This window comes from Kitasatospora sp. NPDC056327, from assembly GCF_042261735.1.
Classification (GTDB): Bacteria; Actinomycetota; Actinomycetes; order Streptomycetales; family Streptomycetaceae; genus Kitasatospora.
In genome coordinates this window covers 1-55714 of record NZ_JBHJRC010000015.1, presented here as the reverse complement: position 1 = coordinate 55714, position 55714 = coordinate 1, and the positions used below count along the sequence as shown (strand labels likewise).

The 55714-nt window shown below is 76.4% G+C and carries 51 protein-coding genes and 1 pseudogene (1 of these 52 cut by a window edge); 25 read left to right on the top strand and 27 right to left on the bottom strand.

The window, feature by feature from the left end:
• Positions 1 to 284, bottom strand: partial view of a phosphodiester glycosidase family protein gene (locus ACFCX4_RS04345; protein ID WP_376138842.1) — the beginning only. 3754 nt of this gene lie to the left of the window's left edge; 284 of the gene's 4038 nt are visible here — the first part of the coding sequence; it begins with the start codon at positions 282 to 284; the stop codon falls past the left edge of the window.
• 371 nt (positions 285 to 655) lie between these two features.
• On the opposite strand from ACFCX4_RS04345, the gene ACFCX4_RS04340 reads away from it, so the two are divergent.
• Positions 656 to 949, top strand: coding sequence for a hypothetical protein (locus tag ACFCX4_RS04340; protein ID WP_376138840.1), 294 nt, complete (start codon positions 656 to 658; stop codon positions 947 to 949).
• On the opposite strand, the gene ACFCX4_RS04335 is transcribed toward ACFCX4_RS04340, so the two are convergent.
• Both ACFCX4_RS04335 and ACFCX4_RS04330 read right to left on the bottom strand, forming a co-directional pair.
• Positions 934 to 1656: an AAA family ATPase gene (locus tag ACFCX4_RS04335; protein WP_376138838.1), complete on the bottom strand. Its 723-nt coding sequence runs from the start codon at positions 1654 to 1656 to the stop codon at positions 934 to 936. The genes ACFCX4_RS04340 and ACFCX4_RS04335 overlap by 16 nt on opposite strands.
• Before the next feature lie 42 nt (positions 1657 to 1698).
• Positions 1699 to 2262, bottom strand: coding sequence for a MarR family winged helix-turn-helix transcriptional regulator (locus tag ACFCX4_RS04330; RefSeq protein WP_376138836.1), 564 nt, complete (start codon positions 2260 to 2262; stop codon positions 1699 to 1701).
• 47 nt (positions 2263 to 2309) lie between these two features.
• On the opposite strand from ACFCX4_RS04330, the gene ACFCX4_RS04325 reads away from it, so the two are divergent.
• The 5 genes and pseudogenes from ACFCX4_RS04325 to ACFCX4_RS04305 all read left to right on the top strand — a co-directional run bounded on the left by ACFCX4_RS04325 (position 2310) and on the right by ACFCX4_RS04305 (position 7851).
• Positions 2310 to 3296 carry a DMT family transporter gene (locus ACFCX4_RS04325; protein ID WP_376138834.1) on the top strand — a complete coding sequence of 329 codons (987 nt, stop codon included), beginning with the start codon at positions 2310 to 2312 and terminating at the stop codon, positions 3294 to 3296.
• Positions 3297 to 3483: 187 nt separating this feature from the next.
• Positions 3484 to 5034: a PLP-dependent aminotransferase family protein gene (locus ACFCX4_RS04320; RefSeq protein WP_376138832.1), complete on the top strand. Its 1551-nt coding sequence runs from the start codon at positions 3484 to 3486 to the stop codon at positions 5032 to 5034.
• Positions 5035 to 5524: 490 nt separating this feature from the next.
• Positions 5525 to 5884: pseudogene (locus tag ACFCX4_RS04315) on the top strand (GTP-binding protein); the annotation flags it as partial.
• Positions 5885 to 6407: 523 nt separating this feature from the next.
• A complete protein-coding gene (locus ACFCX4_RS04310) occupies positions 6408 to 7310 on the top strand; it encodes a neutral zinc metallopeptidase (RefSeq protein WP_376138830.1) in 903 nt (300 codons plus the stop codon).
• A gap of 175 nt (positions 7311 to 7485) precedes the next feature.
• Positions 7486 to 7851, top strand: a complete 366-nt coding sequence (locus ACFCX4_RS04305) for a hypothetical protein (protein WP_376138828.1) — start codon at positions 7486 to 7488, stop codon at positions 7849 to 7851.
• Positions 7852 to 7981: 130 nt separating this feature from the next.
• Here ACFCX4_RS04305 and ACFCX4_RS04300 read toward each other — a convergent pair whose 3' ends face one another.
• The 3 genes from ACFCX4_RS04300 to ACFCX4_RS04290 all read right to left on the bottom strand — a co-directional run bounded on the left by ACFCX4_RS04300 (position 7982) and on the right by ACFCX4_RS04290 (position 10486).
• Positions 7982 to 8980 carry a hypothetical protein gene (locus tag ACFCX4_RS04300; protein ID WP_376138826.1) on the bottom strand — a complete coding sequence of 333 codons (999 nt, stop codon included), beginning with the start codon at positions 8978 to 8980 and terminating at the stop codon, positions 7982 to 7984.
• Between the two features lie 106 nt (positions 8981 to 9086).
• Complete coding sequence (locus ACFCX4_RS04295) at positions 9087 to 9428, bottom strand: NAD(P)H-binding protein (RefSeq protein WP_376138825.1); 342 nt, start codon at positions 9426 to 9428, stop codon at positions 9087 to 9089.
• Between the two features lie 92 nt (positions 9429 to 9520).
• Entirely contained in the window at positions 9521 to 10486 is a 966-nt protein-coding gene (locus ACFCX4_RS04290; RefSeq protein ID WP_376138823.1) for an EamA family transporter, read from the bottom strand.
• Positions 10487 to 10585: 99 nt separating this feature from the next.
• On the opposite strand from ACFCX4_RS04290, the gene ACFCX4_RS04285 reads away from it, so the two are divergent.
• Positions 10586 to 11092, top strand: coding sequence for a MarR family winged helix-turn-helix transcriptional regulator (locus ACFCX4_RS04285; RefSeq protein WP_376138821.1), 507 nt, complete (start codon positions 10586 to 10588; stop codon positions 11090 to 11092).
• Positions 11093 to 11128: 36 nt separating this feature from the next.
• Here ACFCX4_RS04285 and ACFCX4_RS04280 read toward each other — a convergent pair whose 3' ends face one another.
• Positions 11129 to 12052 carry a methyltransferase domain-containing protein gene (locus ACFCX4_RS04280; protein WP_376138819.1) on the bottom strand — a complete coding sequence of 308 codons (924 nt, stop codon included), beginning with the start codon at positions 12050 to 12052 and terminating at the stop codon, positions 11129 to 11131.
• A 28-nt stretch (positions 12053 to 12080) separates the two neighbouring features.
• Between ACFCX4_RS04280 and ACFCX4_RS04275 the strand changes: the two genes are divergently transcribed.
• The 6 genes from ACFCX4_RS04275 to ACFCX4_RS04250 all read left to right on the top strand — a co-directional run bounded on the left by ACFCX4_RS04275 (position 12081) and on the right by ACFCX4_RS04250 (position 17698).
• A complete protein-coding gene (locus ACFCX4_RS04275) occupies positions 12081 to 13667 on the top strand; it encodes a PLP-dependent aminotransferase family protein (protein ID WP_376138817.1) in 1587 nt (528 codons plus the stop codon).
• 560 nt (positions 13668 to 14227) lie between these two features.
• Entirely contained in the window at positions 14228 to 15247 is a 1020-nt protein-coding gene (locus tag ACFCX4_RS04270; RefSeq protein ID WP_376138816.1) for a glycoside hydrolase family 3 N-terminal domain-containing protein, read from the top strand.
• A gap of 134 nt (positions 15248 to 15381) precedes the next feature.
• A complete protein-coding gene (locus tag ACFCX4_RS04265; protein ID WP_376138815.1) occupies positions 15382 to 15600 on the top strand; it encodes a hypothetical protein in 219 nt (72 codons plus the stop codon).
• 255 nt (positions 15601 to 15855) lie between these two features.
• Positions 15856 to 16683 (top strand): nucleotidyltransferase domain-containing protein, encoded by an 828-nt coding sequence (locus ACFCX4_RS04260; RefSeq protein WP_376138814.1) that lies wholly within the window; start codon positions 15856 to 15858, stop codon positions 16681 to 16683.
• 444 nt (positions 16684 to 17127) lie between these two features.
• A complete protein-coding gene (locus ACFCX4_RS04255; protein WP_376138812.1) occupies positions 17128 to 17484 on the top strand; it encodes an ArsR/SmtB family transcription factor in 357 nt (118 codons plus the stop codon).
• Positions 17485 to 17536: 52 nt separating this feature from the next.
• Positions 17537 to 17698 carry a DUF6126 family protein gene (locus ACFCX4_RS04250; RefSeq protein WP_376138810.1) on the top strand — a complete coding sequence of 54 codons (162 nt, stop codon included), beginning with the start codon at positions 17537 to 17539 and terminating at the stop codon, positions 17696 to 17698.
• Positions 17699 to 17810: 112 nt separating this feature from the next.
• Here ACFCX4_RS04250 and ACFCX4_RS04245 read toward each other — a convergent pair whose 3' ends face one another.
• On the bottom strand, positions 17811 to 20894 hold the full coding sequence (locus ACFCX4_RS04245) for a cytochrome P450 (RefSeq protein WP_376138808.1): 3084 nt from the start codon (positions 20892 to 20894) through the stop codon (positions 17811 to 17813).
• Positions 20895 to 21329: 435 nt separating this feature from the next.
• Here ACFCX4_RS04245 and ACFCX4_RS04240 point away from each other — a divergent pair, with 435 nt between their 5' ends.
• The 3 genes from ACFCX4_RS04240 to galE all read left to right on the top strand — a co-directional run bounded on the left by ACFCX4_RS04240 (position 21330) and on the right by galE (position 24645).
• Positions 21330 to 22109 carry a sigma 54 modulation/S30EA ribosomal C-terminal domain-containing protein gene (locus ACFCX4_RS04240; RefSeq protein WP_376138806.1) on the top strand — a complete coding sequence of 260 codons (780 nt, stop codon included), beginning with the start codon at positions 21330 to 21332 and terminating at the stop codon, positions 22107 to 22109.
• 88 nt (positions 22110 to 22197) lie between these two features.
• The gene (locus tag ACFCX4_RS04235; protein ID WP_376138804.1) at positions 22198 to 22746 is read left to right on the top strand and encodes a hypothetical protein; all 549 of its coding nucleotides are present in this window, start codon (positions 22198 to 22200) and stop codon (positions 22744 to 22746) included.
• A gap of 879 nt (positions 22747 to 23625) precedes the next feature.
• Complete coding sequence (gene galE, locus ACFCX4_RS04230; RefSeq protein WP_376138802.1) at positions 23626 to 24645, top strand: UDP-glucose 4-epimerase GalE; 1020 nt, start codon at positions 23626 to 23628, stop codon at positions 24643 to 24645.
• A 57-nt stretch (positions 24646 to 24702) separates the two neighbouring features.
• Here galE and ACFCX4_RS04225 read toward each other — a convergent pair whose 3' ends face one another.
• A complete protein-coding gene (locus ACFCX4_RS04225; RefSeq protein WP_376138800.1) occupies positions 24703 to 24897 on the bottom strand; it encodes an antitoxin in 195 nt (64 codons plus the stop codon).
• A 199-nt stretch (positions 24898 to 25096) separates the two neighbouring features.
• On the opposite strand from ACFCX4_RS04225, the gene ACFCX4_RS04220 reads away from it, so the two are divergent.
• Positions 25097 to 25711, top strand: coding sequence for a DUF6542 domain-containing protein (locus ACFCX4_RS04220; RefSeq protein WP_376138798.1), 615 nt, complete (start codon positions 25097 to 25099; stop codon positions 25709 to 25711).
• The gene (locus tag ACFCX4_RS04215) at positions 25704 to 27272 is read left to right on the top strand and encodes an LCP family protein (protein WP_376138796.1); all 1569 of its coding nucleotides are present in this window, start codon (positions 25704 to 25706) and stop codon (positions 27270 to 27272) included. The genes ACFCX4_RS04220 and ACFCX4_RS04215 overlap by 8 nt, the downstream gene beginning before the upstream one ends.
• 666 nt (positions 27273 to 27938) lie before the next feature.
• Here the strand turns inward: ACFCX4_RS04215 and ACFCX4_RS04210 are convergent.
• On the bottom strand, positions 27939 to 29237 hold the full coding sequence (locus tag ACFCX4_RS04210) for an MFS transporter (RefSeq protein ID WP_376138795.1): 1299 nt from the start codon (positions 29235 to 29237) through the stop codon (positions 27939 to 27941).
• 194 nt (positions 29238 to 29431) lie between these two features.
• On the opposite strand from ACFCX4_RS04210, the gene ACFCX4_RS04205 reads away from it, so the two are divergent.
• Positions 29432 to 29875 (top strand): winged helix-turn-helix transcriptional regulator, encoded by a 444-nt coding sequence (locus ACFCX4_RS04205; protein ID WP_376138793.1) that lies wholly within the window; start codon positions 29432 to 29434, stop codon positions 29873 to 29875.
• A 66-nt stretch (positions 29876 to 29941) separates the two neighbouring features.
• Here the strand turns inward: ACFCX4_RS04205 and ACFCX4_RS04200 are convergent, their stop codons facing one another.
• Together ACFCX4_RS04200 and ACFCX4_RS04195 are read right to left on the bottom strand one after the other, a co-directional pair.
• Positions 29942 to 30451, bottom strand: a complete 510-nt coding sequence (locus tag ACFCX4_RS04200) for a hypothetical protein (protein ID WP_376138792.1) — start codon at positions 30449 to 30451, stop codon at positions 29942 to 29944.
• Positions 30452 to 30632: 181 nt separating this feature from the next.
• A complete protein-coding gene (locus ACFCX4_RS04195; protein ID WP_376138791.1) occupies positions 30633 to 31865 on the bottom strand; it encodes a DUF6777 domain-containing protein in 1233 nt (410 codons plus the stop codon).
• A 470-nt stretch (positions 31866 to 32335) separates the two neighbouring features.
• Between ACFCX4_RS04195 and ACFCX4_RS04190 the strand changes: the two genes are divergently transcribed.
• The gene (locus ACFCX4_RS04190; RefSeq protein WP_376138789.1) at positions 32336 to 33685 is read left to right on the top strand and encodes a streptophobe family protein; all 1350 of its coding nucleotides are present in this window, start codon (positions 32336 to 32338) and stop codon (positions 33683 to 33685) included.
• Positions 33686 to 33877: 192 nt separating this feature from the next.
• Here the strand turns inward: ACFCX4_RS04190 and ACFCX4_RS04185 are convergent, their stop codons facing one another.
• The 4 genes from ACFCX4_RS04185 to ACFCX4_RS04170 form a co-directional block, all read right to left on the bottom strand.
• On the bottom strand, positions 33878 to 34255 hold the full coding sequence (locus ACFCX4_RS04185) for a DUF1304 family protein (RefSeq protein WP_376138787.1): 378 nt from the start codon (positions 34253 to 34255) through the stop codon (positions 33878 to 33880).
• Entirely contained in the window at positions 34252 to 35268 is a 1017-nt protein-coding gene (locus ACFCX4_RS04180; RefSeq protein ID WP_376138846.1) for a serine/threonine-protein kinase, read from the bottom strand. The genes ACFCX4_RS04185 and ACFCX4_RS04180 overlap by 4 nt, the downstream gene beginning before the upstream one ends.
• A 251-nt stretch (positions 35269 to 35519) precedes the next feature.
• Positions 35520 to 36074 (bottom strand): hypothetical protein, encoded by a 555-nt coding sequence (locus ACFCX4_RS04175; RefSeq protein WP_376138786.1) that lies wholly within the window; start codon positions 36072 to 36074, stop codon positions 35520 to 35522.
• Positions 36071 to 38467: an FHA domain-containing protein gene (locus ACFCX4_RS04170; protein WP_376138784.1), complete on the bottom strand. Its 2397-nt coding sequence runs from the start codon at positions 38465 to 38467 to the stop codon at positions 36071 to 36073. Before ACFCX4_RS04170 ends, ACFCX4_RS04175 begins: the two co-directional genes overlap by 4 nt.
• A gap of 196 nt (positions 38468 to 38663) precedes the next feature.
• On the opposite strand from ACFCX4_RS04170, the gene ACFCX4_RS04165 reads away from it, so the two are divergent.
• The gene (locus ACFCX4_RS04165; protein WP_376138783.1) at positions 38664 to 40013 is read left to right on the top strand and encodes an acyltransferase; all 1350 of its coding nucleotides are present in this window, start codon (positions 38664 to 38666) and stop codon (positions 40011 to 40013) included.
• Between the two features lie 59 nt (positions 40014 to 40072).
• Here the strand turns inward: ACFCX4_RS04165 and ACFCX4_RS04160 are convergent, their stop codons facing one another.
• The 11 genes from ACFCX4_RS04160 to ACFCX4_RS04110 all read right to left on the bottom strand — a co-directional run bounded on the left by ACFCX4_RS04160 (position 40073) and on the right by ACFCX4_RS04110 (position 51166).
• Positions 40073 to 41032, bottom strand: a complete 960-nt coding sequence (locus ACFCX4_RS04160) for an alpha-ketoacid dehydrogenase subunit beta (protein ID WP_376138781.1) — start codon at positions 41030 to 41032, stop codon at positions 40073 to 40075.
• The gene (locus ACFCX4_RS04155; protein WP_376138780.1) at positions 41029 to 42075 is read right to left on the bottom strand and encodes a thiamine pyrophosphate-dependent dehydrogenase E1 component subunit alpha; all 1047 of its coding nucleotides are present in this window, start codon (positions 42073 to 42075) and stop codon (positions 41029 to 41031) included. The genes ACFCX4_RS04160 and ACFCX4_RS04155 overlap by 4 nt, the downstream gene beginning before the upstream one ends.
• Entirely contained in the window at positions 42072 to 42986 is a 915-nt protein-coding gene (locus ACFCX4_RS04150) for a phytanoyl-CoA dioxygenase family protein (protein ID WP_376138778.1), read from the bottom strand. Before ACFCX4_RS04150 ends, ACFCX4_RS04155 begins: the two co-directional genes overlap by 4 nt.
• Positions 42987 to 43026: 40 nt before the next feature.
• Positions 43027 to 44043: a 4-hydroxyphenylpyruvate dioxygenase gene (hppD, locus tag ACFCX4_RS04145; RefSeq protein ID WP_376138776.1), complete on the bottom strand. Its 1017-nt coding sequence runs from the start codon at positions 44041 to 44043 to the stop codon at positions 43027 to 43029.
• A 74-nt stretch (positions 44044 to 44117) separates the two neighbouring features.
• Positions 44118 to 45395 carry a beta-ketoacyl-[acyl-carrier-protein] synthase family protein gene (locus ACFCX4_RS04140; protein ID WP_376138774.1) on the bottom strand — a complete coding sequence of 426 codons (1278 nt, stop codon included), beginning with the start codon at positions 45393 to 45395 and terminating at the stop codon, positions 44118 to 44120.
• Entirely contained in the window at positions 45392 to 47053 is a 1662-nt protein-coding gene (locus ACFCX4_RS04135) for a class I adenylate-forming enzyme family protein (RefSeq protein WP_376138772.1), read from the bottom strand. Before ACFCX4_RS04135 ends, ACFCX4_RS04140 begins: the two co-directional genes overlap by 4 nt.
• A 181-nt stretch (positions 47054 to 47234) precedes the next feature.
• Positions 47235 to 47849: a hypothetical protein gene (locus tag ACFCX4_RS04130; RefSeq protein WP_376138770.1), complete on the bottom strand. Its 615-nt coding sequence runs from the start codon at positions 47847 to 47849 to the stop codon at positions 47235 to 47237.
• Entirely contained in the window at positions 47846 to 48967 is a 1122-nt protein-coding gene (locus ACFCX4_RS04125) for a beta-ketoacyl-[acyl-carrier-protein] synthase family protein (protein ID WP_376138768.1), read from the bottom strand. The genes ACFCX4_RS04130 and ACFCX4_RS04125 overlap by 4 nt, the downstream gene beginning before the upstream one ends.
• Complete coding sequence (locus ACFCX4_RS04120) at positions 48964 to 49266, bottom strand: acyl carrier protein (protein WP_376138766.1); 303 nt, start codon at positions 49264 to 49266, stop codon at positions 48964 to 48966. The genes ACFCX4_RS04125 and ACFCX4_RS04120 overlap by 4 nt, the downstream gene beginning before the upstream one ends.
• On the bottom strand, positions 49263 to 49544 hold the full coding sequence (locus ACFCX4_RS04115) for a phosphopantetheine-binding protein (RefSeq protein WP_376138764.1): 282 nt from the start codon (positions 49542 to 49544) through the stop codon (positions 49263 to 49265). Before ACFCX4_RS04115 ends, ACFCX4_RS04120 begins: the two co-directional genes overlap by 4 nt.
• A gap of 188 nt (positions 49545 to 49732) precedes the next feature.
• Complete coding sequence (locus tag ACFCX4_RS04110) at positions 49733 to 51166, bottom strand: class I adenylate-forming enzyme family protein (protein WP_376138844.1); 1434 nt, start codon at positions 51164 to 51166, stop codon at positions 49733 to 49735.
• Between the two features lie 198 nt (positions 51167 to 51364).
• Between ACFCX4_RS04110 and ACFCX4_RS04105 the strand changes: the two genes are divergently transcribed.
• From ACFCX4_RS04105 to ACFCX4_RS04090, 4 genes are read left to right on the top strand one after another with little or no spacing between them, the layout of a single operon-like run.
• On the top strand, positions 51365 to 52450 hold the full coding sequence (locus ACFCX4_RS04105; RefSeq protein WP_376138762.1) for an alpha-hydroxy acid oxidase: 1086 nt from the start codon (positions 51365 to 51367) through the stop codon (positions 52448 to 52450).
• A gap of 51 nt (positions 52451 to 52501) precedes the next feature.
• The gene (locus ACFCX4_RS04100; RefSeq protein ID WP_376138760.1) at positions 52502 to 53275 is read left to right on the top strand and encodes a methyltransferase domain-containing protein; all 774 of its coding nucleotides are present in this window, start codon (positions 52502 to 52504) and stop codon (positions 53273 to 53275) included.
• Positions 53276 to 53333: 58 nt separating this feature from the next.
• Complete coding sequence (locus tag ACFCX4_RS04095) at positions 53334 to 54275, top strand: alpha/beta hydrolase (RefSeq protein WP_376138758.1); 942 nt, start codon at positions 53334 to 53336, stop codon at positions 54273 to 54275.
• Entirely contained in the window at positions 54272 to 55666 is a 1395-nt protein-coding gene (locus ACFCX4_RS04090; RefSeq protein ID WP_376138756.1) for a PLP-dependent aminotransferase family protein, read from the top strand. The genes ACFCX4_RS04095 and ACFCX4_RS04090 overlap by 4 nt, the downstream gene beginning before the upstream one ends.
• The last annotated feature ends 48 nt before the right edge of the window (positions 55667 to 55714 follow it).

Sequence of the window (55714 nt, the reverse complement as noted above, 5' to 3'; positions counted from 1 at the left end):
ATCGGGGTGACCTCGCGGCGGGTGACGACCGACTCGCCGGGCCGGTCGAGCACCAGGCCGGGGTCGGCCGTGGTGCCGTTCGCGCCGGGTGTGCCCGGGGCGGCGGGAGCGGCCCAGGCACCGGCGGGGGCGAGCGCGGGAAGCCCGGCGGCGACGAGCGCGCCGAGGGCGAGCACCGCGGCGGGGCGGCGGGTGCGGCGGCGCGCCGGGGCGGTCGCGGGGACGGAGGAGGGGACGGGGGAGGGGACGGGGGCGGTGGTCGTGGGGGTGACGGGCGGTGACATCGGCGGTTCGGCTCCTCGTACTGCTACGGGGTGTGCGTGCTGCCGGCGCGGGCGCAGGACACGGCCGGTGGCACGGAGCGCCGGAGTGCGGCGCGGCCCGGGGGCATGGTCAGCAGGCCGACGGAAGCCAATCGTCCACGAAAGACCGCCGCACCACGCGTCGGTGAACCGTCCCGCTCGGCCGCGCGAACAAAAGCCCCATACCTTGCGGGAACACGACACAACGGCCGGTCGCGGAAGGGGTGGTGACGGTGACGAGGTTCGCGGTTTCCCGTCCTGTTGCCGATTGCGCGCGGTGCGGCGGGCGGACAGTGGAGCGCGCACGGCCCCGCCGGCCGTGCGCGTCACCGACCTTCACCGGAGGGGAAACCATGAGCATCCGCACCGTCGCCGCGGCCGTCGCCGCCACCGCCGCACTCGCCGTCCCGGCCCTCGCCGCCGTCCCGGCCTCGGCCGCGCCCGCCCGGGTGGCCGCCTGCTCGACGTACAGCAACTACGTGAGCTACGGCGTCTCCTGCGACGGCACCCGCAGCTACTACGCGTGGGCCGTCTGTGCCAACAACCAGGTGGTGTACGGGCCGACCCGGTCGGGTGGGGTCTGGTCCTACGCCTACTGCAGCAACGTCGGCTCGACCTTCCGCAGCGGCGGTTACACGCTGATCTGACCGCCGCGGGTGCCGCCGTCGGCCGGGCCGTGCTCCGGGGCGTGCTCATGGGCGCGGCCCGGCCCGTAGGCCGGCGCGTGGCGCAGGGCGTGCTCCAGGCGCTCGGCCAGCGTCGGCCACGGGCGGCAGTCGACCACCGGGAGCGCGTGTCGGCGGGCCTCGCCGGCGAGCCAGTGCGCGTACCGCGCGCTGACCTCGGCGCGGTCCGCCTGCACGCCGCTCCCCGGTTCCCGCGCCGCGTAGTTGGCGGCGATCCGGCCGGCGTCGCCCTCGTGCAGGAAGACCGCCCGGACGTCCCGGCCCTCCGTGCGGCCCAGGGCCACGGCGCGGGCGCAGGCGGCGGGGGTGAGGTAGTCGCCCTCGACGACGGCGGGCACCGGGACGGTCAGCCGGTTGCGCACCACGCCGAGCACGGCGGGCTCCAGGGCCTCGGCGGTGGCGATCTGCAGCGCCAGGACCCGTTCGGCGGTGTCCGGGGCGTCGGTCCCGTCGGCTCCGGGGTCACCGGCGGCACCCGGGGCGTCGTCGTCGAAGTGGTGCAGCGCCGGGTGCTGCTCCGCGGTGGTCAGCTCCTGGACGGCGGCGACCACGTCGTCGAACTCCACCACGAAGGCACCGGTCCCGGCGGCGATCCGCCCGGCCGCCAGGCTCTTGCCGACGCCCGAGGCGCCACCGATCAGTACGAGGTCCCAGGTCCGTTTCGTCACCGGGCGACGCTATCGCGGTGATCCGGTCGGATCATCCGGATTTCACTTCGACTGTCCCGGGGCGGTCGCCTCCTCGCCGTGGTCGAGGCGCCGCTGCCAGGCCGTCAGCAGGACCTCCAGGGCGGCGGCCTCCTCGGCGGTCAGCAGGTCCAGCAGGCGGTGCTCGTTGCGCATGTGCGCGCCGAAAGCCTCGTCGATCAGCCGGCGGCCCGCCTCGGTGAGGGCGACCACCCGGCCGCGTCCGTCCGCCTGGCTGCGGCGGCGGGTGACCAGGCCGGCCCGCTCCAGCCGGTCGATCCGCTTGGTCATGGCGCCCGTGGTGACCATGGTGCGGGTGGCCAGTTCCCCGGGGGCCCGCTCGAACGGCGCTCCCGCCCGGCGCAGCGCGGCGAGCACGTCGAACTCGCCCTCGCCCAGCCCGTGGCGTGCGTAGACCAGGCACAGCTCCTCGGTGAGCCGGGCCGCCAGCCGGTGCAGCCGTCCGATCACGGCCTGCGGGGAAACGTCGAGGTCCGGCCGCTCGCGGCGCCACTCCGCCTGGATGAGGGCGACGTGGTCCGGGGCCGGCTCCGGACGCGCCGGGTGGTGCTCTCCGCTGCTCTCCATGCCGCCATCCTAGTCCAGTCGCTTCCATGGAAGGTATATTGCCTTCCATGGAAGCCAGTTTCCGGTGGGCCCTGCTGACCGCCGTCGCGCCGGTGGCCTGGGGCGCCAACTACTACGTCACCCGCGAGTTCCTCCCGGCCGACCGCCCGCTGTGGGGCGCCGCCCTGCGCGCGCTGCCCGCCGGGCTGCTCCTGCTGGCGCTGCGCCCGCGCCGGCCGCGCGGCGTCTGGTGGGGGCGCTCGGCGCTGCTCGGGCTGCTCAACACGGCCGGGTTCTTCGTGCTGCTGTACGTCGCCTCGCAGTCGCTGGCCACCAGCGTCGCCTCGACGGTGATGGCCGCCGCGCCGCTGGTGATGCTGCTGCTCGCCTGGGCGCTGACCGGCGGCCGTCCCGCCCGGGCCCACCTGCTCGGCGCACTGGTCGGCCTGGGCGGGGTCGGGCTGATGCTCCTGACCAGGGCCGAGCCGGTGAGTCCGCCCGGCCTGGCCGCCTCGGCGGCGGCCGTGCTCGTCTCCTCGCTCGGCTACGTCCTCGCCGGCCGCTGGCGGGACGGGCCGGACGTCCTCGCCACCACGGCCTGGCAACTGGTGGCCGGCGGGCTGGTCCTGCTGCCGGCGGCCGCCGTGTTCGAGGGCCCGCCCGCCGCGCCCACCGGGCGCGAGCTGCTCGCCCTCGGCTACGTCGCGCTGGTGGCGACCGCGCTCGCCTTCACCGCCTGGTTCGCCGGTCTGCGCCACCTCCCGGCCGGGACGGTGGGACTGCTGGGCCTGCTGAACCCGCTCACCGGGGTCCTGCTCGGCACGGTGGTGGCGGGGGAGGAACTGGGGCCGCTCCAGGTCGTCGGTCTGCTGCTGGTCCTGGGCGGCGTCGCGCTGGGCCGGCCGGGCCGGACCCCCTCGCCGTCCGTCCCCTCGGGCACCCCGTCGTCCGCCTCCCCGTCCGCCTCGTCGGTGCGGGCCACGGAGCAGGCGGACGGGGAGAACCGCGGTGCCCGCCCGCCCCGGGCGACCGCGGCCGTGCCACGGCGGGACTGAGCGGTCCGGCGGACGCCGCCGCGCCGGCGGGTCGGACGACCGGTGCGCGGCGGGACCGGCGCCGGTCCCGCCCGCCGGACCGGCGCGTCCGTGCTCCGAAACCGCTACGCCCAACGGCTCGGCGGTGGGTACGAGTTCGTTCGAGATCGGTTCCGCGCCCGGGACGGAAGCACTATTCTCACCTGCCATGTCGGCCGGTAGCAGTACTGAGCTCCTCGTGGCGGCCCTCCGCCGCGAGCTCGCCGGGCTGGCCCCGGGCGACCGGCTGCCCAGCAGCCGCGACCTGATCACCCGGCACGGCGTGGGCCCGGTCACGGTCGCCCGCGCCATCGCCGAGCTCGCCGCCGAGGGCATCGTGGTGACCCGGCCCGGCAGCGGCACCTTCGTCGCGGTGCGCCGCGCCCGCCCGGACGAGCGGGCGCCGGACACCTCCTGGCAGACCGTCGCCCTGGCCGGCCGCGTGCACGTCCCGGGCACCGACCCGGCCGTCACCGTGGGCGGGGGCATCGACCCGACGGCCCTGCCCGCCGGGTCGATCTGCCTCGCCGGGGGCTATCTGCACGAGAGCCTCCAGCCCACCCGGGCGCTCGGCGCCGCGCTCGTCCGCGCCGCCCGCCGCCCCGACGCCTGGCGCCGCGCCCCGGTCGTCGGCATCACTCCGCTGCGCGCCGTCCTCGCCCACCGGATCGGACCGGGGTTCGGCCCCGAACACGTCCTGGTCACCGGCGGGGGCCAGGCCGCGCTGTCCATGCTGTTCCGGGCGATCGCGGTGGCCGGCAGCCCCGTACTGGTCGAGTCGCCGACCTACCCCGGCGCGCTCGCCGCCGCCCGCGCGGCCGGGCTGAGCCCCGTCCCCGTCCCGGCCGACGGGGACGGCCTGCGGCCCGACCTGCTGGCCGAGGCCTTCGCGACGACCGGCGCCCGGCTGCTCTACTGCCAGCCGACCTTCCACAACCCCACCGGCGCGGTGCTCGCCCCCGGACGCCGCCGCCAGGTCGTGGACATCGCCCGGGCGGCGGGCGCGTTCGTCATCGAGGACGACTTCGCCCGCGACCTCGGCCACGGCTGCCCGGTGCCCGCGCCGCTGGTCGCGGACGACCGGGACGGCACCGTCGTCCACCTCACCTCGCTCACCAAACCGGCCTCGCCCAGCCTGCGGATCGGCGCGGTGGTCGCCCGCGGGCCGGTGATGGGGCGGCTGCGCGGCATGCGGGAGGTCGACGACTCCTTCGTCGCCCGGCCGCTCCAGGAGGCCGCCGTCGAACTGCTCTCCACCTCCGCCTGGGACCGCCACCTGGACACGCTCGCCACGGCGCTGCGCGAACGCTGCGCGGTCCTCGCCGGCGCGCTCGCGGAGCACCTGCCGGACTGGACGCCCGAACGGCTGCCCGACGGCGGACTGCACCTGTGGCTGCGGCTGCCGGACCGCACGCCGTGCGTCGCCGTCGCCGAGGCGGCCCGCGCGCACGGTGTGATGGTCGAGGCGGGCCGGCGCTACTTCCCGGCCGAACCGCCGGCCTCCCACCTGCGGGCCGGCTTCGCCGCCGCCGCGGAACCGGAGGACCTGGTGGAGGCGGTGCGACGGCTGTCGGCGGCCGTCGCCGGGCGGCGCCGGGCGACCGGCCGGGCGGTTGCGGCGGACGGCGCGGTCACGGCGGGCGGCGCGGTTCGCAACGGCGCGGTCCGGGAGGACGCGCTCGGGGACGGCGTGCTCCGGGACGGCGGGAAGACCCGGTGACCCGGGGGCGGACCGCTCCCGGACTCGGTAGCCGGAGACGCGCCGCCCTGGTTCCGCCGGTGGCGCGCACCGTGACGGCGAGAGGGAGGACCGGTCGTGCGTCACCGCACCGCTGCCGTCGTCCCCTCGTCCCCGGTTCGAGGTGATCCTGGTGTCCTCGTCCCTCCGGTGCCCGCTGCGCCGCCGGCACCGGGTGCGCGACGAGCGCCTGACCCCGCGTCGGGAGGTCTCCCGGCGGACCGGCCCGGCGGATCGGCCGACAGCCCGCCCGGCGGGCTCTCCGGCAGCTCAGCCGACCGGGCGGTCCCGCCCGGACCCCTTCCCCTCGTCGCCGCGATCGCGCCGCCCCCTTCTCCCCGAGAGCTCCGAGAGGCGCCGGGCCGTGCGCACCGACAACCCCACGACCGGCACGACCACCACGACCGGCACGACCACCACGACCGGCACGACCACCACGACCGGCACGTCCGCCGTCGCCGCTGTCCGCAACCTGGGCATCCTGGCCCATGTGGACGCGGGCAGGACGACCGTCACCGAACGGGTCCTCCACCTGACCGGCGCGACCCACCGGCGCGGCGAGGTCCACGAGGGCGCCACCGTCACCGACTGCCACCCGCAGGAGCGCGAACGCGGCATCACCATCCCCGTGGCGGCCGTCAGCTGCCCCTGGAACGGCCACCGGATCAACCTCATCGACACGCCCGGCCACATCGACCTCGCCGACGAGGTCGAGCGCTCGCTGCGGGTGCTGGACGGCGCGGTCGCCGTGTTCGACGCCGTCGCGGGCGTGGAACCGCAGAGCGAGACCGTCCGGCGGCAGGCCGACCGGCACGGCGTGCCACGGACCGCGCCACCCGTCCGGTCGTGACCGTCCATGCCCTGCGCCGCGCCCGGTTGCCGAGCCCGATGCGGAGGATCTGTGGCTGCTCGTCACCGGGACGTCGGCTCGCCCACCTGCGCCCGAGCACGGCCGGGCTGCTCCGCCGCGCCCCCGGCCGCGGCGGACCACGGGCCGGGTGACCGCCGGGCCGAGCCTCCCGCCGGACGAGCGGACGTGCGGACGTGCGGACGTGCGGACGTGCGGACGCACGGACCCGTGGGCACCCGGACGCGGCGGCCCGGTCCCGCCGCGCGGCCCGGGCGACATGACGGACCGTCGGGCGACACGCCGCCCCGCAGGGGTGCGGACGGTCTGGGGGAGTACGGGCGCCGGCCCGTCCCACGGGAGCTGCCGACTCCCGGAAAACCGCCTCTGACCTGCGCGTCCTTCCCTGCGGTGCGGTCCGGAGCGGCTACCGTGGCCGGGCGGCCGGGCCCGGCCGCCCGGCACCACGGGCGGTGCCGGCAGCACCACAAGGGACGGACCGACCGGCATGCAGTTCGACGACCAGGGCGACCTCGACACCTCGCAGGTGGACGACCGGCGCCGCATCCCCGGCGGGAAGGTCGCCGTCGGCGGCGGCGCGGCCGGCCTGATCGCCGTCCTGCTCGCGGTGCTCTTCGGCGTCGACCCGAGCCTCCTCGGGCTCTCCGACGGCGCGGGCGACACGGGTTCCGGCGCCGGGCCGGGCACCACGGCGGCGGAGGTGCAGCAGGTCTGCCGGACCGGCGCCGACGCCAACCGGCGCCAGGACTGCCGGATCGTCGCCGTCACCAACAGCCTCCAGGAGTACTGGGGAGGGCAGCTGCCCCGGTCCGGCGTCGCCTACCGGCCCGCCGAGACGGTCCTGTTCACCAACCGGGTCTCCACCGCCTGCGGCGCGGCGAGCTCCGCCGTCGGCCCCTTCTACTGCCCCGGCGACCGGCGCGCCTACTTCGACCTCGGCTTCTTCGACGAGCTCTCCACCCGCTTCGGGGCGGCCGGCGGCCCGTTCGCCGAGGCGTACGTGGTCGCCCACGAGTACGGTCACCACATCCAGAACCTGACCGGCACCATGCAGAAGGTCGGCCGGGACCGGCAGGGCCAGAACAGTGCCTCGGTGAAGCTCGAACTCCAGGCCGACTGCTACGCCGGCGTCTGGGCCCACCACGCCACCACCACCCCGCAGCCCTCCACCGGTCGGCCGCTGATCAGCACCCTGACCGACCAGGACATCGCCCAGGGCCTGGACGCGGCGGCGGCCGTCGGCGACGACCGGATCCAGCAGCGGGCCACCGGCCGGATCGACCCCGAGAGCTGGACCCACGGTTCCTCCGAGCAGCGCAAGGCGTGGTTCACCACCGGGTACCGCAGCGGCGACCCGGCCCGCTGCGACACCTTCGCCGCGTCGCGCTGACCCGCGTCCGTTCCGTCGTCGGCCGGCCCCGTCGGCCGCCCGCCGCGCCGACCCGGCCGGGGTCCGCCCCCCGGCCACCCTGTCGGTCGTCAGGGACCGCTGCGGGCGGCTCCTTCCTACGCTGCTGCGCACCGGCCCGGAACCGGTCCGGACCAGCACCCGAAGGAGAACGACCATGCGCAGGATCATGCACGCCACCGCCGCGCTCGCCCTCGCGGCCGCCGCCGTCACCACGGTGGGCAGCTCCGGGGCCCGGGCCGCCGACGGTCCGTGGGACGGCTGCCCGTACGGGGCGGTCTGCATCTACCCGCAGGACTCCGACACCGACCGGCCGCCGACCGACGTCCTCTGGAGCTACGGCGCCCACAACCTCCGCAACCAGAACGGCTGGCACTGGGTGCTCAACAACCAGTCCGGCGGGGCGCACGCCCATCTGTGCACCGGCTACAACGGCACGGGCTGCGGCTACGACCTCCCCGCCCAGGTGGCCGTCTACGCCGATCTGACGCCGATCAACTCGATCACGCTCGACCGCCCCTGATCCCCGGCCCCTGATCCCCGGCCGGCGGCCCCGGTCGTTCCGGTCGCAGCGCCGCCCCGGGCGGGTCCTCCGGGGGGAGGATCCGCCCGGGGCGGCCGGGGTCAGTGCGGGTGCCGGGCGGTGGCCGTGATCAGGAGTACCACCGGTGCGCGATCTGCTGCTGCGGCCCGAAGGTGAACAGGTCGATCCGGTTCGCGTTCCAGGAGACGGCACCCACCAGCGGGGCACCGACGGCGCCGACATCGCCCCACTGGTGCCAGCCGGCGGCGTCGTAGGAGAGCTGTCGGATCTGGCCGCCGGGGCCCGGGGCGAAGACGTCCAGCCGGCCGAGGCCCCGTGAGGAGATCGCCACGTTGCCGGTGATCTGGGCGGGGAGCGTCTCCCACCCGGCCCAGGCGCCGTTGGCGTACCAGTTGTGGCGGAGCCGGCCGTCGTTGGCGCGGGCGACGATGTCGATCCGGCCGGGGCCCCAGGAGACGGGGGCCACCGAACCGACGGAGCTGCCGCCGACACCGGTCCAGCCGGTCCAGGAGCCTCCGGTGTAGGAGCGGTGGAGCAGGTTCCCGCTGTCGGACGTGAAGAGGTCGAGCTTGCCGAGGCCCTGGGAGGAGATGGTGGGGTTGACCGTGGCCAGGCCGCCGCTCAGGTCCTCCCAGTCGTACCAGGTGCCGTTGTCGTACCAGCGGTGGACCAGGTGGAAGCCGGCGGCGTCCGTACCGACGACGTCGATGCGGCCGAGGCCCCAGGAAACCGCGGACAGGTTGCCCGTCAGCGTGCCGCCGAGGGGCTCCCAGGCGTACCAGGTGCCGTTGGCGTACCAGCGGTGCCAGAGGGCGTTGTCGCCGCCGACGACGAACAGGTCGAGCCGGCCCGGGGCCCAGGAGGACACGGCCGGGGCGCTGATCGCGTAGCCGCCGAGGTCCTCCCAGTCGGACCAGCCGGCGGCGAGGGTCGCGTTGGTGGCCGGGTCGGCGTCGACGGCCGGTGCGGCCGCGGCGGGCTGTGCGGTACCGGGTGCGGACGCCGGTACGAGTGCCGGTGCGGCCGGCCCCGGGCGCGCGGCCTGCGCCGCCGGAGCGAGTACCGCCGTGCCGAGCAGTGCGAGCACGGCGGCGAGAAGAACGGACAACGGACGTCGTGGCATGGTCCTGTGCCCCCCTGTGAGGATCCGGACGAATGGCTGATGGATCGTCAATGTGCTGACGGATCGCACACATGGGCGATCGTCACGCAAGCTAGCAGGGGTGCGGTGCGGCTGTTCGGGGGATCGGGAAGAGGGGGGACCGGTTCCGTATCCCGGCCGTCCCCGGGCGTGCTTCCCGGGTGCGCTTCCCTGGCCGGCGCCGCGCGACCGGGGCCGGGCGGGTGGCCGTGATCGGCACGTCCTGCCCGGCGGCGTGGCTGCGGACGCCGGCGGGGTCGCGGGCGTCGCCGGTGGCGATCCCGACGGCCGCCGGGAGTCGGTGCGGCCGGGAGGGGGTGCGCAGCGCGGCGGTGACGCGGTGGGCGCGGGCGGCGGCCTCCGCCATGATCCGGCCGCCGGTGTTGCCGCTCGCGCCGAACACGGTGCTGCGCATGGGGAGTTCTCCCGGGTGTGGGAGCGGGAGCGGGTGCGGGCCCCTTGCGGGGCCGGGCGCGGAGGCCCCGGCCCGGTCGGGCGCCCTGACCGTCAGGCCGCCCGGCGGGGGCGCGCGTCGGCGTGCTCCGCCGTGTCCCCGGCGGGTGCGGCGGGTGCGGCGGGACCGGTGCCCGGCACCCCGGCGACGGGCCTGGCCGGCGTCCGCGGCCGCTGGGTCTGCGCGGCGACGAGCGACCCGAGCACGATCACCGCGCCGACCGCCTGGACCGGGGAGAGGTCCTGGCCCAGGACGAGCCAGCCGAGGGCGGTGGCGACGACGGGGCTGAGCAGCGCGAGGAAGGTGACCGAGGTCGGCGGCAGGGCGCGGATGCCCCGGAACCAGAGGGCGTACGCGACGGCCGCGCCGATCAGGCCCAGGTAGCCGTAACCGAGCAGGTTGGCGCCGGTGAGGCCGGACGGCGGCGGCCCCTCGACCAGGAGGGCGACCGGGAGCAGCAGCAGGCCGCCCGCGGTGAGCTGCCAGCCGGTGGTGGCGAGCAGCGGTGCGGGTGAGGTCCAGCGCTTGGAGAGGACGACGCCGGTGGCCATCACCACCGCGCCGCCGAGCGCGGCGGCGACGCCGAGGGCGTCGAGCCGGGCGTCGGCCCGCAGGACGAGCAGGCTGACGCCGGCCACCCCGGCGATCCCGGAGACGAGCGTGCGCGGCGAGAGGCGGTCGCCGAGGAGCAGTACGGAGAGGCCGGCGGCGATCAGCGGCTGTACGGCGCCGACGGTGGCGGCGACCCCGCCGGGCAGGCGGTAGGCGGCGACGAAGAGGAGGGCGAAGAAGGCGCCGATGTTGAGCGCGCCGAGGACGAGCGAGCGCCACCACCAGCCGCCCTTCGGCAGCCGCCGGGTGAGGGCGATGAGCAGCAGTCCGGCGGGCAGGGCGCGCAGGACCCCGGCGAGCAGCGGGCGGCCGGGCGGCAGCAGCTCGGTGGTGACGAGATAGGTGGAGCCCCAGATGGCGGGGGCGAGCGCGGTGAGCAGCACGATGGCGAGTCGATTCCTTAGCACTAAGCCAATATATCTCAGCGCTAAGTAATCTGGTCAAGCGGTGGCGGGACGACTGCTCCGGGATACCTCACCGCTAAGGGGTCATCTAGGCTTGGGGACATGGCGGAGAGCGTGGATCATGTGGACCGGGTGGTGCGGCAGTGGCGCGCGGAGCGTCCCGACCTCGATGTCTCCCCGATGGAGGTGATCGGCCGGCTGAAGCGGCTGTCCCGCCTGGTCGACGCCGAGCTGAAGGAGACCTTCGCCCGGCACGACCTCGACTTCGCCTCCTTCGACGTGCTCGCCACCCTCCGCCGCAGCGGTCCGCCCTACCGCCTCACGCCGACGGCCCTCATGCAGTGCGCGATGGTCACCTCCGGGGCGATCAGCCAGCGCCTCGACCGGCTGGAGGCGCGCGGCCTGGTCACGCGCACCCCCAGCGGCTCCGACGGCCGCAGCCGCGACGTCGCCCTCACCGACGAGGGGTACGCCCTGATCGACCGGGCGCTCCCCGATCACCTCGCCACCGAGGAACGCATCCTGGCCGGGCTGGACGAGCCCCGGACGGCCGCGTTCGTCGAGGCCCTGCGGGTCGTGCTCGGCACCCTCGGGGACGGGCCGGAGTGACCGCACCCCGGCGTCCGGCCGCCGGGCTGCCGCCGGTCACGGGTTGACCCCCACCGCCTTGAAGAACGTGTAGTGGAAGGTCCCGCCCGGCTCCGCCGCCCGGCGCAGCTCGGCCACGCCCCGGTCGAAGGCCTCCGCCGTGGTGAGGCCGGCCCCGACCGCGTCCTCCCGCACCGCCTCGACCATCGCGATGAAGGTCCGCCGGGTGAACCCCTCCGCCAGGTCGGGCCGGGAGCCGTCCGCGTACATCGTGCGCGGGCCCACCACGACGTCCCGGAACCCCGCCGCGGTGAGCAGCGGGTACAGCCGCCGCCCGAGCAGACCGTCGCCCCCGCCGTCGGCCTGGAGCCGGACCAGCAGGTCGACGACCCGCTGGGCGGCCTCGCCGTGCGGGTGGAAGAGCGCCGAGCCGTGGTCGCCCTCGATCACCGTCACGCTGCCGCCCGGGCGCAGCACCCGGCGCAGCGCGGCCAGCGCCGCCGCCGGGTCGGCCAGGTGCTCCAGGACGAAGCAGACGAAGAGGTGGTCGAAGGAGTCGTCGGGGAAGGGCAGTCGGTGCAGGTCACCGTGGTGCCAGTCGACCCGCGCGCCGGGCGCGTGCGCCGCGACCCGGGCCCGCGCCAGCGCCAGTGAGTCGGCCGAGATGTCGGCGGCGGTCAGCAGGACGTCCGGGCCGGAGGTCAGCAGGTGCACGGTCTGCGCGCCGACCCCGCACCCGGCCTCCAGGACCCGGCTGCCCGGCGGGTAGGCGGTGCCGAGGTGGAGGAGCTCGGCCAGCGCGTCGGCCTGGTCGCCGAGGCGCCGGGCCTCGGCGGGGGAGTAGCCGTGGACGTACGCGGGGGCGGCCGCGACGGCCGGTGCGGTCCGGCCGGCCTGCCCGGTGCGCTCGGGCCGGTCGGCCTGCTCGGGCCGCCGGGCGGCGGCGGTGCGGGTGGTGGGCTGCGGGGTGCTCGTCGTCATGCGCCCACCCTCCCGGCACAATGGTCCGGTGCACAGGTCCAATGATCGGCCCGTCGACAGGTCCGTAACCGCCGGCGCGGACTTCCTCCAGCTCGACCCCCTGGAGGCGCCCGCCGGGGGACTCGCGGACTGGCTGGCCGGGCGGCTGCGGGAGGCGGTCACCGACGGCCGGCTGCCGGTCGGCACCCGGCTGCCCGCCACCCGGGCGCTCGCCGCCGACCTGCGGGTCTCGCGCGGCGTGGTCACCGACGCCTACCGCCGCCTCACCGAGGAGGGCCGGATCGCGGGCCGGGGCCGGGGCGGCACCGTGGTGGTCGACCCGTTCGCCCGGGCCCCCGCGCCCCCGCCGTCCCCGGCCCGCACCGTCCGGCCCCGCACCGGGGCCGACCCCGGTACGGGCTGGCCGCCGTCCGGACCCCCGTCGGGCACCGCGGCCGCCGCCGGGGCACCGCCCGGCGGGCCCTTCGACCGCACACCCGTCCCCGCCAGCTTCGACGCGCTGCGCAACGCGCCCGCCCGGATCGACCTCTCGCCAGGCGTCCCGGACCTCGCGGCCTTCCCCCGCGACGCCTGGCTGCGCGCCGAACGCGCCGTGCTCCAGGGCCTCGCGCCCCAGGACTTCGGGTACGGCGACCCCCGCGGCACTCCCGCCCTGCGCCGCGCCGTCGCCGACTGGCTCGGCCGCAACCGGGGCATCCGCGCCGAGCCCGAGGACGTCCTGGTCGTGGCCGGGGCCGCCCAGGCGCTCGCCCTGGCGGGCGAGGTGCTCCGCGCGGCCGGACCGGACGTCGTCGCCGTCGAGGACCCGGGCTCCCTCGGCACCCGCCAGCACCTCGGGCACCGGATCACCACCACCCCGCCCGTCCCCGTCGACGACCAGGGCATCCGGGTGGACGCGCTGCGTGCCACCGGGGCCCGCGCCGTCCTGCTCACCCCCGCCCACCAGTTCCCGACCGGCGTGGTGCTCGGCGGGGCCCGGCGGCGCGAGCTGCTCCGGTGGGCCGCGGAGGGCGGGCTCGTCATCGAGGACGACTACGACGCCGAACACCGCTACGACCGGCCGCCCGTGCCCGCGCTGCGCGGGGTCCTCCCCGAACAGGTCCTCTACCTCGGCAGCGTCTCCAAGCTCCTCGCCCCCGCGCTGCGCACCGGCTGGATGCTCGCCCCCGCCCGCTACCGGGACCTGCTGGTCGACGCGAAGCGGCTCGCCGACCTCGGCAACGCGGCGCTCCCGCAGCTCGTCCTCGCCCGGCTGATGGACTCCGGTGCGCTGGAACGCCACCTCCGGCTGCTGCGTCCGCGCCACCGGCGCCGCCGCGACGCGATGACCGCCGCCGTCCGTGCCCACCTGCCCGGCGCCGTCGTGCACGGCGCGGCGGCCGGGCTGCACCTCATGCTGACCTTCCCGCAGGGCCTGAGCTGCACGGACACCGAGTTCGCCGCCGCGGCGCTCGCCCACGGGGTCAAGGTGCAGCCGCTGTCCTGGCACGCCCGGCTGCCGCACCCGCCGGGGCTCGTCCTCGGCTACGCGGCCGTCGCGCCCGGTGCGATCGGGGAGGGCGTCGCCGTCCTCGGACGGCTCCTCCGGGAGGCGGGGGGACCGCTTCCCGGGTGAGGCTGCTGGTGTCGCCCCGCGCGCCGCTCGGGGCCTGCGATCACGGGTGTGCGCTCTCCGGGCCGCTCCCGATGGCCGGACCGGTCGACTCCACCGCACCGGCCCGCCATTCTGGACGGCGGTCCCGCACCTTCGTCCGGAGGCGTCGACCGGACCGCTGCTCGGCGCCGCGGTGCCGGGCGACGATCCCGAACCGCGATCCCGAACCATGTGCTCCGACCGGACCACCGGGCCGGGCCGGACGCCGGGGGCGTGCCACGCCCCCGTTCGACCGGCCGGCCCGGATCCGACCGACCGAGGGAGGCCGGATGCCATCGCCCCGCCGAACACCGGGCCGAGCACCGGGCCGAATACCGCGCCGCACTCCGCGCGGAGCGGTCCGGACCGTGGGCCTCGTCCTGCTGCTGACCGCCCTGGCCACCTCCGCGCCGGCCGGGCCGTCGGGTCCGGCCGCCCCGGCCGCCGCTCGGACCCCGCCCGGCCCGCCCGCGCATCCCACGCACCCGACACCCACGACCACGCCGACACCCACGACCACGCCCACGGAGAGGACGACCCCCGTGCCCCTCACCGAATCGCTCCGGCTCGCCGGCCGCCGGGTCGTCTACTCCTACCCTGGCCCGGTCCCGCCGCCCGCGCTGCTCGACACCGTCCGCGCGGGCCGGGCCGCCGGCGTCATCTTCTTCAAGGACAACGTCCCCTCCCTGCCCGAGCTCCGGGCGGCCGTCGCCCAGCTGGACCGGGCCGCCGCCGAGGCCCCGTCCGGCGCCCCGCTGCTCCTGATGACCGACCAGGAGGGCGGCAAGGTCCGGCGGCTGCCCGGCGCACCGGAGATCTCCGCCCGGCGCACCGGCACCGCTCCCGACCCGGCGGGCGAGGCCGCCCGGGCCGGTGCCGGAGCCGCCGGCACGCTCGCCGGGGCGGGCCTCAACGTCAACCTGGCCCCGGTGCTCGACGTCTTCGACACGCCGGACAACTTCATCGACCACTTCGAACGCTCCTACGGTTCGAAGCCGGACGCGGTCGGCCGGCTGGGTTCCGCCTTCCTGGCCGCCCAGCAGAGCCTCGGGGTGGCCGCGACCGCCAAGCACTTCCCCGGTCTGGGCGCCGCTCCCGCCGGGGCGAACACCGACGAACTCCCGGTGATCCTCCCCGTCCCGCTCGCCGAGCTCAGGGCCCGTGGCGAGGAACCGTACCGGGCCGCCATCGCGGCCGGGGTCCGCCTGGTGATGGCCTCCTGGGCCGTCTACCCGGCCCTCGACGCCCGCCTGCCGGCCGGCCTCTCGCCCACGATCGTCCAGGGCGAACTGCGCGAGCGCCTCGGCTTCGGCGGGGTGACCGTCACCGACGCCCTCGAAGCGGGCGCCCTCACCGCCTTCGGCGACACCGGCGACCGGGCGGTGGCCGCCGCCGACGCCGGCATGGACCTCCTCCTCTGCTCCGGCCGCGACGTCCACCAGGGCGACGCCGCCGTCGAGGCCCTCGCCACCGCGCTCGACAGCGGCCGTCTCGACGCGGCCGGGTTCGCGGCGGCCGTCCGGCGCGTCGACGACCTCCGGGCCTCCCTCGCCGCCCCCTGACCCCGGGCCGCCCCCGCGGCGGAGTCGGGAATCCCCCCGCGCAACTCTGCGGCGGTCCCCATCGCGCGCCGGGCGACCGGCGGGCCATCATCTCTCCCAGCCCCGCAGAACACGCGAGTCGAGGAGTGAACGGCATGACCCGCACCACCCCGCCCGGCGCCCGTCGGACCCGGCGCACCTGGTACCTCGGACACCGCGCGCGCCCCGCCCGGGCCGACCGCCGCCGCCTGGGGCCGGAGGCCGCGGCCACCGCCGCGGCCATCGTGGCCGGCGCGCTGCTCACCCCGCCCGCCCCCGGACCGGACCGCGCCGCGCGCCCGGCGGCCCGGGGCGGCGGCCCGGCGGACGGGTGACCGCCCACCGCTGCCCCGCCCGCCTCCGGCAGGAGCCGGACGACCGCGGAGGTCCGGCCCACCGGCCACTCGGTGCTCCGGGGCCGGACCGGCCGGACGTTCCGGTCGGGGCCGGTCGGGGCCGGTGCGGTGGCCTGGGGGTGGCGCAAAGGGGGTGAGGGTGGCGCGAAGAGGGTGCTCGCGCGACCAACACGCGCCGATCGTTTGCGGAAACGAACGGACACGGAGGGTCATCCGGATGGCAGGCTTGCCGCCGTGACTGTGCACCCTCTCGTACACGAGATCGCCGACGCCTACCTGGCCCTGGTCGACGCCGCAGCGCCCGGGCTGGTCGAGGGCCTGTACGTGGTCGGTTCGACGGCCCTGGGGGACTTCCACCCCGCACGGAGCGACATCGACTTCGTGGCCGTGTCCGCGGATCCGGTGACGGCGGCGCAGCTCGTGGGGCTGGAGCGTGCGCACGCCCGGCTCGCGGCGCGCTATCCGGGGCCGGTCTTCGACGGCCCCTACCTGACCTGGCACGAGCTGGCGGGTCCGCCCGCGCAGGCGGCGCCGGGACCGCACGTGTCCGGCGGGGCGCTGCGGCGGCGGGTGCGGACCGACCGCACGCCGGTGCTCTGGCACACCCTGGCGCAGCACGGGGTGACGCTCTGCGGGCCGCGGGCCCAGGAGCTGATGATCGACACGGACCGGGCGGAGCTGGCCGCCTGGACGGTCGCCAACCTGGAGGAGTTCTGGCGGCCGTGGCTGCGGCGTTCCTCCCGGCTGGCGTCGCGGCCGGGGCTGGCCTGCCTGAACGGGTGGGAGCCGGCCCGGGGTGTGCTCGGGGTGAGCCGGCAGCACTACACGCTGGCCACCGGGCGGATCGCCTCGAAGCGCGGCGCCGGTGAGTACGCCCGGGCGGTGTTCGGCGACCGGTGGCACCGGATCGTGGACGAGTGCCTGCGGATCCGGGACGGCCGGCGGCGGCGGTCGCTCTACCCGAACCCGTTCGTCCGGCGGGCGGAGACCCTCGCGTTCATGGAGATGGCGATCGGGAGCGCCCGGCGGCTGGGGGCGGGCCGGTTGCCGCTGGGGGAGTAGCGGGCGATCGTGCCGTCGAAGGCAGGCCGGCGCTCCGGTCGTCGACCCTTCGGCCCTTCGGCCCTTCGGCCCTTCGGCCCTTCGGCCCTTCGGCGTTTCGCGTCCCCGCTTCTCGTCCCGGCATCCGATGTCAGGACCACGCCGGGCCGTGAGTGAAATGTCACATGTGGCCTACTGGCGCCCAGGGGTTCGGGGGTCCGGGGTTCTCGCGGCCCCGGGCCCGCCGTCGTACCCGGCCCGGTACGGTGGACGCGCCGGGCGGATGATCGCACCGTGGGGGCCCGTCCGCCCCGGGGGTCTCCCGCCGGACGGAATCCTCATGATGACTTGAAGAAATCTTCATCTGCAAGGATGATGCTTCCCGCCGGAGAAGCCGGCCCGGTCCGGACGGTCGGGGCCGGCGACGGGCGAGCCCATCCACCGATGTGCAGGGAGAGACGGACCATGCCGGTCCCGCTGTACCAGGCGAAGGCGGAGTTCTTCCGCACCCTCGGGCACCCGGTGCGCATCCGGGTGCTGGAACTGCTCCAGGACGGGCCGCGCCCGGTGCGCGAGCTGCTGGCCGCGATCGAGATCGAGCCGTCGAACCTCTCCCAGCAGCTCGCGGTGCTGCGCCGCACCCAGCTGGTCACGGCCACCCGTGAGGGCAACACCGTCGTCTACGCCCTGAGCACGCCGGACGTCGCGGAGCTGCTGCGGGCCGCGCGGCGGATCCTGACCGAGCTGATCACCGACCAGGGCGCGCTGCTCACCGAGCTGCGGGCCCCGGAGTCCGGTGCCGCGCCCGCGGGCAACCGGTGACCGGCCGCCGCGCGCGGTCCGGCGGGCCCGCCGACCCGAGGAGTCTCCGGCCATGAGCGAGCACACCGGCGAGGGCCGGGCGGACAGCGGGGCCACCCGGGAGGAGAAGGCGCGGCGCAAGGCCATGCTGATCCGGGCGGGCATCTACATCTTCGCCACGCACCTGTTCGCGGGGTTCGTGCTGCTGCTGTTCGCCCTCGGCGGCCGGAAGTAGCCGGGCCGGACCCCGGGGAGGGGCCGGCCCGGCACGACCGGGCACGGCCGGACCGGGGTCACCGGTCCCGGCCGGGGGAGGGCGCGGGACCGGTGACCCCGGCCGAAGGCCGTCAACGCGGGGTGTCCTCCCTGGTGTAGCGGCGGCTGGTGCTGGTCCAGGTGAAGACCCCCTCGACCAGCTCCCGGGTGCCGTCGAGGTACCAGCCGCCCGCCGGATGCCGGAGCACCAGGCGCCGGCGCAGGATCTCGCTCTGGGCGGTCAGCCGGGCGATCCGGGCGCCGACCGCGCGGGCCGCCCGGCTCCGGCTGCAGCCGCGGACCCGCTGCAGGGTGAGCACGGTGTTGAAGGCCCCGGTGTTCTGGCGCTCCTCGCGGTCCGCCGAGTAGAGGTCGTTGATCAGCGTCGCCGCGTCGGCGGTGTTCGCCCGCAGACGGTGCAGGGCGGGATCGGCGTGCAGCCCCGCCGGCGCCTCACCGCCGTGGACGTGCTCCAGTATGCCCATGAACGGGTAGAGGCAGCTGGCATGGCGGCGCAGCCTGATGGTCTCGGTGAGGTCGGGGTGGGTGTGCGCGGCCCGGTGGGCGGTCTCGGCGAGGAAGGTCTCCAGGCAGGAGCGCCACTCCTCCGCCGCGCGCCGCCGCCAGCCCGGGGGCATGGGTGCGGTCTGGCGCTGCCACAGTTCCCGCCAGGCGTCCAGTAGTTGGGGCTGCGGCGTGCCGCCCGGGAGGGGCCGGCCGGCCATCACGGCGAGCAGCGGTTCGACGATCGCCCGGGCCACGGCGGGATCCTGGCCGGACGGGCCGTCGAAGCGGTCGTCGAGGATGGTGAACCAGCCCAGGAGGTCGATCAGCAGGTCGAGCTCGGTGCCGCGGGCGAGGGGGTAGGCGTGGCCGATCAGCTCGGGCAGCGCGTAGCTGTGGTAGCGGGCCAGTTCCTCCCGGCGCAGCAGGCCGTGGGCCAGCGTCCAGTCGCTGTGGCGGGCCGCGGCGGCGCGCAGTTCGGCCGGGGAGCGCAGGATCCCGGGCGTGTGCCGGGCGACCGGGGCGGCGACCGGGGCGGTCGGCCGCTCCGGGAGCGCCGGCGGGGCGGGCCGGGGAGCGGCGGTGATCCGTCGGACGGTGGTGATCCGCCAGTTGACGGGCGGCGGGCCCGGATCGGCGATCCGGCGGACGGCGCCGCCGGCGTCGACGGTGAGGGTCCGGACGGCGCCGCCCGGCCGGGTGGCGGTGCGCGAGCCCGTGCGGGTGACCGTCCGGGCGGTGGTGCGCAGGCCGGTGCTCCGCAGCGCGGTCGCCTGCGGGCGCTCGGTGGCGGCGGACCGCCGGGGACCCAGGGCCGACCTGGTGGGCAGGCCGCCGGAGCGGCGCGGCCCCGCGGTGCCCGGGGGGTACAGCGGCTCGACGGTGAACGCCCCCCGGGCGGGACCGATGGGGCCGGGGGTGCCGGCCGGGGCGGCGGTCACCGTCGGACCGGCGGTTCTCGCGGTGCCGGCCGGGCTGCCGCTCCCGACGCCCGCTCTGCCGCTCGCGCCGCCGCCGGTCCCCCTGCCGCCTCCGGCGCCGCCGGTCTCCGCCGGGCGCGGGTCGCCGCGGCGGGGCCCGGCCTGCCGCGCGCCGGACTGTCGCGGCCCGGCGATCGGGAGGGAGCGGGCCGGCGGCGCCTCGTCGCGCGCCGCCGCCGGTGCGCGGCGCGTGCCCGGGGGCCGCGGGGGCAGGCCGCCGCGCGGGGTGAGCCGCACGCGCAGGCCCTGGGCCTGGACCGTCGTCCAGACGACCTCGCGGGCCTGCGCACCGGGGACGGCCGTCGGGCGCCAGCGGCGCAGCACCACGGCGGCGGCCACGGTCAGCTCGGCCCAGGCGAAGGCCTCGCCGATGCACTTGTGCTTGCCCGCGCCGAAGGGCAGGAAGGCCTGGCGGGCGACGCCGGACCCGTTCGCCCCGCCGCCCGGAGCCCCTTGCGCGCCCGCCGTCCCGTCGGGGCCGTACCAGCGGCCGGGACGGAAGCTGAGCGGGTCCGGGTACAGCGCGGGGTCGCGGTGGAGCGCGGTGAGGCTGTAGAGCAGTTCGGTGCCCGCCGGGATCAGGTAGCGGCCCAGCTCGACCGGCACGCTCGCGGTGCGCATCAGGAAGGCGTTCGGCGCGTGCAGCCTGACGACCTCCTGGGTGACGGCGCGGGTGTAGGTGAGGCGGGCCAGCGCCTCCGGGGTGGGCACGGTGCCGGCCGGGAGGTGCTCGTCGAGCTCGGCCAGGACGCGGGCCTCGATCCGGGGGTGGCGGACCAGCTCGTCGATCAGCCAGGTGAGGGTGGTGGAGACGGTCTCGGTGCCGGCGCCGAACATGGTGATCGCCTCGGACCGGACGTCCGCCTCGGTGAGCGGCCGCCCGGTGGCGGGGTCGACGGCGGCGCGCAGCAGCGCGGGCAGGGTGGTGCCGCGCCGGCCGCCGGCCCCGGTGACCGGGCAGCCGCCCGCCGGGGTGCCGGGTGCGGCCCCGGCGACCGCCTGGTCGACGACCTGGTTGAGCACCCGCACCGCCGCGTCGAAGCGCCGGTTGACCGGCAGCGGCAGCCGGGCGAAGGCCCGGTGCGGGTAGAGCGACTGGACGATCTGGCCCTTCACCATGTCGGGCAGGGCCCGGTGGAAGGCGACCGTGGCGTCCTCGCTGAGCCGGGCGTCGAACAGGGCGCGGGTGACGATCTCCAGCGCGAGGTGGTTCATCTCCTTGGCGACGTCGAGCACCTGGCCGGCCCGCCAGCGCCCGGCGCGTTCCTCGGTGACCCGGTGCATGACGGCCAGGTACTCGGCCATCCGGTCCGCGCCGAAGGCGGGCTGGACGGTCCGGCGGCGGTCGCGGTGGGCCCGGCCCTCGGACATCAGCAGGCCGTCCCCGAAGGCGGTCTTGAGGGTGTCCTGGACGGCGCCGCGCGGGCAGTCGTGGGCGAGGGCCACCAGCAGGGTGTGGACCAGGCCGGCGTCGGTCACCACGCAGACCGTGCGCGGCCCGAGGCGGATCCGGACCACCTCGCCGTGGCGGGACAGCGACCCGAGGAAGCCGAGCGGATCGCGCAGGAGGGCGGGGACGTGGCCGAGACCGGGCACGGCGCCCGGGGCGAGGGGGGGCAGCACCGGGCGGCCCGCCGCCGGGGGGGTTCCGGGCGGGACGGACGGTCTGCGGGTCTCGCTCGTCAGGATCATGACATCACCTCTTACCAGATGGACCGGGGGACGGACCGGTGGGACGGGCCCGGCGCGTCCGGCCGGGTGTCGGACCGGTGGGACCGGTCCGGTGCATCGCTGCCACCGGGGCCGCCGCCTCGACGGCCGGGATTCGGGGGCCTGTGGACCGCAGACCCCCGCGCGCGCCGCGGACAGAGGGCGCACGCCATGAGAAACGCGCCGGTCCCAATGAGCGTTGCGCCGTACCCGGATGGATCACTCCATCGGTGGAGTGTCCTCAAGGTCTGCGCCGGGTGTCCCGATGAGGGGCCCCCGGCGGGCGCTCCCGCCCGCGGTTCCCGGGACCGCCGCGGGCGGGCCCGGGCCGTCCTGCCCCGCCGGCAGGGCCTTTCGGCCCTCGGCGGAGGGGTCTCCACCGGTCCAGCATGGTGCCGGACGAAGGAGGACCCTCTGATGACCCGTCTGCGAAACCGGCCCGCGCTCGACGTCCGGGTGGAGATCCGGGGCGAACTGCCCCGTGAGGACGCCGAGTACGCCCGGGACCGGTCGCTGGCGCTGATCTCGCACCTCGGACCGGACGCGCACGCCGCCCGGCTGCGGCTCACCCGGCCGCGCGACCGGTCGGTGACCAGGCCCGCCGTCGCCCAGGCCTCGGTGGAGCTCGACGGTACGGGCCCGGTGCGGGTGGAACTGGCCGCCGTGACCGCGCGCGAGGCGGTCGACCTGGCGCTCGGCACGCTCGCCGGGCGCGCCGCGCGCCTGCGCGAGCTGGGCGGGATAGGGCTCGCGACGGCTTTCGAGAGCTCCTACCGCCCCCAGTATGCACCGCGTCCGCTCGCCGAACGCAGGGTCGTCCGGCGGAAGTCGGTGCGACTCGCCCGGCGCACGCCGGAGCAGGCGGTCCGCGAGATGCTGGCGCTGGACTATCGGTTCCACCTCTTCTCGGACGCGCTGACCGGCCAGGACGGCCTGGTCCACCGTAGGCCCGCGCACGGCGGTTTCCGGCTCGTGCGCGCGCACTCCGCCGTCCGGCTCGGCGGCTCGGGGCTGCCGATCGCCGAGAGCCCGCACCCGGCGCCCCGGCTGGAGCCGTCCGAGGCGGCCCGGCAACTCTGGCTCACCTGCTGGCCGTTCGTCTTCCACACCGATCCCGGCGACGGCCGCGGCCGGGTCCTCTACCGCCGCTACGACGGTCACTATGGCTTGATCACGCCGGTAGCGGAACCCCGTTGACGGGCAGGTAGTGATCGGCAAGGGCTGACCGGTACACGACCGACGACGGACGAGCACACTCCTCACGCTCTGGACGGGAACTGGGACCATGGACTGCGAAGAAGTCATGCTGACCGTCAGGATCACGGCCGCCGAGCGGGCCCTGCTGCGCGAACTCGCGCGCGGCCACGGCACCGACGTGTCGGACGTGGTGGTGGACGGCCTGCTCGACGTCGTTCCCCGGCTGCACGTCCTGCCGGCCCGGTCCGCCGCCGCGGCGCCCCCGGCCGGACCGTCCCCGCTGGCCGGGCCCGCACCGGCGGCCGCACCCTTGCCGACCAGGCACGACGGGCCGGGCGGGCGGGCCGTCGTCCCGGTGGACGCCGGGCTGTCGCGACTGCTGCGGGTGCTGACCGGGCCCGCCCCCTGCGCGCTGACGCTCTGGCTGCCGGCGCCGGTCGCCGACCTGCTCCCGCTGGTCGGCGAGCGGATCGCGGCCGTCAGCGGGCTGCGGATCGGTCCGGCGAGCGCGGCGCTGTCCGCCGCGCTCCGGTTCTGGCTGACCGGCGACCCGCGGCGGCTGGCCGCCGGTCTGGCCGGCCTGCACCGGCAGGGCGTGCCCCGGCTCGCCGTCCAGCGGCTCGACGTCGCGGCCTGAGCGGGAAGCGGACCGGCCGGATCCGGCCGGATCGGACCGGCCCGCGCAAACCTGCGCCAGGGGGCGTGCGGATGCTGGGAGGCGCGTGAGGAGTGCGCCGGGGTCGGCCGGGAACCGGCGGCACCCGCCCGCCCGGCTGTCTCCGGTTTGCCGGGCCGACACCCGTACGTCGGCCAACGGCCCGGCGGGGGACTCGCCGGGAGGTGTTCAAGGGCCGGCCCGGCGGTGCGACCCGAGGGCTCAACTGGCATGTCCTGGACGGGAAATTGCCTGGTCAGAGCTCTGGTCACGGCCTTCGCGCAGGTCTAGCATTCCGGTCACGGCAACCGGAGTCCGGCCCCCTGGACCACCGGTGCGGTGGCCGCCACCACCCTCTGCCGGGGCGCGTACATCCCCCGAGTGCGCTCCCCGGCAGCGCCGTGCGCGCAGTGCCCGTCCTCCTGCGCGACCCCGTCATCCGCTGCGCGCTCCCCCACCGCTCCACACTCCGTGGACGCACCGTTCGACGCGCGCCCCCTGATGGCGCGCACGCCCGGCGTGCATCCCGGGCGTGCGCCGATTGCACACCCCCTCGCGCGACGGCTCGTCGGGTCGCCCGGCCGCCGGTCGTGGCCGATCCTCCGCACGGACTTCGACAAGGGGTTCTGCCGCCCGGGGTGCCGCGGTCGCCCCCGGTCCCGCTCGCGCCCGTCCGTCCGACCGCCCCTCCACCCGTCCGACCACCCGTCCGCCCGCGTCCGGCCGTCCCCGGTTGCACCCGGCGGTTCCCGGACGGGCAGCACCGCCCTCGCCCGGGAACCATCGGGTCCGAACGGGCCGTCTCCACCCCGACAGCGGGCGCCACCGGGTGCCCGTCCGAGGGCAGGGAGCGGCAACAGCGTGCGAAAGGTACTGATCACCGGCGGAGCGGGTTACATCGGAAGCACCGTGGCGTCCGCGCTGCTGGACGCGGGCATCACCCCGGTCGTCCTGGACGACCTCTCCAGGGGCCGGGCCGAGTTCGTCGAGGGCCGGGTGTTCTACCGGGGCGACATCGCCGACGCCGGGCTGGTCGACCGGATCTTCGCCGAGCACCCCGACATCGGGGCGACCCTGCACTGCGCCGCCCGGATCGTCGTCCCCGAGTCGGTGTCCCGGCCGCTGTTCTACTACCGGGAGAACGTCGGCAAGACCGTCGACCTGCTGGAGTCCCTGCAGCGCAACGGCTGCACCCGGGTGGTCTTCAGCAGCTCCGCCTCGATCTACCGGCCCACCCCGACCGGCCGCGTCGACGAGTCCTGCCCGGTCGAGGCCGGCAGCCCGTACGCGCGCACCAAGCAGATGATGGAGCAGGTGCTCCAGGACTGGACGCGCGGCGCCGGGGCCGACGGGGCGAGGGTGATCGCGCTGCGGTACTTCAACCCGATCGGCGCCGATCCGCGCATGCGCACGGGGCTGCAGGACCTCCGGCCGACCCATGCGCTGGGCAAGCTGATCGAGGCGCACCTGAACGGCACCCCGTTCACCATCACCGGGGTGGACTGGGAGACCAGGGACGGCTCGGGCATCCGGGACTACATCCACGTCCAGGACGTCGCGGAGGCGCACGTCGCCGCGCTGCTCCGGTTCGACGAGGTGACCGGGCCCGAGGCCGGGGAGCGCTACCGGGTCGTCAACATCGGCACCGGCGACGGCACCACCGTCCGCGAACTGGTCGCCGCCTTCGAGCAGGCGGTCGGCGCGCGGCTGGACGTCCGCGAGGCCGAGGCGCGGCCCGGGGACGTCCTCGGCTGCTACAGCGACGTGACGGCCGCGCGCGAGCTGCTCGGCTGGGCGGCGCGCCGCACGATCGCCGAGGGCGTCGGGGACGCGCTCGCCTGGCGGGCCCGGTGGGAGGCCCGGCTGACCGCCGCCGTCTGACGGGTCGCCGGTGGCCCGGGGACCCGGGCCACCGGGGCCGGTGCGGCCGCCCGGTGACTACTTGGACGAGTCGAGGCCGTTGATGAAGCCCTTCGCCTTGTCCGCGGCGGTGTCGATCCGGTCGCTGTACTTGCCGTCGGTCTTGTCGTCGATGACGTCGGCGACCTTGTCCAGGCCCTGGGTGATGGCGCCGCTGTGCTCGCGGGCGAGGTCGGTGGCCTTGTCGGCGAGGTTCTTGAGGTTCTCGAACATGATGGTCCTTCTGTTCGTGCGGCGCGGTTCGTGATCATCCTAGCCGCCGCTGACCTGCGCTTTCCCTGGCGGGAAACTCCGTCCGACGCCCGGCCGGGCGGTCCGCGGATGACTTTGCGGGGGCGGGTTTGTATGCTCCAGGCTTGTTCTACAGCATTGTAGAAGTTTGCGGAGCGGCACGGCGAGAGGGGTGTGGGGCATGGTCGGGCGACGAGCGGGAACCCCGGAGCGGGAGACGCGAAGGCGCCCCCCGCCCCCGCCGCCCCGGTCCGGGGCGGCGGGCACCGTCCCCGCGCCGCGCCGTGCGGCCGCGCGCCGTGCGGCCGGGGCCCGGCGGCCCGGCGGCGCCCTGCCGGTCCTGGCGGCCTCGGCCGGGCTGCCGGCGGCCGGTGCGGTGGCCGCCGAACTGACCGGGAACGGCGGCGGTCCGCTGTTCGCCGCCGGCGCGGTGCTGGGTACCGCCGCCGCCGCGGTGCTCTGCGGCCCCGCCGGACGCTGGTGGGTCGTCGTCGCCGCACCGCCCGTCGTCCTGGCGGCCAGGGCGGGTACCGCCTGGCTCGCCGGCCGCGACGCCCTCCGGGGCGGGGCGCTCGGCTCCGAGGCGCTGCGCTGGGTGGTCGGCGCGTTCCCGGTGATGGCGGCGGCGGTGGCGGCCGCGCTGCTGGTGGTCCTCGCGCGCGTGCTCCTCGACCGGCGTGCCGCCCGTCGCCGGGCCGTGGCCGGGCCCCCGGTCGCCGGCCCGCCCCCGGACCCCGGTGCCACCCGGACCCCGCCCCCCGTCCCGACCCCGCACCGGAGGAGCCGTCGTGGCTGAGCCCCGCACCCGGCCGCTGAACGTCCTCGGCCGCGCCCTCGCCGGAACCGTCTCCGTCGCCGTCCTGGGCGCGAGCGGCTTCGTCTGGTACGAGTACCGGCAGCTGGACGGCGGGCTGGTGAAGTCGTCCGCGCTCGCCGAGGCCCGGGCGGACGCGCCGCCGCACCTCGACAAGTCCGTCAACCTGCTGCTGATCGGCCTCGACAGCCGCAAGGACATGGACGGCAACGACCTGCCGAAGGAGTTCGTCGAGGAGGAGCTCCACGCGGGCTCCAGCGAGATCGGCGGCTACAACACCAACGCGCTGATCGTCCTGCACATACCGGCGGACGGCGGCAAGGTGACGGCCCTGTCCGTTCCGCGCGACGACTACGTGCAGACCGTCGGGGCGGACGGCCGGATGCACAAGATCAAGGAGGCCTACGGGATCGCCAAGGAGGCCGCCGAGCAGAAGCTGGGCGGCAAGGGCCTGTCGAAGGCGGAACTGGAGCGACAGAGCCGGGAGGCCGGCCGGGTGGCGACCATCCGGACCGTGCAGGCGTTCCTCGGCGTACCGATCGACCACTTCGCCGAGGTCAACCTGATCGGCTTCTACGACATCGCCAAGGCCGTCGAACCGGTCGAGGTCTGCCTCAACAATCCGGTCGACGACCCCATCGTGGCCCGGACGGCCGCCCACGAGGGCGGCGGCACCGGGCTCAGGCTCCCCGCGGGCGTCAGCTCGCTGGACGCCCGGCAGGCGCTGTCGTTCGTCCGCCAGCGGCACCACCTGAAGAACGGCGACCTCGACCGGACCCACCGGCAGCAGGCCTTCATCTCCTCCGTCGTCCACAAGCTCAAGCAGCAGGGCGTGGTCGGTGACCTCGGCCGGCTCCAGCGGCTGTTCGACGCGGTGAAGAAGGACGTGGTCATCGACGACCGCTGGAACGTGCTGGACTTCGCGCAGCAGGCACCCAACCTGACGGGTGGCAACGTCGAGTTCAACACCCTGCCGATCACCGGGTTCAGGAACATCGGCGGCCAGGAGGTCAACACGGTCGACCCGGACCGGATCAGGCGCATCGTCAAGCAGCTGTTCGGACACGAGTCCGCGCCGGCGGCGGTGCCCGAGACGCCCGCGCCGGCGGGGACGGCGGGGACGGCGGGGGAGACGCCCGTGGCCGGTGCGACGAAGGCGCGCGCCACCGTGGACGTCCGGGGGCCGGACACGGAGACGGCGGCCGCGGAGTCCAAGGCGCTCGCCGAACTCGGCCACCCGGCGGGCCGGGTGGGCGGCGCGGCGGCCACGGGGCGGGCGAGGGCGACCACGGTCGTCTACGGCACGGGCGCGAAGGCGGAGGCCGAACAGCTCGCCGCCCGGTACGGCGTCACCGCCACCGCCGGCGCGGCCGGCGCCGTCGCGCCGGGCCACGTCGCGGTGACCCTCGGCACCGTCCGGACCGCCACCGCCGGCCCCTCGTCCGGCCCCACCGGCACCACCGCGCCCGGCGCCGACCCGGCCCCGGACCTCCCCATGCAGGGCCCCGCGGTCAAGGCCGGCGGCATCCCCTGCGTGGACTGAGGCCCGATCCGCCGACGGTCGGCTCCGGAAGCGGCCGGGGGCGCGGTGGCCCCGGTGTCCGGCGGTCCGGCCGGGCGGCGGTCCGTGCGGGGGCCGGTGCGCGGGCCGTGGGTGGACGGGCCCGGGCCGGAGGGGCCCGGGCCGGGGGCGGCCGCCGCGGTCCCGGCCCGCCGGGAGTGGCAGCCGGGTCGGCGCACCGCGATCCACTCCCGGCCGCCGCCGCGGAACGCGCCGGACGGTTCGGCCCCGGAGACGGCCCGCGACCGGGTGGCGGCCGAGGCACCGGTCGGGGGCCGAACCGTCCGGTCGACGGCCGTGTTCACCTCCTGCCCGCCGGGTGAGGCCGGCCGCCGGTCGGAGGACTTCGACAGGTCGCGGGCGGCGTCGGCCGGCGCCACCCGCAACGCCTTCCTGCCGGGGGACTCCGACCCGACGCCCGACCGCGCGCCGGTGCGCACACCGCCCGGCACCGGTCGCACGGACACCCGCGCGGAGCCGGGGCGGGGCCCGCGCCGACCTGGCCGGAGTCCGGCAGTCGCTGCTCCGGGCGGTGGCCGCTGATCCGGGTCGACCGCGTGCCGCACGGGGAGGGGCTGCCCGCGGTGTCGGTGGCGGAGCACCCGGTGCGGGACACCGGCCACCGCGCGGCGGCCGCGGAGCCGACCGTCACCGGCTGACGCCGCCTCCGGTGGGCCGGCGGAGTTCGGCGGCCCACCAGAAGGCGAGCGCGAGCAGGCTGACCCCGCCGCCCAGCACGCAGACCGCCGTCCAGCCGGCGTGCTCGTACACCACGGTGGAGAGGATCGCGCCCGCCCCGCAGCCGACCGAGTAGAACAGCATGTACCCGGCGGTCAGCCGGCTCCGGGCCTCCGGGCGGACCTGGTAGAGCAGGTGCTGGTTGACCACGTGCACGGACTGCAGGCCGTAGTCGATCACCACCATGGCCACCACCAGCCACCACACCGAGTGCGGCAGCAGGGCGGCCATCGGCCAGGAGACGAGCATCGCGGTGAGCCCGATCGCCAGGGTGCGCCCGGCCCGCCCCCGGTCGGCCTGCCGGCCGGCGTGTCCGGCGCCCAGCGCGCCGGCGGCGCCGGCCAGGCCGAAGAGCCCGATCTCGGTGTGGCTGAGGGCGAACGGCGGGGCGGCGAGCGGCAGCACCATCGGGGTGAGCAGGACGGTGACGGCGGTGAACACCAGCAGCGCCAGGGTGGCGCGGACCCGGAGCACGGGCTCCCGGGCGAACAGCGTGAAGACCGAGCCGACGAGTCGCGGGTAGTGGATCCGCTCCCGGCCGCCCGGTCCGCGGTGGTGCCGTTCGGCGGGGAGGGCGGTGGCCAGGACGACGGCCGCCGCGCCGGTGGCGACGGCGGAGACGACGTAGACGGCGCGCCAGCCGGCGAGGTCGCCGATGGTGCCCGCGACGGTCCGGGCGAGCAGGATGCCCACCACGATGCCGCTGGTGACGGTGCCGACGACCCGGCCCCGGTCGGCGGGGCCGGCGAGCGAGGCCGCGTGGGCGACCATCACCTGGGCGACCACGGCGAGCACACCGACCGCCGCCATGGCGAGCAGCATCAGCGGCGCCGAGGGGGCGACGGCCACGGCGGCGAGCGCCACGACGGAGAGGCCGAGCTGGGCGGTGATCAGCCGCCGCCGGTCGAGGTGGTCGCCGAGCGGGACGAGCAGCACCAGGCCGGCCGCGTACCCGGCCTGGGTGAGGGTGCCGACCAGGCCGACCGTGGCGCGGGCGATGCCGAGGTCGTCGGCGACGAGGTCGAGCAGCGGCTGGGCGTAGTAGACGTTGGCGACGGCGAGTCCGCTCGCGACGGAGAGCAGCCAGGCGATCGCGGGGGAGAGGCGGCGCGCGGTGACGGGCGGTCCGGGGGCCTTCGGGCGGTGGACGGCGGCGGAACCGGACGGGGGCGCGGCGGCGGGATCGGGCGGAACCACGGGAGCGGGCACGAGGGCTCCTTCGACGGGTGCGGTTGCAAAGTGCTACCGCATGACCCTCGCACAGTGTGGTTTCATAAAGCAACCGCAAGTTGAGGGTGGCCGCGCGCTAGGGTTGCAGGGTGAAACCCGCGCCCGCGGGACCGCGGGATCACCGGGTCACCGGACCGCGGGACCGCCGGAGCGCGGGTGAGAGGAGCCGGAACGTGCCGAAACGCACCTCGCACGAGGAGGCGTCCTGCCCGGTCGCCCGGCCGCTGGACGTCCTCGGCGACGGCTGGACGCTGCTCATCGTCCGGGACGCCTTCGACGGCCTGCGCCGCTTCGGGCAGTTCCAGAAGAACCTCGGGCTGGCGAAGAACATCCTCTCCGCCCGGCTCGCCAACCTGGTCGCCAACGGGGTCTTCGAACTCGCCCCGGCCGCCGACGGCAGCCCCTACCAGGAGTACGTGCTCACCGAGAAGGGGCGCGCGCTGTTCCCCGTCGTCACCGCGCTGCGCCAGTGGGGCGAGCGGTACTTCTTCACCGACGACGAGCCGCGCGCCCGGCTGGTCGAGCGGGCCGGCGGCGCGCCGGTCGCCCGGGTGGAGGTCCGCTCGGCCGACGGGCGGGTGCTCGGGCCGGACGACACCGAGGTGCTGCTGCCCTGAGCGCGTGCGCGCGCCCCGCCCGCCGGAGCGGCGGACGGGGCGCGGCGGCCGTGCGGCCGGAGGGTGTCAGCAGTTGCGGATGGCGTAGACGGGCGTCCAGTCCTGGGTGTGGTTGGCGCCGCCGTCGGGCGTGAACGACTTCAGCACGCCGCCGTTCGAGCCGTAGAAGTACGACCGCACGCCGCCGGTCTGGTTGTCGGCGTAGAACCCCTGGCCGTTCCAGCCGCTCAGGCTGTACCGGGCGCAGTTGTAGAGGTAGAAGATCTTGTAGTCACCGGCCGTCGGGTCCCAGACCAGGGCACAGAGGTTGCCCTGGGCGCACTGGTAGTCGCTGTCGGCGGGGACGTGGCCGAACCGCGCGGCCGGGGAGACCGTCGGCGAGACGGCGGCGAGCCGCGCCCGGTCCTGGAGCGACGGCGCCGACGGCGCGACCAGCGTCTGTCCGGCCGCGGTGGTGACGGTGGCCGCCGCGGGCGCGGCCTGGGCCGGGCCGGTGGTGCCGGCGAAGGCCGCCAGCAGGGCGGTGAGCGCGCCGGCCGTGCCGAGCGCGGAGCGCTTGAATCGAGAGCGGAGCATGATTCCTCCAGCTGTCCGGTGGCCGCGGGTCCGCGGCCCTACTCAGCCAAAGTCCTGATCGCCTCACAGGTCAAGGCCGTTCGAGGACTGTCGAATGCTCAGGGGGTCGCAGGATTCACCTCCGTGTCGTCGTGTCACACCCGCCCCGGCGCCGGGGTGCCGGGGCGGGCCTCCGGCCGGTTCAGCCGGTGGTTCCGGTGGCCGTCGCGGTCAGTTCGGCCGAGCTGTTGGACGCTGTCGTGCCGGTGCCGGCCGCACTGGTCGTCCCGGTGGTCGTCCCCTCCGGTTTCGGCGTCGTCGTGGTGGCGGCGGGGGTGCTGGTCACCGTCGGCTTCGCGGTGGTGGTCGACGCCGTGGCGGTCGGCACGGCGGAGCTGCTCGTCGGAGCCGCGGACGAGGCGGTCGCGGACGAGGGGGTGGCCGCCGAGGAGGTGGCCCCCGAGGTGGAGGCCGTCGCCGATCCGCTGGACGGGCCGGTGGAGCCGGAGGTCGAGCCGGACGGCGAACCCGGGGTCGACGAGCCGCCGGAGGACGGGGCCGAGGTGGAGGCCGAGGCCGAGGTGCTGCCCGGGACGGTGCCCGACGGCGTCGCCGGGTGCCAGACGGAGGGCGGCGGGACCCCGGGCGCCAGCGGGCCGCGCGGTTCCGGTGCGGGCTTGTCGACGACCTCGATCTGCCCCGTCACCCGGGTGAACCAGCCGCCGGTCACGATGTTCACCAGCACGATCTCGGTCACCGGCCGCGGTGCGGCGACCACGACCACCAGCGTGGTGGGCTGGAAGCCGCTCCAGGCCTTGCCGGTGTACTTGGCGTCGGACACCAGGGTGGGCGGCTTCAGCGGGTTGCCGCAGCTGCACCGCACCCGCGGCACGCCCTGGGCGTCCACCAGCACCGCCGTGCCGGCCTGGAGGACGGACTGGTAGGCCACGGCCGCCCCGCCCTTGTAGCTGTGGTTGGTGACCCGGGTGTCCACCCGCAGGTAGGCCGAGGTCAGCGACCGCAGGTAACCGGGGACGGCGGACTGCTCGATCCCCTGCGCCGAGGCCCAGGCCCGGCCGGTGTCACCGGTCGAGGTCATCGGGATCAGCCGTTCCACGTCGCAGCTCGGCCGGTTCATCGTGCCGCCGTAGAGGCCCGCCGACGTCCCCTCGACGCTGTGGAGCGTCGCGGTCGCCGTCCCGCCGGCCGTGGCGCCGTCCGTCCGGGTGGCGGTGGGCTGCGCGGGGGCCGAGGCGGGGGCCGGAGCCTGCACCGCCTGGGTTTCCACCGTCTGGGTGAACGGCGCCGGGCCCGGGTCCTGCGGGCTCTGCAGCGCGACCTCGTTCGCGGTGGGCACGGTGTCGTCGTTCCCGCCGCCGCCGCTGTTGACGATCAGCACCGTCGCCACCACGGCCAGTGCGACCGCGCCGCCCACCGCCGCGGCCTTCGGGCCGGAGCGCCACCACGGCTTCGGGCGCCCCCCCGGGGGCCCGCCCGGCCCGGGGGCCCCGCCACCGGACGGCGGTCCGGACGGCGGTCCGGGAGGTCCGGGCGGTCCGGACCGCCCGCCGCCCGTCGGCGGACCGGAGAGCGGCCCGGACGGCGGCCCGGAGGGAGGTCCGAGCGGCGGCCCGGAGGAAGGCGGTTGGGAACTCATCGAGGGCTCCGTTTCGCAGACGGCCGGTCCGAGCGGCCGGCGCAGGAGGCTCCTGCCACTGGCATCCATTTCTGCCCCCGATCCCCGTCCGTCGCAACAGCAGCACGCTGCGTCACCCCGGCCGGGTCCGCCCGGCCGCCGGGCGGTCCCGCCCGGGCGGACCGGCCGCTCCTGGGTCACGCTGGTGCCAGGCGCGGGGCCGGAACCGGACGCGCGAGGGAACGACCCGAGCCCGACAGGGAGGCCGCATGGAGCAGAAGGCCCGTCCGAGCCGCCCGGGGGCCGGACCGCCCGGCGCCCTCCGCGGCTGGCTGGACGCGCTGGCGGTCGTCCTCGCCGGCCTCGCCGCGATGGCGGCGGTGGCCGCGCTCGGCCTCTGGGCGGCCGGCGCCGACGCGCTGCCCGGCGGCGGCTTCCCCTACGTGCTCGCCGCCACGCTCGCCCTCGCGGTCGGCGGAACGGTCGAACTCGACGGCGGCGCGGGCTTCTTCGCCTCGGCCGACGCCGGCATCACCGCGATGCCGCTCTCCGTCGGCCTGGTCGGCGCCCTGACCGTGGCCGAGGTGTTCCTGCGCCAGCTGCGCTTCCGCGCGGTGGCGGGCGGCCGCGAACTGCTCGGCCGCACGGTCCGCACGGCGGTGGTCTGGCTGGTCGCGCTCGTCCTGCTCTGCGCCGCCGCCCGGCACGACTTCACGGTGCCGCTCGGCGGCGGACTCGCCGAGGAACTCGGCGGGGCCCTCGGGCTGGCCCCCGAGGTGGGCTTCCGCGCGCAGCCCGCGAGCACCGTCGGACTCGGGCTGCTCTGGCTGCTGGTGGTGCTCGCCGCGACCTTCGCCGTCTCCCGCCGGGCGCCGCTGCCGCGCTCCCTGGTGCGCTTCCAGCAGGCGGTCCGCCCGGCCGGGTTCGCGATGCTGCTGGTCCTGCTCGGGTACGTGCTGCTGGGGGTCGCGGCGGCGGTCGGCACCGCCGCCGTCCACGGCAACGCCAGGGAGACCGCCGCCGTCGCGCTGCTCGCCCTGCCCAACCTCGTCTGGCAGGCCTACGGGGTCGGACTCGGCGGGCAGTGGCAGGGCCACCTCGTCGGGGCGATCGGGCTGCCGGTGCCCGAGCCGCTGGCCGCGGTGCTGCGCACCGACGAGGGCGGCGACGGCACGGTGAGCCTTGGGACCCTCGCCGAGCAGGACGCCCGGGCCTGGTGGCTGCTGCCGCTGGCCGCCGTCCTGATGCTCGGGGCCGGGGTGTTCGCCGCCCGCCGGTCGCCGCGCGGGGTGCGGGTGTGGCGGCACGCCGTGCGACTGGGGGCGGCGGCGGCCGTCACCCTGCTGCTGGTCGGCGTCTGGACCAGGGTCTCCGCCGACTACGGCCTCTCGGTGCTCGGGGTCGGCCTCGGCGAGGGCGGCCTGGGGGACCTGCTGGGCGCGGTCCTCGGCCCGGCCGTCGGCCCGATCGGTCCCGCGGCCGCGCTCACCGGGGGGACGCTGACCCTGGACCCCCGGCTGTGGACCCTGGTGCCGCTGGCCGCCGGCTGGGGCGTGCTCGCCGGCGGCCTGGGCGCCCTCGTCGCCGCCCTGGCGCCCCGTCGGGCCGGCCCCGGGTAGCCGCGCCCGGTGCTCCGCGGGGTGTCGGCGGCCGGGGCCTCGGCGGTCGGCGGGTGGGCGCTCAGGGGCCGGGCCGCCGGGGTCCTGGCCGGCCGCGGCCGCCGGGTGCGGCGCCCCGGACCGCGCGGGCGCCGGTGGGCGGCTTCCCGGCCCTCGACGTGCGCCGGCGCCGGGGGTGGAAGCGCGGGGGGCTCAGGCCAGGAGTTCCGCCAGCAGGACGACCGCCGGCGGGACGGCCTGGCCGAGGGCGCCGCGCCACAGGCGGGGTGCGGAGGCGAGGAGGGTGAGGCCGGCGGCGACCAGGAAGGCGCTCAGGTAGGTGATCAGGGTCCGGCCGACCACCGGCTCGTCGCGGTGCAGCGCCACCAGGCCGGCCAGCAGGCCGAGCGCGAGGAAGAGGTTGTAGAAACCGGTGTTGACCCGCCAGAGCCGCAGCCCCGGCGTGTCGGCCGTGGACCGGGTCAGCAGCCGGCGGACCCGTGGGTGGCCGAAGAGGAAGCTCTCCAGCGGCCACAGCACCAGGTGGACACCGGCGGTGATCAGGGCGAAGACCTGGCTGACGCCGTTCACCGCGAGTCCCGGCGCACGGTCGGGCGGACGGTGGGCCGGACGACCGGGAGGGCCCAGCCGGGGGGATCGGGGACGACCGGGGCGTCGTAGGGGCCTCCGGCGGCGGGCACCACCGCGGTGGCCGGACCGGCCGTGGCCCACTGCCCGCCCGGCGGCCGGTCGCCGGGGCCCACGGCGGCGGCGCGGAGTTCGGCGACGAACTGCAGACAGCCGGCGAACCGCTCCTCGGGGTTCTTGGCGAGCGCGCGGGCGACCACCGCGTCCACGGCGGGCGGCAGGTCGGGCCGCTGCCCGCGCACGGCGGGCGGCGGGTCGTTGAGGTGGGCCCAGAGCAGGGCGAGGTCGCTCTCCCGGCGGAACGGCGGCGCGCCGGCGAGCATCTCGAAGACCACGCAGCCCAGGCCGTACTGGTCGCAGCGGCCGTCGAGCGGGCGGCCGGAGATCTGCTCGGGGGCGGCGTAGTCGAGGGTCCCCACGATCTGGCCGACGCCGGTGAGGCCGCTGAGCGAGAGCGACTTCTTGGTGAGGCCGAAGTCGGCCAGGTAGAGGTGCTCGGGGTGCTCGCTGTCGGTGCCGGTGGCGACCAGCACGTTGCCGGGCTTGACGTCCCGGTGGACCAGGTCGTGGTCGTGCGCGGCGTCCAGGGCGGAGGCCATCTGCAGGGCGAGACCCGCCGCCCGGTCGGCCGGGAACGGGCCGCTGCGCTTGATCAGGGTGCGCAGGTCGCCGTGCTCGACGTAGCGCATCGCGATGAACAGGATGCCGTCGGCCTCGCCCGCCTCGTAGATCGGGACGATGTGCGGGTGGTCGATCGCGGCGGCGGCCTGCGACTCGTGGATGAAGCGTTGGCGGAACACCTCGTTGCGGGCCAGTTCGGGGGCGAGCAGCTTGACGGCGACGGTGCGGCCGAGCCGGAGGTCCTTGGCCCGGTAGACGACCGCCATGCCGCCGCGGCCGATCTCCTGCTCCAGGCGGTAGCCGGCCACCCGGCGGCCGACCTGGCCGGCGGGCAGGCTGGGCGGCTCGACGGCGAGGTCCGGCGGCTCGGCGCGGGCGGGCTCCCCGGCGGGCCCGCGGGTGCCCGGGGCGCCGGGAGCACCGGGGGTGCCCGCGTGGCCCGGGCGTCCGGCGGGGGAGTCGGCGGGCCCGCCACGGCCCGGATGCGCGGCGGTGTCGGCGCCCGCCCCGGGCCCGCCCGGCCGGGCGGGCCCCCGTTCGGTGGGGCGGTGCGCCGGCTCCTCGCCGGAGTGCCCGGCCGGCGGGTTCACGGCTCCACCAGCCGGGTGGGTTCGTCGGCGCCCGGCGTCCGCCCGCCGGACGGACGCGGCCGCTCGCCGACCGCGTAGGTGTGCAGCTGGAGGCCGTCGCAGTAGCACCAGCGGTCGTGCACCGCATCGAAGACCCAGAGCCGCTCGCCGTCGACCACCAGACCGATCCGCAGACCGCTCGCCCGGTCCCGGAAGGTCTCCAGGTCGGCGCCGCCGGCCGCGAGGTCCTCCAGCAGCGAGCGGTAGCGGGCCAGCGCGCCCTCCGCGTCGGCGAGGGCCGGGCGCGGATCGGCGGTCCGGGCCGGCGGGCCGGTGGCCGTCGGCGGCGCACCGGGCAGGGCGAGCAGCAGCCGGCCGTCCACCCAGGTGGTCCAGCCGTTGGAGCAGAGCACCTGGGCCCAGTCGCCGGTCCGCGCGACCAGTTGCAGCGGCAGCAGCGGGTCCAGCGCGGCGGTGGGCCGCGCCGGGTCCGGTGCGGCCCAGCTGGGCAGGCCGTCCGGCGGGGCGACATGGGTGGGGCGGAACCCGAACTCGTCCATCGGCCCGGTCACTTCCGCATGATCGCCGGCTCCTGCCGGCGAAGCAGCGCGAGCACGGCGACGGCCAGCACCACCGCGAGCCCGACCAGCACGGCCAGGGAGAAGAGCCAGCCGGCCGCGTCCTGGCGGAACATCGGGTCGGCGGTGATGGTGTTGGGCAGGACGGTGTGCAGGTCGACGGTGCGGGCCATCGCGGACAGGCCCCACCGGGAGGGCACCAGCCAGGCGAACTGCTCCAGCCCGGGGACCCGGTACAGCTTCAGCATGGCGCCGCTGAACACGATCTGCACCACGGAGAGCAGCACCAGCAGCGGCATGGTCGCCTCCTCCTTGCGGACCAGCGCGGACACCAGCAGGCCGAGCATCATCGCGGAGAAGGAGAGCAGCGCGACCGCGACGATCAGCTCGGCCAGCGGTGGCATCAGCACCCCGCTGTGCACCGTCACCCCGGTGGGCAGGGTGGGGGCGAGGTCGACGCCGGCCAGTCCGACGATCGTCAGAACCGCGGCCTGGGCCACCGTGATGGTGCCCAGCACGACCACCTTGGAGACCAGGTAGGCCGAGCGGGACAGGCCGACCACGCGTTCGCGCTGGTAGATCGGCCGTTCCTTGACGATCTCGCGCACCGCGTTGGCGGAGCCGGTGAGCAGACCGCCGATGCAGAGCGTGAGCAGGATGTTGAGCGCGTTCTCGGGGGAGAGCCGGCTGCCCGCCATCGCCCGGCACATCACGCCGATCAGGAACGGCAGCGCGATCATCACGGTCAGGAACAGCCTGTCGGCGGCGAGGACCGCCGTGTAGCGGCGGATCAGGGTGCCCAGCTGGGAGAACCAGCCCTGCGGCTGCTCGGGGCCGATCGCGTCGGCCGGTCCGGCGGGCGCCGGGACGGGCCGGGCGGGCGGCAGCGCCTCGGCGGCGACGTACCGCCCGTACTGCGGGGACTCCCGGAAGCGGTGCTGCCAGGCCTCGTGGTCCTCGTTCCCGAAGGCCTCGAAGGCCTGCGGCCACTCGGTGAAGCCGAAGAACGGCAGCGCCTCGTCGGGCGGTCCGTAGTAGGCGGTGCGCCCGCCGGGGGCGAGCACCAGCAGCCGGTCGCAGACGTCCAGGCTGAGCACGCTGTGGGTGACCACGACGACGGTGCGGCCGTCGTCGGCCAGCTTGCGCAGCATCTGCATCACCGAGCGTTCCATGCCCGGGTCCAGGCCGGAGGTGGGCTCGTCGAGGAAGAGCAGCGAGGGCTTGGTGAGCAGCTCCAGGGCGACGCTGACGCGTTTGCGCTGACCGCCGGAGAGGCTGGAGATGACCAGGTCGGCCCGGCTGTCCAGGCCGAGTTCGTGGATCACCTCGCAGACCCGGGCCTCGCGTTCCTCCGGGGCGGTGTCGCCGGGGAAGCGTAGTTCGGCGGCGTAGGTCAGGGCGCGGCGGACGGTCAGCTGGGTGTGCAGGATGTCGTCCTGCGGGACGAGGCCGATCCGGCGGCGCAGCTCCGCGTAGTCGCGGTAGAGGTCGCGGCCGTCGTAGAGCACGGTGCCCTCGTCGGCGGGGCGCAGCCCGGTGAGCGCGTTGAGCAGGGTGGACTTGCCGGCGCCGCTGGGGCCGGCGACCGCGAGCAGGGCCTTCTCTGCGAGCGGGAAGGAGACGTCGTCGAGCAGCACCCGGTGGTCGGGGCCGACCCGCACCACCAGGCCCTGGACGTTGAGCGAGATCTCGCCGGTGTCGGTGTACTCGACCAGCCGGTCGCCGTCCAGGCACAGCGCGGAGTGGCCGATGCCGATGATGTCGGCCGGGCCGACCGGCGCCCGCCGGACGGGGCTGCCGTTGAGGTAGGTGCCGTTGTGGCTGTCCAGGTCGGCGATCTCGTGGCCGCCGTCGGGCAGGGTGTGCAGCTCGGCGTGGTGGCGGGAGACGACCAGGTCTTCGAGGACGAGGTCGTTGTCGGGGGAGCGGCCGATCCGCAGGGTCGGGCCGGGCAGCCGCAGCACGGCGCTGGGGCGGCGGAAGGTGCCGGAGACGCCCGGGGCGACGAGCGAGGGGCGCTCGGTGGGGGAGGCGGCGCCCCGCCCGGATTCGTCGGGGGCGGCCCCGGGCAGGCCGGCGAAGGTGGCGGTCGGGCCGTCGGCCGGGTTGCCGAACCGCAGCCTGGTCCCGGGGCCGACCTCCTCGGTGCCGACCCGGCGGCCGTCGTCGAAGGTGCCGTTGGTGCTGCCGACGTCCTCCAGCCACCAGTGGCCGCCGGTGCTGCGCAGCACGGCGTGGTGCCAGGAGACCCGGGGATCGTCGAGGACGACCTCACTGGTCGGGTCGCGGCCGACGTGGTACGCCCGGCGCGGGTCGATCAGCTGCGAATCCGTGTCGGTGACGAGGACCAGGGGCGGCGCGGCGGGCGCGCCCGGGCGCTCTCCCATGGTTCGGATTCTAGTCCGGCGGGGCCCGCGCGGCCCGCTCACCGGTGTTCCGTACCGTCCGTCCGGTCCGATACCACGGAATTGGACTGGACCACTGGATCGCTGCCATGACCCTGCCCTATCGTTCGGAGTGATCTGCACGGTCGTCCGGGGCACTCCGCACGACAAGCCTCTCCAACAGCCCCGGGATGTGTCGATGAGCGTCTGGCCACAGCTGCGTGAAACCCGCACCGTCAGATCCGGCAACGCCTCCGGGACGGTGGTCCGCTGCGGCCTGTCCGACACCATGTACGCCGACCTCTCCGTCTCGGTCGTGCTGTTCTTCGAGCGGATGCTCGACGAGGACCGGCTCGCCGCCGGCCTGGCCCGGGCGCTGGAGCGCGTCCCGGTCTTCGGCGGCCGACTGCGCACCGTCGACGGGGTGTTGGAGGCGGTCTGCGACGACTCCGGTGTCCCGATGGTGAGTTACCGGATCGACGGCACGCTCGCCGCCTCCATGGGGCGGGTCACCGCGCCCGGCGCCCAGCACGTCGACCCGCTGGACGCCCGGGCCGCCCGCACCGGCGGCGGACCGCTGCTGAGCGTCCGGGTCACCCGCACCGGTGACGGCGGCACCGTGATCGGCTGCTCCTGGCACCACGCGATCGGCGACCTGCACAGCTTCGCCCTGCTGCTGCGCGCCTGGGCCGCGGCGGTCGAGGGCGAGGAGCTGCCGGACGTCGAACTCGTCGAGGACCAGGACGCGTTGCTCGACCGGGTGCTGCCCGCCGAGGACTGCGGCCGGCCCGGCTTCCGGGTCCCCGGTCCGGACGAGCGCGCGCTGCTGGACCGCGAGGTGGCGGCCGGGCCGCGCGCCAACCGCACCGTTCAGCTGTACTTCGGCGACGCCGAGATCGCCCGGATGCGCGAGGAGTTCGCCGCCGGGGCCGGCCGCTGGCTCTCCTCCGGCGACGCGGTCTGCGCCCATGTCGTGCACAGCCTGCGGGAGCTGGACGGCGACCGGGAGACCCGCTGGCTCACCGTCCCGGTCAACGTCCGCCGCCCGCTCGGGCTGCCGGACACCCTGATCGGCAACCTGCTCGGCGACATCCACCTGCCGTACGACCCGGCGGACGGCCCGGCCGTGCTCGCCGGCGCACTGCGCACCGCGGTGTCCGAGTACGCCGAGGGGCACCTCAACCTGCGCGCCAACCAGCTGTTCCTGGCCGAGCTCGGCCGCGACCGGCTGGCCTCGTGCGTGCCGCTCGGCTTCGACCCGGCCCGTCGCCGGTTCAGCTTCTCCAACTGGAGCCGCTTCGGCCTGTACGACGTGCGCTTCCAGGGCGAGCGGCCGGTGTTCTTCAGCCCGACCGCCAACTACCCGCTGCCGTGGGTCTCCTGGTGCGTCGAGGGGTTCGGCGGCACCGGTCTGCTGGTCACCGCGGTGCTGCCGGCCCGGCTGGCCGCCCGGCTGCGCGGCACGGAGGGGCGGGCCGTGCTGCACCGTCACCGGGAGCCGTCGGACGAGCTGCCGGACCTGCTCGCGGCCGTGCCCAAGGTGCTCTGACACGGCGACGGGCCCGGGGGAACCTCACGGCCGCCCCCGGGCCCGTCGCCGGCGGTTGCTCACTTCATGACGGCGCGCAGCGCGTGCCGCAGCTGCTCCCGGTCCGGCTGCAGCGCCCGGTCGAGCACCGGGGCGAACGGCAGGACCGTGCCGTCCGGCCGGGTCACCCGGCGCGGCGGGGCGTCGAGCCGGAACTCCTCGGCGGCGGTGGCCAGCACCTCGGCGCCGATCCCGCAGCTGCGGTTGGAGTCGTCGATCACCACCAGCCGTCCGGTGCGCTCCAGCGAGGCGCCCAGCGCGTCCCAGTCGAACGGGTACAGCGTGCGCGGGTCGAACACCTCGACCGAGATCTCCCCGGCGAGCTCCTCGGCCACCGCCAGCGCGTCGTGCACCAGGTGTCCGACGGCGACCAGGGTGACGTCCGTGCCGGCGCGGTGCACCCGGGCGCTGCCCAGCGGCACCGGGGCCAGCTCCCAGGTGACGGTCTCGCGCACCGCCAGCGCGGCGGCCGGCGCGAAGACCACCACCGGGTCGGGGTCCCGGATCGCCGAGCGGAGCAGCCCGTAGGCGTCGGTCGGCGTGGCCGGCACGACGGTCTTCATCCCGGCGTGCGCGAACAGGCTGTACGGGTGGTCCGAGTGCTGGCCCGCCCAGCCGTCCCGGGAGCCCGAGCCGGGGACCAGGCAGGTCAGCGGGACGCCCGCCTGACCGCCGGTCATCAGCGAGAACTTGTGCGCCTGGTTGACCAGTTGCTCGAAGACCAGGAACAGCAGCGAGGGGATCTGGAACTCCAGCACCGGCCGCCGCCCGGCCAGGGCCGCGCCGAGCGCCATCGCGGTGAAGGCCTGCTCGGAGAGCGGGGTGTCGACGATCCGCTCCGGCCCGAACCGGTCCAGCAGACCCAGGGTGGGTCCGGCCATCCCGGCGCCGATGTCCTCGCCGAACACGCAGACCGCGGGGTCGCCGGCCAGCTCGTCGGCCAGCGCCCGGTTGAGCGCCTTGGTGTAGGAGAGCCTCATGCCACCACCCCTGCCCGGGGCCGCAGGCCGGAGGCGTACAGGTGGTCGGCGGCCCCGGCCGGGTCCGGGTGCGGGGAGGCGAGCGCGAACTCCTCGGCGGCCGCGAGTTCGGCGGCCACCTCGGCGTCCAGCGCGGCGGCCCGTTCGGCGCCGATCGCGGCGGCGGCCCGGGGGAGCGGGTCGCGCTCGCGCCAGGCGGCCACCTCCTCGGGGGTGCGGTAGTGCAGTTTCATCCGCCGTTCCATGGTGTGGTGGCCCTCGAACCGGTAGGTGCGGCATTCCAGGAAGCCCGGCCCGCCGCCGGCCCTGGCCCGGGCGACGGCCTCCTCGGCGGCGGTCCGGACCGCCTCGGTGTCCATGCCGTCGACCTCGGCGGCCGGGATGCCGAACGCGGCGGCCCGGCCGGTCGCGCTGCCGGCCACCGCGGTGCCGGCGGGCAGGGTGGTCGCGTAGCCGTTGTTCTCGCAGACGAAGAGCACCGGCAGCCGCCACATCGCGGCCAGGTTGAGCGACTCCAGCAGCACGCCCTGGTTGAGCGCGCCGTCGCCGAAGAAGGCGACCGCGACCGCGTCCGAGCCGGCCCGCAGGTCGGCCCAGGCGGCGCCGACCGCGATCGGCGCGCCGGCGCCGACGATGCCGTTGGCGCCGAGGATGCCCAGCCGCAGGTCGGCGGCGTGCATCGAGCCGCCCCGGCCGCGGTTCGAGCCGCCGGTCCGTCCGGCCAGCTCGGCCAGCAGCCGGGCCGGCTCCAGGCCGCGGGCCAGGACGTGGCCGTGCCCGCGGTGGGTGGAGGCGAGCCGGTCCCGGGCGCCGAGCGCGGCGCAGACGCCGACCGCGACGGCCTCCTGCCCGATGTACGGGTGGATGCCGCCGGTGATCACCCCGGACTTCACCAGGTCGAGCCCCCGCTCCTCGAAGGAGCGGATCAGCCGCAGCATCCGGTACCGCCGCTCGGGCGTGTCGAGGGCGGCGACGGCGGGGGCCGGGGGGACGGCCCCGGCGGGGGCAGCCGCCGGTGCCGTCCCCGGTGCCGTGGTCGTCACCGGGCGCCCCGCCAGACGGTCGGGCAGAAGTCGGGGTCGGCGTAGTCGGGGCGGCCGTCGGCGGTGCGGCGGACCAGCACGTCGTGGTTGTACACCACCGTCCCGCCGTCCGGGCGGGTGGCCGGCCGGTACTCGTTGCCGCCGTCCTGGAGGTGCAGCGAGACCGCCCGGCGCGGGTAGGAGGCCAGGTTGGGGCCGCTGCCGTGGTAGGTGAGGCAGTGGTGGAAGCTGACGTGCCCGCGCGGGATGATCATCGGGACCTTGCGGACCACGGTGCCGTTGTACGCCGCGTTGGCGTCCAGGATGCCGTCCAGCTCGGAGTTGTCGCGGTCGGCGAAGTGCCGGGTGGAGTCCTCCTCGGAGGGCAGCTCCTTCCAGCGGTTGCTGCCGTCCACCATGGTGATGGTGCCGTTCTCCTCGGCGCAGTCGTGGAACGGCAGGAACGCGGTGAGCATCCGCTCCGAGGTCGAGGTCTGCCAGTAGTGCTTGTCGAAGTGCCACGGCACCTGGTTGCTGGGCTCCTGCGGCACCGGCGGCTTGTAGATGAGGGTCGCCTGGAAGATCCGGATCTCCTCGGCCTCGGCGAGCAGCGCGGCGACGGCGCCGAGCAGCGGCTTGCGCAGGACGGCGCCGATGGCGTCGCTCTCGTAGTGCACGTAGTCGTTGTGCCGCTGGACCGGGCCGTGCGAGGGGTCCCAGGAGGCCAGGCGCGGCGGCCGGACCGGCAGCTCGCGGTCGCGGTGGCCCTCGTAGTACCGCTCGGTGGCGGCCTGCAGGGTGTCCAGCTCCTCGTCGCTGAACAGCCTGCGGGAGAGGTAGAAGCCGTGCTCCAGGTAGCCGGCCACCTCCTCGGGGGTGGGCAGCAGGGCGCGTTCGGCCTCGGTGAGGTGGAACTCGGGTGCGGTGGTCATGGGGGGTCGGGCCTCCAGTACGGTGACGGCGCGGGTGGGATCAGACGGAGGCGGCGGCGCGCTGCCGCTCGACGGCCTCGTAGAGGGCCTTGATGTTGGCGGTGCCGAACGTGCCGGCACCCTGGCGCTCGATCAGCTCCACGAAGTACGTCCGGCGGGGGTGGGTGGAGCGGGCGAAGATCTGGAACAGCTGTCCGCCGTGGTCCTGGTCGACCAGCACGTCCAGCTCGCGCAGGGTCTCCACGGGGATGGCGGTGGCGCCGAGGCGCTCGGCGAGCGCGTCGTAGTAGGTGCCGGGGGTGGTGAGGAAGGCCACGCCGCGCCCGCGGACGGTGCGCACGGCGGTGGCGATGTCCTCGGTGCGGAACGCCAGGTGCTGGACGCCGGCGCCGTCGTGGTCGGCGAGGAAGGTGTCGATCTGGCCGGGGCGGCGGGTGGTGTCGGGCTCGATGAGGGTGAAGGTGACCTCGCCGGAGGCGCTCTGGACGACGCTGGAGTCCATCGCCTGCTCGCCGACCTCGATGTACTCGCCGAAGATCCGGTGCATGCCGAGCGCGGCCTCGCAGAACTTCACCGCGTTCGCCAGCTCGCCGGCCGGGACGCAGATCGCGGCGTGGTCGAGGGCGTCCAGCAGCCGCTCGGAGCGGCCGTCGGCGGGCTCGGGCGCGGCCGCCGACTCCGGGACGAAGCGCAGCGCGGTGTCGCCGAACCCGGCCACCAGGCCGCCGGCCCGGTCCAGCACCCGGGCGCCGTGCCGTTCGGCACGGTCCAGGGCGGCCTGCGGGTCGGGGCAGGAGAGCGCGAGGGCCGCGACGCCCTCGCCGTGCCGGGCCGCGTAGCGGGCCACCGGGTGGGCCGGGTCGGTGGCGGAGCGCAGCAGGAAGCGGATGCCGCTCTGGCGCAGCAGGACGGTGCGCGCGTTCGCGGACTCGGCGGTGGCGAGCTGTTCGGGCTCGGGCGGGACGGCGGCGAAGCCGTAGTCGGCGCAGAGCTCCGCGGCGGTGGCGTCGGCGTCGGCGCAGTGGTACTCGACATGGGCGATGGACTGGATGGACAACGGGATCTCCCCCGGGGGGTCGCGAGTTGACGAGGGGCCTGGCACGGGTGTCCGTGCCGCCGAGCCGGGCGGTGTCAGCGGAGGGACGCGGTGGAGGCGGGCTCGAAGACCAGGCTGAGGTTGTGCCCGCCGAAGGCGAAGGCGTTGCTCAGGGCCGCGGTGAGCGGGACGGCGCGGGCCGCGCCCCGGACGTGGTCCAGGTCGCAGGCCGGGTCCGGCTCGTCGAGGTTGAGCGTGGGCGGCAGGGTGCCGCGGGCCAGCGCGAGCACGGTGACCGCGGCCTCCAGCGCCCCCGCGGCGCCCAGCAGGTGGCCGGTGGCGCCCTTGGTGGAGCTGACCGCGGGCCGGTGCTCGCCGAAGACGGCGCGCAGCGCGGCGGTCTCGGCGACGTCGCCGAGCTTGGTCCCGGTGCCGTGGGCGTTGACGTAGCCGACGGCGGACGGTGCCAGGCCCGCGTTGGCGAGCGCGGCGCGCATCGCGTCGGCGGCGCCCGCGCCGTCCGGGCGCGGCATGGTGGGGTGGTGGGCGTCGGTGGAGGCGCCCCAGCCGGTGAGCTCGGCGTAGCCGGCGGCGCCGCGGGCGGCGGCGTGCTCGGGGCTCTCCAGGATCAGGACGGCGCTGCCCTCGCCCAGCACGAAGCCGTTGCGGCGGCTGTCGAAGGGCCGGCTGGCCTGTGCGGGGTCTTCCCAGCCGGATGACAGCGCACGGGCGTTGGTGAACGCGGCGGCGATCGTCGGGTGCAGCGAGGACTCGGTGCCGCCGCACACCACCACGTCGGCGTCGCCGGCGCGGATCAGCCGCAGCCCCTCGGCGACGGCCTGGGCGCCGGCCGCGCAGGCCGTCACGATGGCCGTGCTGAAGCCGCGGATGCCGTGCTTGATGGCGATCCGGGCGGTGGCCATGTTGGAGAGCATGCCGGGCAGCAGGTACGGGCTGACACCGGGGCGGCCGCGTTCGAGGCGCCGGTGGGACTGCTGCTCGAAGGTCTCCAGCCCGCCGCCGCCGGTGGCCAGGACCACGGCGGTGCGGTGCGGGTCGGCGTCCCGGCCGACCACGATGCCGGCGTCGGCGAGCGCGTCGTCGGCGGCGGCCAGCGCGAGCAGCACGAACCGGTCCACGCAGCGGGTCTCGGTGGGCGGCAGCACCTCGCGGCCGTCCACCGCCGGGGCGATGCCGGCGGCGGTCAGCCAGCCGTGGGCGGCGTGGCCCTCGGGCAGGGCGCGGATGCCGGAGCGTCCGGCGGTCAGCGCGTCGAAGACCTCGGCGGGCTTGCGGCCGAGCGGGGTGACCAGGCCGAGGCCGGTGACCACGGCGCCGGGGCGGCGGGCGGCGCGGACCGCGGCGGCGCTCACGCGCCCGCTCCGGCGGTGACGGCCGGGGTCCCGGCGGTGTCCGCTCCGGCGACCGAGTCGAGGTAGCGCCGGCGCAGCAGCACCTTGCGCACCTTGCCGGTCGGGCCGACCGGGATGTCGTCCCCGGCGACCACGACGACCTGGCGGACGGTGGCCGCGGTGGCCTCGTCCAGGGCGGCGGTGACGGCCTTGGTGCGGTCGGCGGCCGGGTCGGCGCCGGCGGCCAGGATCAGCAGGACGTCGGTGACCACCCGGTCGCCGTCGCGGACCGCGACCACCGTGCAGTCCAGCGCGTCGGGGCAGGCGGCCAGCACCCGCTCCTCCGACATCGCGGTGAACAGCCTTTTGCCGTCGGCGAGTTCGACCGAGTCGACGGCCCGGTCGACGTGGTAGTAGTACCCCTCCTCGTCCCGGTACATGAGGTCGCCGGTGAGGAAGCGCCCGCGCAGCCGGGTGCGGTAGGTGGTGGTGGAGTCGTTCCAGTAGCCGAGCGCCAGGGTCGGTGAGGTGGTGGCGAGTTCGCCGACCTCGCCGGGGCCGAGCGGCTCGCCGTCCGGGCCGACCAGTTCGCAGTCGACGAAGGCGTGCGGGCGGCCCACGCAGCGGCCGTACCGCTCGGTGTCCGGGCCGTGGGTGATGAAGAAGTGCGAGTGGCCCATCTCGGTGGAGCCGAGGCCGTCCACGAACAGCGAGCCGGGCACCCGGACCCGGCCCTCGCGGGTCACCGAGGCGCGGCTGCCGGCGGCGACCAGCCGGCGGATGTGCACCTCGTGGGCGCAGTCGCCGGTGTTCCACCAGAGCGCGACCGAGTCCAGCTTCCGCGCGGCCAGGTCGTGGTGGGCGAGGTCGGCCCAGGTGGCGGCGAAGCCGACCACGCCGGTGGGGCGCCACTGCTCGATCGCGTCCAGCACGCCGGCGCCGGACTGGCTGGAGAGCACGGCGAGTTCGGTGTGCGAGGCGAGCGCGAGGTTGACCGCGATCAGGGTGGCGGCGTGCGGCGCGGGCAGCGCGCTGAGCATCCGCTCCTGGCCCTGCGGGCGGGGCAGCCGGGCGCGGTGGCGGATCGCCGCGTACAGGCTCGCGTGCGAGTGCACCACGGCCTTGGGCATGCCGGTGGTGCCGGAGGAGTGGGTGATCGCCACCGGGTCGCCGGACCAGTGCCGGTAGGGCTCGGGGGCGGCCTCCGGGTCGCCGGAGCCGAGGGTGGAGATCTCCGGGAGGGCCGGGGCGCCGGTCTCGTGGCCGGCCAGCGCGGCCAGGTGCGCCTCGTCGGCGAGGACGCCGACCGGGCCGAGCTTGGCGATGTAGCGGGCGGCCCGCTCGCCGTCCAGGTTGGGGTTGAGCAGCGCGGGGATCGCGCCGAGCCGGGCGAGCGCCAGGAAGGAGAGCACGTGGTCGGCGGCGTCGCCCGCGTACACCACCACCGGGTCGCGGCGGCCGATGCCGAGGCCGTGCAGGGCGGCGGCCCGGGCGCGGACGGCGCGGTCCAGCTCGGTGAGGGTGAAGGGCTGCCAGGCGGCGTGGTCGTCCACCGGCGTGTCGAAGGTCAGCAGCGGCTCGTCGAGACCGAGGCCGAGTGCGAGGCGGCTGGTGAGGACGTTGCCGGCGCCGACGGCCGGGTCGTCGGCCAGCAGGGTGCGGATACTGCGGATGCTCACGGGGTGGATCCCTCCCGGGGTGCGGGCGTGCGGGGCGTGCGGGTGCGGGTGTGCGGCGGCGGGACGCGGCGGGTGGGGGACCGCTCGCGCCGGTGGTGCGCGGGGGTTCGGCGGGTTCGGGTCGGTCGGGCTCCGGTTCGGGTGGAGGGGGGAGGGCGCGGGGCCGGGCGAGGGCGCGGGGTCAGGCGAGGGCCACCAGCAGGGCGACGGCCCGGTCGGTGGTTCCGCTGCCGCTGCCGCTGCCGCTGCCGTCCGGACCGGCCGGGCCGTGGGTGCCGCCGGGCGCGCCGTCGGGGGCGGCGGCGCCGTCTTCGGTGCCGTCGGTGTCCGCCTGTTCGGCGGCGATGACGAGCACCTGGTCGGCGTCGCCGTCCGCGAGCAGCTGCTCGGCGAGGTCCAACGCGTCCTGCGGGACCCTCCCGGGCGGCGGGACCAGGGTCGGACTGATCGCCACCACCGGGCCGGTCAGGCCCCAGCGGGCGGCGATGTGCCCGAGCACGGCGTTCGGGTTGGACTGGAAGAAGAGCAGCGGCGGCATCCGCCGGCCGGTGTCGGCGGCGGCCTCGTCGATGGCGCGGGCGGTGGCGCGGTCGCCGCTCGCGCTGGCCAGCAGCAGGGCGGTCCGGCCGGGGGCCGGGGCCGCGCCGTGCCGGGCCCGCAGGCAGCGTTCGGCGGTCTCGGCCACCAGGGGGTTGAAGGAGGACGCGGCGAAGCCGGGCAGCGGGGGCAACTGCTCGGGCCCGCGGGCGTCGGGGTCGGGCCAGGCGGCCTCGGCGAGGATGCGCAGCGCGGTCATCGGGCGGCCACCAGGAGTGCGGTGTTGGCGCCGCCGAAGGCGGAGTTGAGGGTGAGCGCGTAGCGCGGCCGGGCGGCGCGCGGGCCGTCGAGCACGAGGTCCAGGCCGATCTCCGGGTCGGGGCCGAGCCAGCCGGCGTTGACCGGCAGCAGGCCCTCGGTCAGCGTCTGGACGGTCACGACGAGTTCGAGCAGTGCGGAGGCCTCCAGGGCGTGGCCGTGCACGGCCTTGCTGGAACTGACCGGCAGCCGCGCGGTGTGCGCGCCGAAGACCCGGCGCAGCGCGTCGGCCTCCGCCCGGTCGGACAGCGGGGAGCCGGTGCCGTTGGCGTTGACGTAGCCGACCTCCTCCGGGGCGATGCCGGCCCGGGCCAGCGCCGCCTCGACGGCCCGGGCCACGCCGTCGCCCGTCGGGTGGGGGCGGCAGACGTGGTGGGCGTCGCCGGTGCGGCCCCAGCCGGCCAGCCGGGCGAGTACGGGCGCGCCGCGCCGCTCGGCCTCCGGTTCGGCCTCGACCAGCACGGCGGCGGTCGCGTCGCCGAGCAGGGTGCCGGTGCGGCCGGTGCTGAACGGGCGCAGTTCGCCGTCGCGGGCCAGCGCGCGGCCGGCGTCGAAGGCGGCGAAGACGCCCGGTTCGACCAGGTGTCCGGCGGCGACCAGGACCCGGGGGTGGCGGCCGGCGGCGACCAGCGCGGCCGCGTCGGCGACGGCGGTGCCGGCCGCGACGCAGGCACCGGTGTAGGTCCGGGTGACCCCGGGGGTGCCCCAGGCCGCGGCGGCACCGGCGGCGACCGCCCCGGCGGTGGCGCGGGTGTGCAGGTCGCTGTGCAGGGCGAGCAGCACCGGTGGGCCGTCGCCGGGGCCCGCCGGGTCCAGGCCGGCCTGCCGGCAGGCCTGACCCACGGCGTCGAGCACGGCGTCGGCGAGCGGGCGCGGCTCGGGCAGCAGCGCGGCGCGCGTGGTCCGGCGGGCCGAGACGTCGAACCGGGTGACCGTGCCGAACGCGGCCTTTCCGTGGACGACGGCCTCGGCGAGCGCGGCGGGGCCGTCGCCGGCCGCGCTGAGCACGCCGACGCCGGTCACCACGGGCCGGACGGCGGACGGGGCATGGCGGTTCATGACCGGGCGGCTCCCGCCGCGGAGCCGGTTCCGGTGCCGGCGTCGGCCCCGACGGCCGGACCGCCGGCCGCGCGGACGGCCGCGCGGAACACCTCGACGGCGTCGTCCACCGTGCGGACGGCCTCGAAGGCCTCGTCGTCGAGGTCCGGCTCGATGCCGTAGCGCTGCTCGAACTCGGCTATCAGCCACGTGAGTTCGAGCGATCCGAGCTCGTCCGGGACCTCCTCGACGGCGCGCTGCCCGAACGCCGCGAGCATCGTCAGCACCTCGGTCCGGTCGGGGCGGGCGACCTCGGTCACGCCGGGCTGCCCGAGGCGGCGGTGGCGGTGGCGGCGGCGATCCGGGCCGCGACGTCGGCGGTGAACTCGTCGAGCGTCATCAGCGCGGTGGTCTCCATCTCGTCGAGGTCGAACTTGACCCCGTACTCGTCCTCGACCTGGACCGAGAGGTCGGCCAGGGCGAGCGATTCGAGGTCCAGGCCGGCCGGGCCGAGGTCGGTGTCGCCGGTGACCTCGGAGACGTCGTACTGCATCTCGGCCAGCGCGGCGAGGACGAACGCGCGGATGCTGTCCTGCATGGGGGGCTCCTTCTGTCCGGGCGCACGACGGTGCGCGCGGTGGTTTTTGTCGGGGAGATGAACACGGCCCCGGCGGGCCCGGGTGTTCCCGAACGGGAAGTCCGTGGCTGCCCGTTGGGGAATCACCGCTGCCCGTTGGGCCGGTTCGGCGGTGCGGGTGGAGGAGGATCGCGGCCGGGTGCGCCGGGTCAGTCGGCGGCGGCGGCGGCGCGCAGCGCGGCGGGGTCGCGGAGCAGCTTCCCGGTGGCGGTGCGGGGCAGCTGGGGGAGGAAGGCCAGTCGGCGCGGCCGCTTGTAGGCGGCGAGCTGCCGGGCGAGCCCGTCCTGGACGAGCGCCCGGTCGGCGTCGTCCTCGGCGGAGAGGTAGGCCTCGATCGCGCCGTCGTCGAAGACCACGACGGCCTCGCGGACCCGGGGCAGTGCGGCGAGGGTCCGCTCGACCTCGGTGAGGTCCACCTTGAGACCGCCGATCGAGACCTGCGAGTCCCGGCGGCCCAGCACGGTGACCAGGCCGGTGCCGGCGTCCAGGACGGCGGCGTCGCGGGTGTGCAGCCAGCCGTCCGCCCAGCGGGTCGGGTCGTCGAGCCCGGGGTAGGGGGAGGCCGCGGTGCGCAGCTGCAGCTCGCCGGCGACGAGCCGGAACTCCATGCCGTGCACGGGCTGCTTGGCCGGGTGCAGGGTGCCGTCCAGGTCGGTGGCGATCACCCCGGTCTCGGTCATGCCGTACATGGTGCCGAGCGGGACGCCGTACCGCGCGGTGAACGCGGCGGCCAGGCCCGGCCGGACGAGTTCGCCGGCCACCACCATCCGGCGCAGCTGGGGCAGTTCCGGCGGGCCGGACGCGCCGGCCAGCAGCTCGGCGTGGAAGGGGACGCCGACGACGGTGGTCGGCCGGTGGTCGCCGGCGACCGCGGCGAGGATGCCGGCCGCCGTCATCCGGTCCGGGACGGTGAGCGGGGCGCGCGCGTGCAGGCTGTTGAGCAGCCCGCCGACCAGGCCGAGCACGTGCACCACCGAGGAGAGCAGGACCACCCGCTCGCCCTCGCCGGGGAACGCCGCCAGCCTGCGGTAGCAGTCGAGTTCGCGGATCAGGTCGCTCGCGGTGCGGGCGATCACCTTGGCCGGGCCGGTCGAGCCCGAGCTGAGCTGGACCAGCGCGTGGCCGGTCGCGGCGGGCCGTCCGGCGGGCAGCCGGACGGGCACCGGGTCGACCAGTGAGTAGCCGCGCAGCGCCGCCGCGGGGCGGGAGGCGGAGCCGACCAGCACCTGCGGCGCGAGCCGGGCGACCGCCAGCTCGACCTCGTGGTCGGTCAGCCGGTGGTCCAGCAGGGCCACCTGGGCCCGCAGCCGCCACGCGGCCAGGAGCGCCGCGACGAAGCCCAGCGAGGGCGGCAGCCGCAGGGCGACCGTGCCGCCCGGGCCGAGGCCGGACGCGGTGAGCCGCCCGGCCTGCTCGGCGACCAGTGCGCGCAGGGCGTCGCGGTCGACGGGCGTGCCGAAGCGGAGGCACTCCTCACCCCCGGGGCCGGCCAACAGCACCCGGTCGACCCAGTCGGCGGGAGCATCGGCGTGCGGGGGTGAGGCGTGCGGCGGTGAAGAAGGGGAAAAGCCGGTCAACGCCACTCCACACGTGAGGAGATTTGTCATGGACACCTGAACGGTGTTTCGCGTGTCAACGCGAGCAATAACGTCCAATTCCGTTGCCAGACCATTGCACAGACGTTTGGTCAAATCAAGGTCTATACCAATCAGGTCCAGACCTCCTACGCTGCCGACCCGTGGGCCGGTCCGAGCGCGGCCGGCCCGGGAACGAGGACGCCCGTGACACCACTCACGCTGGCCGGGATCGAACGCGCGGCGCGCGATCAACTGCCCCCAGAAATTTGGGACTTCATCGAAGGCGGCGCCGGTGCGGAACGCACTGCGGCGGCCAACCGGGAAATGTTCGGACGCTACGCGTTCCGCCCGCGCACGCTCGTCGACGTCTCCGTCTGCACGCCGGCCGTCGACCTGCTCGGCACAACGCTCGCGCTGCCGGTGGGAATTGCCCCGATGGCCTACCACCGGCTGGTCCATCCGGACGGTGAAACCGCGACCGCCCGGGCGGCCGGAAAGGCAGGCGCCCTGCTCGTCGCCGGGATCTTCGCCAGTACCCCCCTGGAGGAGATCGCCGCCGCCGCGACCGGACCCCTCTGGCTCCAGCTCTACTGGCTCCGCCGCCGCGACGCCCTCGCCTCCCTCGTCGAACGCGCCGAGGCGGCCGGCTTCGGCGCCCTGCTGCTCACCGTCGACGCCCCCCGGATCGGCCGGCGGCTGCGCGACCTGCGCAACGGCTTCGCCGTCCCGCCGGAAGTCCGCGCCGTCAACCTCGACCCCGCCCTGATGAGCGCCACCCACCGCGCGGACCGGGGCGGCTCGGGCATCGCCGAGCACGCGCGCGAGCAGTTCGACCCCACCCTGACCTGGGCCGACCTCGCCTGGCTGCGCGAACGCAGCAGGCTGCCGCTGGTCCTCAAGGGCGTGCTGACCGCGGAGGACGCCCGGCGCGCCGCCGACCACGGGATCGACGCGGTCGTCGTCTCCAACCACGGCGGCCGCCAGCTCGACGGCGCCCTGCCCGCCCTCGCCGCCCTGCCCGAGGTCGTCGACGCCCTGCCGCCGCACATCCCGGCGCTGCTCGACGGCGGCGTGCGCGGCGGCGCCGACATCGCCGTCGCCCTCGCCCTCGGTGCCCGCGCCGTCCTGGTCGGCCGCCCGGCGTTCTGGGGCCTGGCGACCGGCGGCGAGCACGGCGTCGGCGAGGTGCTCGGCCTGCTGCGCGACGAACTGGAGCACACCATGGCGCTGCTGGGCCGGCCCACCGCCGGCGACCTGGACCGCACCGCCCTCGCGCCCTGGCCGGTCTGACGCCCCGTGCGCGCACAGCACCCCGAACGACCTCACGAAAGACCCGAGACCATGACCAAGCAGGAAGCCTTCCCCGGCTGGGACTGGGACGACCCCGACGGCCTCGCCGGGCAGCTCGACCGGTTCAGCGCCGACGTCGCCACCTGCCGCACGCTGGAGCCCGCCGCCGGCGGGCTCCCGTACGACCACCGCGACTTCACCGACCTCGGCATCACCGGCATCGAGTTCGCCGCCTTCCGCACCGCCCACCCGGCCGGCCTCGGCACCGACCTCACCGCCCTGCGCGGCCCGGACGCCGTCACCGCACCCGGCACGCTCTACCGGGTCGACGGCGACCGCTGGTTCACCCAGCTCGACGTCTCCGAGCCGCTGCCCTTCGCCGACGCCAGCGTCGACTGGGTCTACGCCGAGCACCTCATCGAGCACGTCACCATGCCCGTCGCGGTCGGCTGGCTGCGCGAGGCCCGGCGGGTGCTGCGCCCCGGCGGCGTCCTGCGGATCACCACCCCGGACCTCGCCCGCTACCTGGTCGGCTACGCCACCGGGAACGGCTTCCTCACCCGGCACCGCCGCCGGCTGGTCACCACCGGCTTCGGTCCGCCGATGCCCGCGCGGCCCGCCTTCCTGGTCAACCAGATCTTCCGGTACTACGGTCACCAGTGGATCTACGACCTCGACGAGCTGAAGCACGTGCTCACCCTGGCCGGTTTCGAGGAGGGGGGGATCCGCCACTGCGCCTACCGCGAGGGCGCCCGCCCCGACGTCGCCGACCTGGACACCCCCTTCCGCACCGACGAGACCGTCTACGTCGAGGCCGACCGCTGACCAGGCCCACCCGCCCGGCGCCCCGGCGCCGGGCGACCAGCCGCCCCGAGGAACCCCGATGCCCCTGCACCCCCAGGCCCAGGCGCTGCGCGACCGCCGTGCGAGCGCCGGCACGGCCCCGCTCTACAGCCTCACCGTGGCCGAGGCCCGCGCCGCCGACCTCGCCGACATCCGCGCCGCCGCCGGCACCCCCGAGCCCGTCGCCGCCGTCGAGGAGCACCGCCTCCCCGGCCCCGGCGGCGAGCTCGCACTGCGCCTGTACCGGCCCGCGCCGCCCGCCGACGGCCGCCGCCCGCCCGTCCTGCTCTACCTGTTCGGCGGCGGCTGGACCCTCGGCTCGCCCGACACCAGCGACGCGATCTGCCGCGCGCTGACCAACGCGGTCGGCTGCGCGACCGCCTCGGTCGGCTACCGCCTCGCCCCCGAGCACCCGTTCCCCGCCGCCGTCCACGACAGCGCCGCCGCCGCCCGCTGGCTCGCCGCCCACGCGGACGGGCTCGGCCTGGACGCCGGCCGCCTCGCCGTCGCCGGCGACAGCGCGGGCGGCAACCTCGCCGCCGTGCTCGCCCTGCTGGCCCGGGACGAGGACGGCCCGGCCCTGCGCCACCAGCTGCTCGTCTACCCGAACACCGACGCCCTGGCGGACACCCCCTCGCTGCGCGAGCACGACGACCCGGCGCTGTTCAACCGCCGCTCGGTCGCCTGGTACTGGGGCAACTACCTGGCCGACCCGGCCGACGGCGCCCACCCGCACGCCTCCCCGCTGCGCGCCCCGGACCTGACGGACCTGCCGCCCGCCACCGTCATCACCGCCGAGTACGACCCGCTGCGGGACGAGGGCGAGGAGTACGCGCGGGCGCTGGACGCGGCGGGGGTCCCCGTCGAGCTGCGCCGCTGGGACGGCATGCCGCACGGGTTCTTCGCGATGACCGGCACGCTGGACGGCGCCGCCGAGGCCCAGGCGTACGCCGCGGCCCGGCTGCGGGAGGCCCTCGCGTGAGCGCCCCCGCGCCCGCCGCCGCCCCGGTGCCGTCGCCGTCCGCCGTGCCGCCGTCCGCCGCTCCGGGTGCCGGACGGCCCGTCACCCTGCCGCTAGCGGAGCTGCACGCCTCCCTCGCGGACCCGCTGCTGGACGCGATGACCTTCCTCAACGAGGTCACCACCCGCTACCCGCAGGCGGTCTCCTTCGCCCCCGGTCGCCCGTACGAGGGCTTCTTCGAGCCCGAGGACGTGCCCGCCTACCTGGACGCCTACCTCGACCACCTGGCCGCGACCGGCCTGGACCGCGACGCGATCCGCACCACGCTGTTCCAGTACGGCCCGACCAAGGGCGTCATCAACGACCTGGTGGCCCGCACCCTGGCCCACGACGAGAACCTCGCCGTGGCCCCCGGGGCGCTCGTGCTGACCGTCGGTGCCCAGGAGGGCATGCTGCTGACGCTGCGCGCGCTCTGCGCCGGTCCGGACGACGTCCTGCTGGTCAGCTCGCCCTGCTACGTGGGGGTCACCGGCGCCGCCCGGCTGCTCGACCTGACCACCGTCCCCGTCCCCGAGGGCCCGGACGGCGGCCCGGACCCGGCCGCCGTGCGCGCCGCCGCCCGGGAGGTCCGCGCCGCCGGCCGGCGCCCGCGCGCGCTGTACGTGGTGCCGGACTTCGCCAACCCGTCCGGAACCTCGATGCCCCTGCCGGCCCGCGCCCGGCTGCTGGAGACGGCCGCCGCGGAGGACCTGCTCGTCATCGAGGACAACCCGTACGGCTTCTTCGCCCGGGACGCGGGGGAGCGGCCCACCCTCAAGGCACTGGACCGCGACCGCCGGGTCGTCTACCTGGGCTCCTTCGCCAAGACCTGCTTCCCCGGCGCCCGGCTCGGCTACGTCGTCGCCGACCAGGAGGTGGCCGGCCCCGGCGGGCGGCGCACCCTGCTGGCCGACGAGTTGGCGAAGCTGAAGAGCATGACGACGGTCAACACCCCGGCGCTCAGCCAGGCCGTCATCGGCGGCATGCTGCTCACCCACGACTGCCGGCTGCGGGCCGCCAACGCCCCCGCCACGGCCCACTACGCGGCCGCCATGGACCGGTTGCTCGCCGAGCTGGAGCTGAGGTTCCCGGCAGCCGAGCGCGCCCGCCTGGGCCTGTCCTGGAACGTGCCGGAGGGCGGCTTCTTCGCGGTGCTCACGGTGGCGTTCGCCGCCGACGACGCGGCCATGGAGCGCTGCGCACGGGAGTTCGGCGTGCTCTGGACCCCGATGGCGCCGTTCTACCCGGCCGGCGGCGGGGAGCGGCGGCTCCGGCTCTCCATCAGCTCGCTGACGCCGGACCGGATCGCGGAGGGCGTCGGCCGGCTTGCGGACTTCCTGCGGGCCGAGACCGCCCGCGCGGCGGCTCGTTAGCCCGCACCGGCCGGCCCGGCAGGCACGACGGCGGCGCACCCCGGGAAC

Excerpts from the sequence above, each read along its gene's own strand:
- ACFCX4_RS04170 (WP_376138784.1), bottom strand. The coding sequence starts at position 38,467 with ATGGGAGAGCGCCCGGGCGCGCCCGCCGCGCCGCCCCTGGTCCTCGTC.
- ACFCX4_RS04150 (WP_376138778.1), bottom strand. The coding sequence starts at position 42,986 with ATGACCACCGCACCCGAGTTCCACCTCACCGAGGCCGAACGCGCCCTG.
- ACFCX4_RS04240 (WP_376138806.1), top strand. The coding sequence starts at position 21,330 with ATGACCCGTCTGCGAAACCGGCCCGCGCTCGACGTCCGGGTGGAGATC.
- ACFCX4_RS04255 (WP_376138812.1), top strand. The coding sequence starts at position 17,128 with ATGCCGGTCCCGCTGTACCAGGCGAAGGCGGAGTTCTTCCGCACCCTC.
- ACFCX4_RS04220 (WP_376138798.1), top strand. The coding sequence starts at position 25,097 with ATGGTCGGGCGACGAGCGGGAACCCCGGAGCGGGAGACGCGAAGGCGC.
- ACFCX4_RS04320 (WP_376138832.1), top strand. The coding sequence starts at position 3,484 with ATGTCGGCCGGTAGCAGTACTGAGCTCCTCGTGGCGGCCCTCCGCCGC.
- ACFCX4_RS04200 (WP_376138792.1), bottom strand. The coding sequence starts at position 30,451 with ATGCTCCGCTCTCGATTCAAGCGCTCCGCGCTCGGCACGGCCGGCGCG.
- ACFCX4_RS04100 (WP_376138760.1), top strand. The coding sequence starts at position 52,502 with ATGACCAAGCAGGAAGCCTTCCCCGGCTGGGACTGGGACGACCCCGAC.
- ACFCX4_RS04340 (WP_376138840.1), top strand. The coding sequence starts at position 656 with ATGAGCATCCGCACCGTCGCCGCGGCCGTCGCCGCCACCGCCGCACTC.
- ACFCX4_RS04295 (WP_376138825.1), bottom strand. The coding sequence starts at position 9,428 with ATGCGCAGCACCGTGTTCGGCGCGAGCGGCAACACCGGCGGCCGGATC.
- ACFCX4_RS04095 (WP_376138758.1), top strand. The coding sequence starts at position 53,334 with ATGCCCCTGCACCCCCAGGCCCAGGCGCTGCGCGACCGCCGTGCGAGC.
- ACFCX4_RS04160 (WP_376138781.1), bottom strand. The coding sequence starts at position 41,032 with ATGAGGCTCTCCTACACCAAGGCGCTCAACCGGGCGCTGGCCGACGAG.
- ACFCX4_RS04265 (WP_376138815.1), top strand. The coding sequence starts at position 15,382 with ATGACCCGCACCACCCCGCCCGGCGCCCGTCGGACCCGGCGCACCTGG.
- ACFCX4_RS04130 (WP_376138770.1), bottom strand. The coding sequence starts at position 47,849 with ATGACCGCGCTGCGCATCCTCGCCGAGGCCGCCTGGCCCGACCCCGAC.
- ACFCX4_RS04250 (WP_376138810.1), top strand. The coding sequence starts at position 17,537 with ATGAGCGAGCACACCGGCGAGGGCCGGGCGGACAGCGGGGCCACCCGG.
- ACFCX4_RS04305 (WP_376138828.1), top strand. The coding sequence starts at position 7,486 with ATGCGCAGGATCATGCACGCCACCGCCGCGCTCGCCCTCGCGGCCGCC.
- ACFCX4_RS04190 (WP_376138789.1), top strand. The coding sequence starts at position 32,336 with ATGGAGCAGAAGGCCCGTCCGAGCCGCCCGGGGGCCGGACCGCCCGGC.
- ACFCX4_RS04310 (WP_376138830.1), top strand. The coding sequence starts at position 6,408 with ATGCAGTTCGACGACCAGGGCGACCTCGACACCTCGCAGGTGGACGAC.
- ACFCX4_RS04225 (WP_376138800.1), bottom strand. The coding sequence starts at position 24,897 with ATGTTCGAGAACCTCAAGAACCTCGCCGACAAGGCCACCGACCTCGCC.
- ACFCX4_RS04330 (WP_376138836.1), bottom strand. The coding sequence starts at position 2,262 with ATGGAGAGCAGCGGAGAGCACCACCCGGCGCGTCCGGAGCCGGCCCCG.
- ACFCX4_RS04165 (WP_376138783.1), top strand. The coding sequence starts at position 38,664 with ATGAGCGTCTGGCCACAGCTGCGTGAAACCCGCACCGTCAGATCCGGC.
- ACFCX4_RS04235 (WP_376138804.1), top strand. The coding sequence starts at position 22,198 with ATGGACTGCGAAGAAGTCATGCTGACCGTCAGGATCACGGCCGCCGAG.
- ACFCX4_RS04280 (WP_376138819.1), bottom strand. The coding sequence starts at position 12,052 with ATGACGACGAGCACCCCGCAGCCCACCACCCGCACCGCCGCCGCCCGG.
- ACFCX4_RS04115 (WP_376138764.1), bottom strand. The coding sequence starts at position 49,544 with ATGCAGGACAGCATCCGCGCGTTCGTCCTCGCCGCGCTGGCCGAGATG.
- ACFCX4_RS04245 (WP_376138808.1), bottom strand. The coding sequence starts at position 20,894 with ATGATCCTGACGAGCGAGACCCGCAGACCGTCCGTCCCGCCCGGAACC.
- ACFCX4_RS04325 (WP_376138834.1), top strand. The coding sequence starts at position 2,310 with ATGGAAGCCAGTTTCCGGTGGGCCCTGCTGACCGCCGTCGCGCCGGTG.
- ACFCX4_RS04285 (WP_376138821.1), top strand. The coding sequence starts at position 10,586 with ATGGCGGAGAGCGTGGATCATGTGGACCGGGTGGTGCGGCAGTGGCGC.
- ACFCX4_RS04125 (WP_376138768.1), bottom strand. The coding sequence starts at position 48,967 with ATGAACCGCCATGCCCCGTCCGCCGTCCGGCCCGTGGTGACCGGCGTC.